44 protein-coding genes and 1 tRNA gene (2 of these 45 running past the window's edge) are annotated in these 57,671 nt (G+C 46.1%); 32 read left to right on the top strand and 13 right to left on the bottom strand.

Features of this window, described 5'->3' with window-relative positions; genetic code table 11:
* The 4 genes in view from ABIE27_RS12760 to ABIE27_RS12745 are tightly spaced (at most 30 nt apart) and all read right to left on the bottom strand, a layout consistent with a single transcriptional unit that may run on beyond the window.
* Positions 1-569 carry the 5' portion of a YheC/YheD family protein gene (locus ABIE27_RS12760; protein ID WP_123067380.1) on the bottom strand. 538 nt of this gene lie to the left of the window's left edge, so 569 of the gene's 1,107 nt are visible here — the first part of the coding sequence; it begins with the start codon at positions 567-569; the stop codon falls past the left edge of the window.
* Positions 569-1,942, bottom strand: coding sequence for a YheC/YheD family protein (locus ABIE27_RS12755; RefSeq protein WP_090920191.1), 1,374 nt, complete (start codon positions 1,940-1,942; stop codon positions 569-571). Before ABIE27_RS12755 ends, ABIE27_RS12760 begins: the two co-directional genes overlap by 1 nt.
* An 11-nt stretch (positions 1,943-1,953) precedes the next feature.
* The gene (locus ABIE27_RS12750) at positions 1,954-3,195 is read right to left on the bottom strand and encodes a YheC/YheD family protein (protein WP_429350638.1); all 1,242 of its coding nucleotides are present in this window, start codon (positions 3,193-3,195) and stop codon (positions 1,954-1,956) included.
* A 30-nt stretch (positions 3,196-3,225) separates the two neighbouring features.
* Entirely contained in the window at positions 3,226-4,593 is a 1,368-nt protein-coding gene (locus ABIE27_RS12745) for a YheC/YheD family protein (protein ID WP_429350637.1), read from the bottom strand.
* A gap of 233 nt (positions 4,594-4,826) precedes the next feature.
* Between ABIE27_RS12745 and ABIE27_RS12740 the strand changes: the two genes are divergently transcribed.
* The 3 genes from ABIE27_RS12740 to ABIE27_RS12730 all read left to right on the top strand — a co-directional run bounded on the left by ABIE27_RS12740 (position 4,827) and on the right by ABIE27_RS12730 (position 7,111).
* Positions 4,827-5,174: a YlbF family regulator gene (locus ABIE27_RS12740; protein WP_123067376.1), complete on the top strand. Its 348-nt coding sequence runs from the start codon at positions 4,827-4,829 to the stop codon at positions 5,172-5,174.
* A gap of 109 nt (positions 5,175-5,283) precedes the next feature.
* Positions 5,284-5,568, top strand: coding sequence for a hypothetical protein (locus tag ABIE27_RS12735; RefSeq protein ID WP_123067377.1), 285 nt, complete (start codon positions 5,284-5,286; stop codon positions 5,566-5,568).
* 208 nt (positions 5,569-5,776) lie between these two features.
* Entirely contained in the window at positions 5,777-7,111 is a 1,335-nt protein-coding gene (locus tag ABIE27_RS12730; protein ID WP_123067378.1) for a DRTGG domain-containing protein, read from the top strand.
* Positions 7,112-7,398: 287 nt separating this feature from the next.
* On the opposite strand, the gene ABIE27_RS12725 is transcribed toward ABIE27_RS12730, so the two are convergent.
* The 3 genes from ABIE27_RS12725 to ABIE27_RS12715 all read right to left on the bottom strand — a co-directional run bounded on the left by ABIE27_RS12725 (position 7,399) and on the right by ABIE27_RS12715 (position 8,650).
* The gene (locus tag ABIE27_RS12725) at positions 7,399-7,719 is read right to left on the bottom strand and encodes a YtpI family protein (RefSeq protein WP_192895176.1); all 321 of its coding nucleotides are present in this window, start codon (positions 7,717-7,719) and stop codon (positions 7,399-7,401) included.
* A gap of 92 nt (positions 7,720-7,811) precedes the next feature.
* Positions 7,812-8,300 (bottom strand): hypothetical protein, encoded by a 489-nt coding sequence (locus ABIE27_RS12720; protein WP_123067379.1) that lies wholly within the window; start codon positions 8,298-8,300, stop codon positions 7,812-7,814.
* Positions 8,301-8,320: 20 nt separating this feature from the next.
* Positions 8,321-8,650, bottom strand: a complete 330-nt coding sequence (locus ABIE27_RS12715; protein ID WP_090920214.1) for a YtrH family sporulation protein — start codon at positions 8,648-8,650, stop codon at positions 8,321-8,323.
* Positions 8,651-8,941: 291 nt separating this feature from the next.
* On the opposite strand from ABIE27_RS12715, the gene ABIE27_RS12710 reads away from it, so the two are divergent.
* The 8 genes from ABIE27_RS12710 to ABIE27_RS12675 all read left to right on the top strand — a co-directional run bounded on the left by ABIE27_RS12710 (position 8,942) and on the right by ABIE27_RS12675 (position 19,555).
* Positions 8,942-13,168 (top strand): DNA polymerase III subunit alpha, encoded by a 4,227-nt coding sequence (locus ABIE27_RS12710; RefSeq protein ID WP_429350636.1) that lies wholly within the window; start codon positions 8,942-8,944, stop codon positions 13,166-13,168.
* 506 nt (positions 13,169-13,674) lie between these two features.
* A complete protein-coding gene (locus ABIE27_RS12705) occupies positions 13,675-14,166 on the top strand; it encodes a phosphatidylglycerophosphatase A family protein (RefSeq protein WP_123064193.1) in 492 nt (163 codons plus the stop codon).
* Between the two features lie 282 nt (positions 14,167-14,448).
* Positions 14,449-14,637 (top strand): glutamate decarboxylase, encoded by a 189-nt coding sequence (locus ABIE27_RS12700; RefSeq protein ID WP_090920220.1) that lies wholly within the window; start codon positions 14,449-14,451, stop codon positions 14,635-14,637.
* Between the two features lie 340 nt (positions 14,638-14,977).
* Positions 14,978-15,871: an acetyl-CoA carboxylase, carboxyltransferase subunit beta gene (gene accD, locus ABIE27_RS12695; protein WP_123064194.1), complete on the top strand. Its 894-nt coding sequence runs from the start codon at positions 14,978-14,980 to the stop codon at positions 15,869-15,871.
* The gene (locus ABIE27_RS12690) at positions 15,872-16,975 is read left to right on the top strand and encodes an acetyl-CoA carboxylase carboxyltransferase subunit alpha (protein WP_123064195.1); all 1,104 of its coding nucleotides are present in this window, start codon (positions 15,872-15,874) and stop codon (positions 16,973-16,975) included. It abuts the gene before it with no gap.
* Positions 16,976-17,082: 107 nt separating this feature from the next.
* Complete coding sequence (pyk, locus tag ABIE27_RS12685; RefSeq protein ID WP_123064196.1) at positions 17,083-18,510, top strand: pyruvate kinase; 1,428 nt, start codon at positions 17,083-17,085, stop codon at positions 18,508-18,510.
* Between the two features lie 102 nt (positions 18,511-18,612).
* Positions 18,613-19,149: an acyl-CoA thioesterase gene (locus tag ABIE27_RS12680; protein ID WP_123064506.1), complete on the top strand. Its 537-nt coding sequence runs from the start codon at positions 18,613-18,615 to the stop codon at positions 19,147-19,149.
* Between the two features lie 7 nt (positions 19,150-19,156).
* Positions 19,157-19,555, top strand: a complete 399-nt coding sequence (locus ABIE27_RS12675) for an FxsA family protein (protein WP_123064197.1) — start codon at positions 19,157-19,159, stop codon at positions 19,553-19,555.
* 111 nt (positions 19,556-19,666) lie between these two features.
* On the opposite strand, the gene ytvI is transcribed toward ABIE27_RS12675, so the two are convergent.
* Entirely contained in the window at positions 19,667-20,785 is a 1,119-nt protein-coding gene (ytvI, locus tag ABIE27_RS12670) for a sporulation integral membrane protein YtvI (protein WP_123064198.1), read from the bottom strand.
* Positions 20,786-21,281: 496 nt separating this feature from the next.
* On the opposite strand from ytvI, the gene citZ reads away from it, so the two are divergent.
* The 4 genes from citZ to ABIE27_RS12650 all read left to right on the top strand — a co-directional run bounded on the left by citZ (position 21,282) and on the right by ABIE27_RS12650 (position 25,365).
* Positions 21,282-22,394, top strand: a complete 1,113-nt coding sequence (gene citZ / locus ABIE27_RS12665; RefSeq protein WP_123064199.1) for a citrate synthase — start codon at positions 21,282-21,284, stop codon at positions 22,392-22,394.
* A 147-nt stretch (positions 22,395-22,541) separates the two neighbouring features.
* Positions 22,542-23,834, top strand: coding sequence for an NADP-dependent isocitrate dehydrogenase (gene icd, locus ABIE27_RS12660; RefSeq protein ID WP_123064200.1), 1,293 nt, complete (start codon positions 22,542-22,544; stop codon positions 23,832-23,834).
* 28 nt (positions 23,835-23,862) lie between these two features.
* A complete protein-coding gene (gene mdh / locus ABIE27_RS12655; RefSeq protein WP_123064201.1) occupies positions 23,863-24,804 on the top strand; it encodes a malate dehydrogenase in 942 nt (313 codons plus the stop codon).
* Positions 24,805-24,939: 135 nt separating this feature from the next.
* Positions 24,940-25,365, top strand: a complete 426-nt coding sequence (locus ABIE27_RS12650) for a hypothetical protein (protein WP_123064202.1) — start codon at positions 24,940-24,942, stop codon at positions 25,363-25,365.
* A gap of 280 nt (positions 25,366-25,645) precedes the next feature.
* On the opposite strand, the gene ABIE27_RS12645 is transcribed toward ABIE27_RS12650, so the two are convergent.
* Positions 25,646-27,211, bottom strand: coding sequence for a histidine kinase N-terminal 7TM domain-containing protein (locus ABIE27_RS12645; RefSeq protein WP_429350635.1), 1,566 nt, complete (start codon positions 27,209-27,211; stop codon positions 25,646-25,648).
* A gap of 417 nt (positions 27,212-27,628) precedes the next feature.
* Between ABIE27_RS12645 and ABIE27_RS12640 the strand changes: the two genes are divergently transcribed.
* From ABIE27_RS12640 to ABIE27_RS12585, 12 genes are all read left to right on the top strand, one after another.
* A complete protein-coding gene (locus ABIE27_RS12640; protein ID WP_429350634.1) occupies positions 27,629-28,498 on the top strand; it encodes an SDR family oxidoreductase in 870 nt (289 codons plus the stop codon).
* 680 nt (positions 28,499-29,178) lie between these two features.
* Positions 29,179-29,523, top strand: a complete 345-nt coding sequence (locus ABIE27_RS12635) for a cupin domain-containing protein (protein ID WP_123064206.1) — start codon at positions 29,179-29,181, stop codon at positions 29,521-29,523.
* A 133-nt stretch (positions 29,524-29,656) separates the two neighbouring features.
* Positions 29,657-31,486, top strand: a complete 1,830-nt coding sequence (pnpS, locus tag ABIE27_RS12630; protein WP_429350633.1) for a two-component system histidine kinase PnpS — start codon at positions 29,657-29,659, stop codon at positions 31,484-31,486.
* Positions 31,487-31,624: 138 nt separating this feature from the next.
* Positions 31,625-32,353, top strand: a complete 729-nt coding sequence (locus tag ABIE27_RS12625) for a response regulator transcription factor (protein WP_123064208.1) — start codon at positions 31,625-31,627, stop codon at positions 32,351-32,353.
* A 150-nt stretch (positions 32,354-32,503) separates the two neighbouring features.
* Entirely contained in the window at positions 32,504-33,700 is a 1,197-nt protein-coding gene (locus tag ABIE27_RS12620; RefSeq protein WP_429350632.1) for a methyl-accepting chemotaxis protein, read from the top strand.
* A gap of 254 nt (positions 33,701-33,954) precedes the next feature.
* Positions 33,955-34,710 (top strand): phosphate ABC transporter ATP-binding protein PstB, encoded by a 756-nt coding sequence (gene pstB / locus ABIE27_RS12615; RefSeq protein ID WP_123064210.1) that lies wholly within the window; start codon positions 33,955-33,957, stop codon positions 34,708-34,710.
* A 63-nt stretch (positions 34,711-34,773) separates the two neighbouring features.
* Positions 34,774-35,433: a phosphate signaling complex protein PhoU gene (phoU, locus tag ABIE27_RS12610; protein WP_123064507.1), complete on the top strand. Its 660-nt coding sequence runs from the start codon at positions 34,774-34,776 to the stop codon at positions 35,431-35,433.
* A 246-nt stretch (positions 35,434-35,679) separates the two neighbouring features.
* Positions 35,680-38,334 (top strand): DNA polymerase I, encoded by a 2,655-nt coding sequence (gene polA, locus ABIE27_RS12605; protein ID WP_123064211.1) that lies wholly within the window; start codon positions 35,680-35,682, stop codon positions 38,332-38,334.
* A gap of 60 nt (positions 38,335-38,394) precedes the next feature.
* On the top strand, positions 38,395-39,222 hold the full coding sequence (gene mutM / locus ABIE27_RS12600) for a DNA-formamidopyrimidine glycosylase (RefSeq protein WP_123064212.1): 828 nt from the start codon (positions 38,395-38,397) through the stop codon (positions 39,220-39,222).
* Positions 39,223-39,371: 149 nt separating this feature from the next.
* Positions 39,372-40,136 (top strand): MntP/YtaF family protein, encoded by a 765-nt coding sequence (locus ABIE27_RS12595; RefSeq protein WP_429350631.1) that lies wholly within the window; start codon positions 39,372-39,374, stop codon positions 40,134-40,136.
* A gap of 9 nt (positions 40,137-40,145) precedes the next feature.
* Positions 40,146-40,742, top strand: a complete 597-nt coding sequence (coaE, locus tag ABIE27_RS12590) for a dephospho-CoA kinase (protein ID WP_123064214.1) — start codon at positions 40,146-40,148, stop codon at positions 40,740-40,742.
* Positions 40,739-41,302 carry a lytic transglycosylase domain-containing protein gene (locus tag ABIE27_RS12585; RefSeq protein WP_429350630.1) on the top strand — a complete coding sequence of 188 codons (564 nt, stop codon included), beginning with the start codon at positions 40,739-40,741 and terminating at the stop codon, positions 41,300-41,302. The genes coaE and ABIE27_RS12585 overlap by 4 nt, the downstream gene beginning before the upstream one ends.
* A gap of 99 nt (positions 41,303-41,401) precedes the next feature.
* Here ABIE27_RS12585 and ABIE27_RS12580 read toward each other — a convergent pair whose 3' ends face one another.
* Entirely contained in the window at positions 41,402-41,623 is a 222-nt protein-coding gene (locus tag ABIE27_RS12580; protein ID WP_017689472.1) for an alpha/beta-type small acid-soluble spore protein, read from the bottom strand.
* Between the two features lie 115 nt (positions 41,624-41,738).
* On the opposite strand from ABIE27_RS12580, the gene nrdR reads away from it, so the two are divergent.
* A complete protein-coding gene (gene nrdR / locus ABIE27_RS12575) occupies positions 41,739-42,206 on the top strand; it encodes a transcriptional regulator NrdR (RefSeq protein ID WP_090920285.1) in 468 nt (155 codons plus the stop codon).
* Positions 42,207-42,489: 283 nt separating this feature from the next.
* Here nrdR and ABIE27_RS12570 read toward each other — a convergent pair.
* Positions 42,490-42,561, bottom strand: a tRNA-Ala gene (locus ABIE27_RS12570).
* A gap of 437 nt (positions 42,562-42,998) precedes the next feature.
* Here ABIE27_RS12570 and ABIE27_RS12565 point away from each other — a divergent pair.
* A complete protein-coding gene (locus ABIE27_RS12565; RefSeq protein ID WP_151458067.1) occupies positions 42,999-43,940 on the top strand; it encodes a hypothetical protein in 942 nt (313 codons plus the stop codon).
* A gap of 310 nt (positions 43,941-44,250) precedes the next feature.
* Here the strand turns inward: ABIE27_RS12565 and ABIE27_RS12560 are convergent, their stop codons facing one another.
* Positions 44,251-44,487 (bottom strand): hypothetical protein, encoded by a 237-nt coding sequence (locus ABIE27_RS12560; protein WP_429350629.1) that lies wholly within the window; start codon positions 44,485-44,487, stop codon positions 44,251-44,253.
* Between the two features lie 226 nt (positions 44,488-44,713).
* Between ABIE27_RS12560 and ABIE27_RS12555 the strand changes: the two genes are divergently transcribed.
* Positions 44,714-45,676 carry a helix-turn-helix transcriptional regulator gene (locus ABIE27_RS12555; protein WP_429350628.1) on the top strand — a complete coding sequence of 321 codons (963 nt, stop codon included), beginning with the start codon at positions 44,714-44,716 and terminating at the stop codon, positions 45,674-45,676.
* Positions 45,677-45,782: 106 nt separating this feature from the next.
* Positions 45,783-46,409: a type 1 glutamine amidotransferase family protein gene (locus tag ABIE27_RS12550; protein ID WP_429350627.1), complete on the top strand. Its 627-nt coding sequence runs from the start codon at positions 45,783-45,785 to the stop codon at positions 46,407-46,409.
* Between the two features lie 184 nt (positions 46,410-46,593).
* Here the strand turns inward: ABIE27_RS12550 and ABIE27_RS12545 are convergent, their stop codons facing one another.
* Positions 46,594-50,217: an S-layer homology domain-containing protein gene (locus ABIE27_RS12545; RefSeq protein WP_429350626.1), complete on the bottom strand. Its 3,624-nt coding sequence runs from the start codon at positions 50,215-50,217 to the stop codon at positions 46,594-46,596.
* Positions 50,218-50,683: 466 nt separating this feature from the next.
* Between ABIE27_RS12545 and ABIE27_RS12540 the strand changes: the two genes are divergently transcribed.
* Positions 50,684-57,671 carry the 5' portion of an immunoglobulin-like domain-containing protein gene (locus tag ABIE27_RS12540; protein WP_429350625.1) on the top strand. Its footprint extends 1,274 nt past the window's final position, so 6,988 of the gene's 8,262 nt are visible here — the first part of the coding sequence; the start codon lies at positions 50,684-50,686; its stop codon lies beyond the right edge, outside the window.

The raw sequence follows: 57,671 nt of genomic DNA, 5'->3' as shown, positions 1-57,671 counted from the left end.
TTCTGTATTTTAAGTCGGTAAGGCAACTTTTCTTTTTCTTGAAATTTGAGCATCATGATGCCTTTGCCAGCTTTGCCGCTCTCCGGTTTCAGGTACAAATAAGGATAGGTTCTAAGCACCGTACCCAGTGAAGATGCGCTGCGCATCCGCCGGGTATGAGGAATCAGTTGCTGCGTGGACTTGGATTTTTTGAGCCATTCGAATAGATTCCATTTGTTGAAAAAAAACGGGTTATACAGTTCAATACCGGACTGCAGACATTCTTCAATTTTACGTTGAACCGAAGGCTTGCGTTCATCTTCCCGGTTAGGAATACGGTTATAGAGCACATGAGGGAGGGGGAACGGCTTTGAAATCCATTTGCCGCTCCCTTTGTTGTACGTATATCCATTAACGGTAGGTCCAGTCATATTAAGATCGCGAATTGTCACGATATAAACGACATATCCCATGCTTTCACCTGTTTGCAAAATATCCTGAAAATTTTGATGATTCCCTCTGAACATACGCTGTTGATCATGCATGGTGAGTACGGCGATCACAGGTTTGAAATCATCATGAAGGCTCATCAAATGCTGTCCTTCTTCCGGAATTTGCTCAAATACAGGCAATGCTCCAAAATGTGTTCCACCGACGATTTGCCCTCCACCCGGAGTGAAGGGTGACGGAAGATGGAGCGCCCGGGTTTGGCGTTCGCTTCGAACATCCATACATGTTCCTCCTGATCAATGCCCAGATCAAAGCCAATCTCACCAATCAGATGCTGGTGCTGGGATTCAATCGCCTGGGCCAGTGTAATAGCGACGGATTTCGCCTGCTGCAGAACCTCGCCCGCACGTTCCCCGAAATTGCGGCTGAGCGCCTGTTCAGGGGTCATTAGAGAGCCGCCATTTTTGATGTGAGTTGTGACACTTCCGCGTCCGGCTTTTTTGGCACCAATGCCAACAACAACCCACTGGTTGTTCCCGTTCTTATGCATGTGGAAACGGAAATCAATAGGGCATTCGTCGATCTCAATCAGCCGTATTCCCTGTTGAACGACATAGCCGCGTAACTGCTTGCCATGTCGGCCTTGAAGCATGCGCATCAGGCTATTAAATGAACCAAAGCGCAGCAGGGCGTTACCCCCTTTTTTGCGATAACGTGCAAAATATCCACGTTTAGGTGAGTAGGTTAAGCGGTAGATCCCGTTTCCAAGGCTGCCAGCGGTGGGTTTATAATAAACGAACTGATGCCGCTCAAGCATTTCCCTCATCTGGTCAATTGTAGGGTTGGTGATGGATTCCGGGATATAACGTCCTGCGGTGGGTTCGTTCTCCAGCAATTTGTAAATATCCGATTTATTGAAGAAGCTCCAGTTGAAAAAAGGAATTTTGCGGCGGATAAATCGTTCCCGAAGCTGATTGATCGCTGGTGAGAAGTCGGAGCGGCGGCTCGGCAAACGATTGTAAACAACATCGGGCAGTGGCACCGTCCTGCGGAAGAAGCTTCCGCTCTCATTGAGGAAGTACCCGGAAACGGTCTCGTTCTGCCAGTTGATATCTCGCGGAGTGAAGGCATAGATATACGATTTACGGCTTCCTTCACGAAGCAATTGCTTGATGAAACCAGTTCGAGAACCAAACGGATTCGAGCTTGAAGAAGAACCGTCGGACAGCACCCCGATGAGCGGTCCCAGTTGCACTTCATCATTCTGGAGGTTGCGAAGATAAATGCTGCCACGTTTGGGAACGTTCATTAAGTTGCGGATGCCTGATGCCAGATACAGATGTTTCCCCGCTTTGCGAATCGGTTTGATGGTGGCTGGCACGCGATCACGTCCGAAACGCAGATGTATCGTTTTTTTGCCGGATAGATTAAGGCTTTTCATTAAAGCATTAGATACATACACCACTTTTTCGGGTTTTTGGGTGAAATGCAGATTACAAAAGGTCAAACTCATGATTTATCCTCCTATCCTGAAAAAGATCCTTGTGCTCCATGGCATGCAGGCATTACAGGCCCCTTGCTGCCTGGAATCGGGATGCGTTTCAGGCCAGCTTTGCTGGATGAATTCGGCATTTTCATTGGACGTGAGACGTCCGCGAGAACATGTTGTTGCAGCAGATAACGGGCGTAAGCAAGCGGTTGTGTGTACGTCAGGGCATGCATGCGTTTATCATCTGATTCCGCAAATGAGGTGCGGCCTGGTTTTGAATTCACTTCAATCAACCACAGCTTGCCGTCCACATCGGCTCCAAAGTCAAGACCTAGTTCCGCAAGTCGGCCGAAACGGCTCTCCAGCGTCTGAGGAATGAGAGCGGCGGCATGTTTGATCTGTTGCAGCAGCGATGCAGCTTTGTCTTTGCCGTATCGTTCGGTAAGGTATGCATCAGCAGGATAAGCGTTACCCCCGCCGTGAAGATTGGAGGTCAGAGAGCCTTCTGCTCCTTCCCGAATCATACATCCCGTCAGCATCCAGCGCCCTTGCCCGTTTTTTTGTACCAGTGCCCTTATATCAAATGCTCTTCCATGATGGCTAAGCTCCAGATAAGGCTGCACAATCATGTTTTGTACAGCCTGATGTGATTCCAGCCAGGAAGATACATCCGTTGCTTGATGAAATGACTTAACATAGTGTTCGTTGCCTCTATTACGACCCTCCACAATCCAGAGAAATGGCAGTTTTCCTTTGGATAAGCGGAAGGTGCCTTTGCCATGAGTTCCTGAAGCGGGTTTGAAAAATAAACCTTTGGGCCAGCGTGCAAGCCATATTTCCCAGGGAATAGTTGCCCTTACCCTGGTGGTTGGAACAAGGAGTCCCCGAAGCGTGTTTGACTTGGATAGAGCACGATGAACTTCCCATTTGCCAGGAAGTGCAGTTGACCAAGAGCGCTGGCGAAGACTGGAGGTATAAGGTAAATATTGTTCCAACTGCTGTCTGGTATTTCTGGAAAGTGGGTTCAGGCAGCGGTTCATTACCAGATCGATCATAGGCATACGAATAGCTTTCCATCCCTTTTGATGATAAGTGTATGCTCTATGGAGAATGCCTTTGGTATATTGGGCCGGAATCGGAATGACGATAATGCGTAACCCATACCTGGAGCTTCCCACACACAGTCTGCGGCAGAAGCGTTCATCTGCAAAAGGAGGTGAGCCTTCAGCTTCACGGACGAGTATAGCCATGGTGTTGTTTTGCGACGATATAAGCATGTTGCTGCACCTCTTTCACGAGACTAAACTTCAGAATCCGGCCAGATATGTGGAGTATTCAAGCATGGCTTTGACCGAAGGGCGAATTTTGCTCTCGCTCAGCGGTGTATTATCGTTTTTAGATGGTTTTGAATTCACCTCAAGCAACCATACGCGTCCACTTGTGTCTAGCGCGAGGTCGATACCGAGCTCACCAAAATGGGCAGGGATCGCACTCTCAATTCCTTTGGCGATGTCGAGTGCTGCTGTATGCAGCCCTGCATAGGCCGAAGCTTTGGCAGAACTGGACAACTGCGTTTTGGCTACGGCTTCTTTGACGGTGCTGAGGCTTCCACCTCTCGCCAGATTGGAGACGTAATGACTGCCTCCTGCAATACGGGCCACGATGGAGGTTACGCTCCATTTTCCCTTCTTGTTTTTTTGCACGAGCGCGCGGAAGTCAACGGGCCTGCCGCTGTTGTCAATCAGGGTCAGCCCTTGCTGAATCTGATAACGCGTTGTTTTCATTTTTCCGGACATACTGGCATAGAGTTTATCCAGAGAAGCATAAGATTGTTTGCGGGTACCTCCGACACTTGTCGCCAGAGTTAGATATCCTCCTTCTGGCTGACGCGAAACCCGGATAATGCCTTTGCCCAGTGAACCACGAACCGGCTTGAGAAAAATGACCGGATAACGTTGGCACATCGCCTTGAGAGTCGCTGATGTTTTGAGTAAATGGGACTCGGGCAGCACCCGTTTGAGTGTCGGAATCGACTTAAGTGCATCAAACACCTCGTTTTTGTCCAGAAACTTTTCGTTAAAAGTGTGTGTACCGTATAGCGATTTTACTTCTTTCATAAAATGCTGTACGCTAGGTTTGTTCTCGAGTTTGCGGGACGTCAGCCGGTTATTGACCACATCTGCCACGGGCAGAATGGTCTTTTTCCAGCCGTCATCATATACCCAGCCTTTCATGTAGCCAGTTACTTCCCCGATGTCCTCCGGTGTGAAAAAGGATACATAGGCGCCCTGCTTTCGGCAGGCATGCACTAATTCCTGGCAGAACATCGTAATCGAGCCAAAGGGCCGATCGGGTTGATCGGGGTAATCCTGGCTGACCATAACGCTGATGTAGGGTCCCAGGCGAAGCGTATGGCTGGCAGCGCGGTATGATACCCTCAGGACTGACCGGGGCACAAGGCCGGTTTTGCTGGCTACCGTCTGATTGAGTCTTAATCCGTCATACCGTGGAACCGGAATAACTGTAACTTCACGGCGGTACGAACCGAATTGAAGTTGAAGAGGTCTTCCCGAAGGAATCTTGAGTGCTTTGAGAACCCCTTCGCCCAGCATGATGACGTCGTCCTGCAGGATGCCCGAGCCGGTAACCTGTATCGTTACTTTTTTAGTGGACATCACGGATCTCCTTCCGGGCGGCAGCTTGATGTCTGATCTTGAAGTTGAACGGCATCTGAACATGGCATGTGCTTCATCATATGAGGACATATACCCCTTGGTGATTGACCCAGCCGGAATTAAATGTGTTTGATTTAGGGCGTTTTTGGGCGGCTTGATCCAGAACCTTGATTTGAGAGCATAGAATGCGTGTTCTTACACGGATGAACAACCAATTTAGAGGAGGAATTATAATGAATATTTATGACAAAGCCAATGATCTGGCAAAAGCACTAAGAGAGAGTAACGAAGTAGAGGAGATCACCTCTGCGATGAAATTGATTGAAGCTGATCCAGAAGCCAAAGCGATGCTGGACAACTTCCGTAACCAACAGATGGAATTGCAACAACGCATGATGAGTGGGGATATGCCAGCGCCAGACGAGATGGAAAAGATGGAGAAGCTCTTTGAAGTATTGAGTCTGAACCTGAACATCCGTCGCCTGTTTGATGCAGAACGTCGCCTTAGTGTAATTATCGAGGATGTAAACAAAATTATTGCAGACAGCCTGGCTCATCTGTATGGCGGAGCAGAAGCTTAAGCTATAAGTTCAAAAAGCATGCACTTGTCTGTTTTTTTCTCTGATCCTCTCATATTCCCTCTGAACCGTTCATAGACTAGCTATATATGGAACGAAGGAGCTGTGAATAGTGAAGAGGTTGAAAAAAACAAAACATGTCATCTATCTGCTGATTGCATTGTCGATGCTGGTTATCGCGCTTCCGCGCATTTCCTTTGCTGGCGGAATGGACTGGGTTAATATTTTCGGTATCGTGTGGGTGCTGTTCTCCCTGTTAATTGTAGGCGCACACCTGCATTTCATTCTAGGCGTAGATGAGGAAAAGAAACGTGGGCTGGAGGCGATCCGCCGGGCGAAGTTACGGCAGTGGGAAATGAAACTGCTGGACAAGCAAGAGCGTAGCGAATCCGTATAAATAAGTTTTAGGTAGACCGGAATCCTGAAGTGAATGGGGTTTCGGTCTTATTTGTGCATTCAAGCAAAGCACTTAGGAGCAGATCATGCAGGATAAAAGTGAGAAGTTTTTTTAGAGATCAGGACTCCATGTCAGATGGGGTTATTTTCCTTAGGTCGTGTTATAATAGATACAGTATAGTACAGATGCAACTTCGGGGGTGGTACAGATGGACGGGCAAGAAGAAAACGTCACGAAGCATGAACAGCTTCTACAGCATATCGAACAATTGAAGGTGGGTAGCAAAATCTCGGTACGCGGGCTTGCACGTGAACTGGGGGTAAGTGAGGGAACAGCTTATCGTGCCGTTAAAGAGGCGGAGAACTTCGGACTGGTCGTGACGAAAGAGAGAATCGGAACGGTGCGGATCGAAAAAAGACCTCGGGGCATGTCGGAGCAACTGACCTTTGCCGATGTTGTCACGATTGTGGAGGGACATGTGCTGGGTGGTAATGAAGGCCTGGCCAAGCCTTTGCACAAGTATGTGATTGGTGCGATGAAGGAGCAGGCGATGGCACGTTACATTGATGCTGGGAGTCTGCTTATTGTTGGTAACAGGGAAGATGCTCATTCCTTGGCATTGGAACAAGGAGCTGGCGTATTGATTACGGGTGGTTTTGGTACAAGCAGGGATGTAAGGATTATGGCAGATGAACTGGGACTGCCGATTATCTCCTCCAGACATGATACCTTTACGGTGGCCTCTATGATTAACCGTGCGATCTTTGACCGGCTGATCAAGAAAAAAATCATGCTGGTGGAGGATATTATCGGTCAGAAACCCCGTCTGCAAGTGCTCAAAGTGACGAGTTCGGCCGCGGATTTTCATTCGCTGGTGTCGGAGACAGGGGAGCACCGTTTTCCGGTTGTGGATGAATGGAACCGGGTCATCGGCATTGTGAGTCTGAAGGATGTCAGTGAGCTACAGGCGGATCAAAGCATTGAAAAGTGTGTCGTTCGCCGTCCGATTACAGCCTCGTTACAGACATCCCTTGCTTCTGCTGCGCAGATTATGACCTGGGAAGGCATTGATTTCCTGCCCATCGTTGACCGAAACCGCAAGCTTATTGCTTCCGTTACACGCAAGGAAGTACTGCAGGCCATGCGTGATGCGCAGAAGCAGCCCCAGCTTGGCGAGACGTTTGATCATCTGATCTGGAACGGATTCGCGGAAGAACGTGGGGAACAGAACGAACTGTTGTTCCACGGTTTCATTATTCCCCAGATGGCCACGGATTTGGGGACGATCTCGGAAGGCGTGTTACTGAATGTCATGACGCAAGCTGCCCGAAGAGCCGCTTGGGATGTCACAGGTAACGACCATGTGGTCGATAACGTAACGACATATTTTGTCCGTCCGGTGCAGATTGAAGATCAGATTATGGTGCGTCCCATGATTCTGGAAACGAGCCGCAGGACATGCAAAATGGATATTGTCATTACCCGCGAGGGCAGTGTGGTGTGCAAGTCCGTCATGACGCTGCAGTCCATAGACCACGCTTAGAATAAATGCATAAAACCTTCTCAGAAGCGTTGGTCTGGAAACATATCCAGGCATATAAAAAAGAGAGCGATAGCCCGGTCAGGGGAAAAAGTGAGCCATTAATCTGCTATGCAGCATTTGCACTTTGACATGTACGGATCAACTTGCACAGATGACAGCAATGCAGCAAGTGCATATGGCTTACTTTATTCACCTCAAGTTTGTTCGGGAGTGCTCTCTTTTTTTTGCCAATATGTTGTCCAAACCTGACTTGTGCCAAAATGCTTCGGAATGTGCATCGTTTTAATCTAAGCCGGTGTATTGCTGGAATGCTGTTTAAGTCTGGCGTAGTAACTGCGATTACGGATACCAGCAAACACATTGTAAGCTCCCATGATCAGGAAAAGCGCTTCCACAATGACAGATAGCGTAGAACCGGTAAAAACAAACATCAGGATCAGTGCGAGAATGATAAGCATGCAGCCCATCCAGATATTCGTCCAGGAGCGATACAAACCGGCAACATGTGGGTCAGTTGTCCGGCGTGAACGAATGCTGTTCAGTGCAGAACAGATCATAGCGATGGCGAAGAGGGCGATCAGAAAATACTTGAATACTTCGATCAACACGCAGAAGCAACTCCTTTTTTAAAAAACATAGACTGCCCTTATTGTAGCATGTGACCATGCAGACTAGGGCAGTTTTTTGCATTTTTCGGAGATTATGCTGGAACATGCATGCGGATCTGTACCCAGACTTGTAAAACGCCTTCCATGACAAGCATCGTTTTGACCTGGACCGAATATTCTTTTTCCCTGACCTTATAAATTTTCTGATTAAGCATGATGCGTGTCATTTTGCTATATTCGTCGATGTTAAATACATCTCTTCCTCGCAAAACTTCAAGCTCATCTCCGAGCTTTTGTAACATCAGTTTTAGTGAGGCCTCATCCGGGCCTTTATCGGATTCTTCGGCGCGAACTTTGATCTCTTTGATAACCGTTTGGCGCTTACTGTACTTTTTCAGCGTTTTTATATCCTCCTCGTTCTGGTGTAGTTGAAGTTGCAACTCCTGATTATTTAGCCACAGTTTGTTGTAACTGAGATGAAACACACCGTTATACACAACACATCCGGCGATCATTCCGAGCACAAATACGGCAGTCATACGCATCAACGGGCGGTAGCGGGAGAAGGGGGGGAGTCTCATACAGAGTCATCGCGGCTCATCTAACCCCGGCCTCCGCCACACACCCATTTCACCAGTTCGGTTCCCATATGTGCACCCATAAAGGCTGAGATCAGGTATAGGATTTGTTTAACTGCCGGTGACAGGTTGCCATCCAGAAAATTACTCTCAATGACTCGCATCGGATCGATCGTACCACCCACAGCGGCAGCGAGTGCCCAGATTTTAATTTTTCCAGAAATATCGAGCATTGTTTGTGTGGGAGGCTGAAGGGAAATGACAGCACCTATACCTCCAATCATCGCGCCGCCCAGCACGATTCCAAATGCTATAAAGAAGTCAAGAATGGCTTTGGATAAAAAAGTGCTCACCCACAACACTCCTTTCAGACCAGCAGCCTACCGCCTGTTTTGGGTCTGTGCAACAGGGGAAGCAGCTTGTACTTCTATTGTATGGGCGAGCCCCCTGACGTTATGATAAAATAGAATAATAAACTCCTTTATTTAGATAGAGAATTCAATTTTAACGGGAACATTCATGTAGGTGCATATTTACGCGAATTTCGATGATTCGGATTTTGCGCATGATAAAGTACACTACGGCGGCACACAGCATCAATGATGAGAGCTGCCACTGTAAGCGGGGAAAGGAAGTAAAAAGACATGAGTTCTTTTGTGCATTTGCATGTTCACAGTGAATATAGTTTGCTGGACGGCGCTGCGCGTATTCCGGATCTCGTGGATAAAGCCGCAGATCTGGGGATGACGACACTTGCGCTGACCGATCATGGTGTAATGTATGGGGCTATCCCATTTTATAAAGCCTGCGTCGAGCGGGGAATTAAACCGATTATCGGCTGCGAAGCATACATGACGGCAGGTTCTCGCAAAGAACGGGGAAGCCGGAAGGATCAACCGATATATCATTTGATTTTGCTGGCGAAAAATATGACCGGTTATCGGAACTTGATGAAGTTGTGTTCTATCGGACATCTCGAAGGTTTCCATTATAAACCGCGTATCGACATGGAGAGTTTGGCGGCACATCATGAGGGAATTGTTTGCCTGAGCGCTTGTCTCGGCGGCGAAGTTCCTCAGCATCTGCTGCATGGGCGTGAAGAAGAGGCGCGCCGTGCCGCGATACGTTACAAAAACATCTTTGGCTCCGACTTTTATCTGGAACTACAGGATCACGGACTGGCTGAGCAAAAAAGAGTCAATCCGCAGCTGATCAAACTCGCTGCTGAATTGGAAATCCAGCTTGTGGCAACGAACGATGCTCATTATCTATCCGAAGAGGATGCAGAATTGCAGGATGTACTGATCTGTATCGGGACAGGTAAAACGGTAGAGGATGAGACTCGTTTGCGGATCGGAACGAACCAATTGTATTTGAAGAGCGGCGAGCAAATGGCTCGTCTGTTCCCCCATGTGCCGGAGGCCATCGCTAATACAGTCCGTATCGCCGATTCTTGCGAACTGGAGCTGGAATTTGGCAAATCCATTTTACCGGAATACCGTCCGTTGCCTGAAGGTTTGGGTCCGTCTGCATATCTGCGTCAGTTGTGTGAAGAGGGTATGAACGCCCGTTATGCTGACTCTGACCGGTGGAACGATACGGCGCTTCGTACAGAGCTGGAGCAACGGCTGGACTATGAGTTGCGCGTTATTGACAGCATGGGATTTTCGGATTATTTCCTGATCGTGTGGGATTTCATCGCCTATGCGCATAAGCAGGGGATTGTCACCGGACCAGGTCGGGGTTCATCGGCAGGAAGCCTGGTCGCCTATACACTGCGTATTACGGATGTCGATCCCATGAAATATAACCTGCTCTTCGAGCGTTTTCTCAATCCTGAGCGGATATCTATGCCCGATATCGATATCGATTTCAGTGATGAACGTCGTGACGAAGTCATTGATTATGTGGCACAGAAATACGGCAAAGCCCATGTTGCCCAGATTATTACGTTTGGAACCATGGCAGCCCGGGCTGCAGTCCGTGATGTAGGGCGGGCGCTGAATGTGCCGTATGGCGAAGTGGACAAGGCTGCGAAACTGATTCCGGCACAGCTAGGCATTAACATTGAACGAGCAATGGAAGCTACGCCGGAGCTGAAGGCGTTATATGAGACGAAACCCAAAACACGTGAACTGCTCGATATGGCAATGAAGGTGGAAGGCATGCCTCGTCATGCTTCTACGCATGCTGCGGGTGTCGTCATTTCACGAGATCCGCTGACGGATGCCGTTCCATTGCAGGAAGGAAGCGAAGGAACAGCTTTGACGCAGTATTCCATGGAAAATCTGGAATCGATAGGGCTGCTTAAGATGGACTTTCTCGGACTACGCACCCTCTCTATTATAGAACGCTGTCTGCGCTGGATTGGGGAGCGTGCGGAAGTTCCTGATTTTACACAAATTTCTGATGATGATTCCCTTACCTATGAGATGTTAGGCAGGGGGGATACGATGGGCGTATTCCAGCTGGAATCCGCAGGTATGCGCCGGGTCTTAAAAGAATTAAAGCCAAGTGTGTTTGAAGATATTATCTCCGTTCTGGCATTGTATCGTCCGGGTCCGATGGAGTTTATTTCGAAATATATTCAGGGTAAGCACGGGCAGATTGAAGTGGATTATCCACATGGCGATCTGGAGCCGATTTTGAAAGATACCTATGGCATTATTGTATATCAGGAACAGATCATGCAGATTGCTTCTCGCATGGCAGGTTTCTCCTTGGGAGAAGCGGATTTGTTACGCCGAGCCGTTTCCAAGAAAAAAAGGGAAGTGCTCGATCTGGAACGAGGGCACTTCGTCCAGGGCAGTCTGAAACAAGGATACAGTGAAGCGGAAGCGGATCTTGTTTATGATATGATTGTCAAATTTGCCAACTACGGCTTTCCACGTGCTCACGCAGCAGCGTATGGTGTGCTTGCATTCCAAACGGCTTACTTGAAGGCGCACTATCCTGTGCATTTCATGGCTTCTATGCTAACCGCGGTTATGGGAAGCCACCGTAAGGTTGCAGAGTACGTAGTGGAATGCCGTCACATGCAGATTAATGTGCTCCCGCCGGATGTAAATGAAAGTGGCATTTTGTTTACACCTGTTTTTGCTTCATCTGCTGTGAAGAAGATGGGTGAATCAGGGGAATCGGATGGTACTGAGCAGGATAACCACAGTGAGCTTGCAGGTACAGGTGGACATACCGAAAGACGTGAAGCTTCCGAAGCCCGCGAAGATGTTTCTTATGATAACTACGGAGAACATGGGGAGTACGGAGAGGCGCCTTTACCGGATGATCCTGGGCCTATGCCGGAGGATAACGAACACATAACAGAAATGGGAATAAGTGAATACCGCGATAATTGGCAGGCGGTTTCCGCTAAGTCGGATTCGAAAGCATCCGGTCGTCAGTTAGATCCGGGTCTGGTGAAAATATCTGTGTCAGACACTGTGCTTGGATCGGAACAGGTTCATGATCAGCAAGAATTGCGGGATCATGATAGGATGCAGGGTGCCGAGCATGCTCAGTCGGAGGATGAGACGCACAACCAGAATCGCGATCAGGCTTATGGACAGATTCAGGAAAAGGCATCCGAATTAAGCGATGAGGATAGCGGAGCAGTAACGATATGGTCCTCAGGAGCCATTCGTTTCGGGCTGGCTGCAGTGAAAAATGTCGGTACACAAGCGATGGAAAGCATTATGGCAGTCAGACAGGAAAAACCGTTCGACAGTCTGCTCGATTTTTGTCGCCGTGTGGATCTGAGAGTGTGCAACAAACGTGTCATTGAATCGCTGATTCAGGCTGGAGCATTTGACAGCTTGCCAGGACACCGCGCGCAACTGCTGGCAATGTTAGACGAGACCGTTGAAGCGGCTCTGAAATGGCGTAAAGAACGTGAGGACTTGCAGATTCAGCTGTTTGATTTTGTGGAGACACCAAACTGGGAGATTGAATATCCGGAAATTCCGCCGTTCTCGGCAAGTCAGCAACTGGAACTGGAACGTGAATTGCTTGGTCTGTATCTGTCCGGTCATCCTCTGGATGACTACGAAGATGTGCTCGCATCGAGCGGGGCTGACCGGATCATGGAATTGACGGAAGCGGCTGACGATACGATGGCCGTCGCCGCAGGTATGGTGGTGTCCGTGAAGTCGATTACGACGAAACAGGGCAAGGCGATGGCGTTCATGGAGCTGGAAGACCAGGTCGAACGCTGCGAAGTGGTTCTCTTTCCCGAGGTATGGCGGCGAAGCCAGCAGCATGTCGGGAAAGGCGAATTGCTCGTCGTGCGTGCCAAGGTGCAGCAGCAGGACGAGGGCTTTAAGCTGCTGGCCGAGGAAGTGTCGCCGCTGACATCGGCGGCACTGGAACAGCAGCTGCGCAGCCGCGACCGCCGCGGCAAGCCCGGCAGCGGCAGCGCTTCGCGCCCGGCGCAGGCGGCTTCGCCGCAGCGACCAGCGGGCGCGCGAGCCGCAGCGCAGCGCAACAGCGCAGGCGGTGACGCTTCCGCTGCGCGTGCAAGCGGAAGCCGCGGCCCTGCCTCGGCGCGCAGCGAGGCAGGCACAGGCGCCGCAGCCGGCGCACGCGCGGGCAGTGCAGCGCCTGCGGCGGCGGGCGCGGCGGAGCAGGGTCGTGCGCCGCGTGGGGCCGAGCAGCGGGTGTTCGTGAAGCTCACCCCGCAGGCCGAGAAGCCCGAGCTGCTGGCGCGCCTCAAAGAGCTGCTTCAGCAACACCCTGGCCCGGTGGCGACCGTGCTCTTCTACGAGCAGCAGCAGAAGCTGCTCGCCCTGAGCGACGCCTACCGGATCAAACCTTCACCGGCACTGTTCTCCGAAATGGAGAAAATGCTTGGTGAAGGGACGGTCAAAATCAAATAAAGCTGAAGCGGGTTTTACCACCTTCAGCAAGGGGATGTCCACCGTTTACAAGATAGAGAACGGTGGACATCCTTTTTTTATACAAGATCTGCGAACCAAGTATCCCTTCGGCTCAGTGTTAGTGTTCACCAGAAGTCTTTGCGCGAATGTACAATTTTCCAGTGGTAATGATCATGAGAAAGGTTTATTCCGGTGAAAAACAGCAAAATCCGCCGGGAAATTCTATTTTATGATGAATTGTGTCCACTCCGGTTACCGGGATCTCCTTCCTGATTTACAAGCATTTCTATATGAATGAAATATGAGATAATGATCTATTTAAAATTTTAGCCAATGAACGCCAGCTGTACTTGCACACGCTTGCCAACAGAAGAGCGGTGTGGCGTGACGTTCGCTTGAGCGTGTACATTCGCACATTTTATGAACATTTTGGAAGTTCGCTGCATACACTTGAGAACACCGAAGAACCTTGAAGTTCTCTGGGGATTGATGCGGGAGGTCGAGATATGTCATATGAGATCGCGGAAGCTATGCTGGCCCGGCGAGGTGTACACATTGATGCTATCGCAGAAATTGTATATCGTTTGCAGAAAGGGTACCACCCGGAATTGACCATGGACGACTGTGTAACCAGCGTAAAATCCGTTTTGCAAAAAAGAGAGGTACAGTACACACTGTACACCGGCATTGCGCTTGATGAACTGGCCGAAAAAAAGCTTCTGCCCCAACCGCTGCAAGCGATAATGGAAGCGGATGAGTCACTCTATGGAGTGGACGAGACTCTGGCTTTAGGGATAACGCATGTGTATGGCATGATTGGACTAACCAGTTTTGGTTATCTGGACAAGGAAAAAATAGGTGTGATTCATGACTTGAATGAACAAAAATCTGCCGTTCATGTGTTCCTGGATGACCTGGTTGCAGGTCTTGCGGCGGCAGCCTCCGCCCGGATTGCACACAAAAATATTAAAGCTAAGAAATACCCTTCCGACCTGTAAAATCCATTAATACCAACATAATACTGCTGCTACCAACTCCATCTGTCTAATGGGATTGAGGGCGGCTATGGCTGCCCTGGAAGGTTTTTGCCGAGTGGAAAAAGTCTGCGAATTGCATCACATGACTATGACCATTTGGCTTGCAAAGCAGGGGTCAATGTCCCGAATCATCTGATTTTCTCCCGAAAGGTCTTCAACCCTTCCTTGCAGAAAAAAACGGTGGTATGGTATCATTAGTCCAATATACGGGCTCTGAACATTAGCTTAGGGGGCGGACATGGCATGTGGACGGTGATTTACATTGCGCCGACAGCAAAGGTTGCGGACAAGATCAAGACCAAGCTTTCGGAAGAAGGTTTTCTGGTACAGACCCGTCCCATCAGTTTATCCAAGCAACAATATGAGATTCGCGTCCCTTCTGGGGAATTGGAAGAGGTTCAGGAAGTGTTGAATTCCATTCTGCATTCTTGATTCTCGATATTGAAGTGCCTTGGCAGATAACAAAAAGTACCACTGGTACATAAGGGACTGACCGCGGAAGCGGAAAGAGGAATCGACTTGCATGTGTGTAATGCTACTGTCCTTCCTTCTTTTTTTGTTAATCGGTTATTGCAGGTAACATCAATTGTGCGGAGAGCAGCCGTTGATGTTTGCCTTGTATCGGAGGAATTTTGTTCTGAATGCTAATTAAGGTATAAGTCTTAGCATGAGTTATAAGCGTAAGCGGTTCACCGCAGCATGCAGATCAAGCTGATTGTTACAGCGGACTGTAGCCTGCGGCCATCAAATTATTGGCTGGAGAGGTGTAGTTGTGTTCAAAGATATATTCCAAAAGAAACGGAAGTACGCTACCATACCTTCCGAGCGTGCTATTCCAGGCGAGCGTCAGGAAGCCGTCGAGCGCCCAAAACGTGAAATACCTGAAGGACTTATGAACAAGTGCAGCAAGTGCGGCACCATTCAATATAGCAAGGAGCTGGAGAAAAACCTGAAAGTATGTCCTGCATGCGGCTACCATATGCGTCTTAACGCTATGGAGCGAATCGCAATGGTGCTGGACGAAGAAGGTTTTGTTGAGCATGATGCCGATATGGTTTCGGTTGATCCTCTCGGTTTTCCAGGTTACAGCAGCAAACTCGAACAGCAACGTTTGAAGTCTGGTTTGAAGGAAGCTGTTATTACGGGAGAAGGCACGATTGAAGGGCTGCCCGTTGTTGTCGCCGTGATGAGCTTTGATTTCTTCACAGGCAGCATGGGCTCCGTTGTCGGAGAGAAGATCACCCGTGCGGTTGAACATGCCATTGAGAAGAAGCTCCCTTTGATTATATTCTCTACTTCAGGCGGTGCCCGGATGCAGGAGAGTATTCTAAGTCTAATGCAAATGGCTAAAACGAGTGCGGCTTTAGCACGATTGGACGAGCAAGGCGGACTCTATATTTCCGTGATTACCGATCCGACGACAGGTGGGGTTTCGGCAAGTTTCGCGAGTCTTGGCGATATTATTATTGCTGAACCTGGTGCGGTATTTGGTTTTGCGGGCAGAATTGTTATTGAACAAACGATCCGTCAGAAGCTGCCGGATGATTTTCAGACCGCAGAATTCAACCTCCAGCATGGTCAGCTGGACATGGTTGTTCACCGGAAAGAACTTCGGGCAACCCTTGGCAAGCTTCTCGATATGCATAGTGAAAAGGGAGGGGTCTAAATGGCGGGTGGTTTGCCATATGAAGCGCCTCTGATTGAGATGCGCAAAAAAATTGAAGAACTCGTTCAGTTTGGACAGGAGAAGGGAATTGATTTCACCGAAGAGATCGCCCGTCTGGAAGAACGTTATCATAGACTGGAAGAAGAGATTTATACGGGCATAACGGCAGCGCAGAAGATGCATCTGGCTCGTCATCAGCAACGCCCAACCGCGCTGGACTTAATCCAGCTTATTTTTACCGATTTTACCGAATTGCATGGTGATCGTATGTTCGGCGACGACCTTGCGGTGGTTGGTGGACTTGCCAAACTGAATGGACAGACCGTAACGGTTCTTGGACAACAACGCGGCAAGGACACAAAGGATAACATCGCCCGCTTTTTTGGAAGTGCTCATCCGGAAGGTTTCCGTAAAGGGTTACGTCTGATGAAACAGGCTGACAAATTTGGCCGCCCGATTATTACGTTTGTTGATACTAAAGGGGCGTATCCGGGTAATACTGCAGAAGAGAGAGGTCAATCGGAAGCGATTGCTCGTAACTTGCTGGAGATGGCGAAGCTCTCGGTTCCTGTTATTGTTGTTGTCATCGGCGAAGGCGGAAGCGGCGGTGCTCTAGCTATGGCTGTAGGTAACCGTGTGCTTATGCTTGAGCATGCCATCTATTCTGCAATTTCACCTAATGGTGCGGCTTCGATTCTATGGAAGGATGCTTCCAAAGCAGATCAGGCCGCTGAAGCGATGAAAATTACAGCGAAAGACCTGCTCGAGATGGAAGTGATCGAAGAGATTATCCCTGAACCGCGTGGCGGGGCTCACCGGGATTATGATACAGCTGCGGCAGCGATCTCCGAAGCTCTAGTTCGTCATCTGGATGAGATGAAAGGATGGAGTGCGGAGCAATTAAAGCAGGATCGCTATGAAAAATTCCGCAAAATTGGTTCAGTGACCTTTGAAGCACCAGCCTCTGCGGTAGAACCTGCTGAAGAAAGAGTGTCTGCGGGTGAAGTAGAATCAAAATCTGGGGCAGAATCTGTTCAGGTAGAAGCATCAGAACAGCCCTTACAGGCAGAGCCTGTGAAAAATTTGTCGGGAAATGCAGAATGATGTGACGAATTTCCTATACAAATGATTAAAAGTATAGTAAATTTAATAGTTGGAAAAAGAAAAATAGAGATATAAAGTTAGACCTTTAAAATCGGAGGAAACCCAAAATGCGCAAAACGAAAATTGTATGTACGATTGGCCCATCCAGTGAATCCCTGGAGAATACCAAGAAACTGATTATGGCTGGCATGAACGTAGCCCGTCTGAACTTCTCCCACGGTGATTTCGATGAGCACGGCGGACGGATCAAAGCGATTCGCCAAGCATGCGAAGAGCTGAACAAAACTGTAGCGATCCTGCTGGACACCAAAGGACCGGAAATTCGCACAGGTAAACTGGAAGTTGAGCCTATTGAACTGGTTCAGGACGAGTACATCACTTTGACAACAGAAGAAATTCTGGGAACCAAAGATCGTCTTTCCATTACGTATGCAGAGCTTCCTAAAGATGTTGAAGCAGGATCTACAATTCTGATCGACGACGGTCTGATCGGACTGACTGTGGTGGAAGTACAAGGCACTGAGATCAAATGCCGTATCGTTAACGGCGGTACAATCAAAAGCAAAAAAGGTGTTAACGTTCCAGGTGTTGCGATTTCCCTGCCGGGTATCACTGAAAAAGATGCTAATGATATCGTGTTTGGTATCGAGCAAGGTGTAGACTTCATCGCAGCTTCTTTCGTTCGTAAAGCAAGCGACGTGCTTGAAATTCGTGAATTGCTTGAGAAACATAATGCAGGTCACATTCAAATTATCTCCAAAATTGAAAACCAACAAGGTGTTGACAACTTGGATGAAATCCTTGAAGTGTCTGACGGCCTGATGGTTGCTCGTGGAGACCTGGGTGTAGAAATCCCCGCGGAAGAAGTACCACTGGTACAAAAACGCATGATCGAAAAATGTAATGTAGCGGGTAAACCGGTTATTACAGCGACACAAATGTTGGACTCCATGCAACGTAACCCGCGTCCAACTCGTGCGGAAGCAAGTGACGTAGCAAACGCAATCTTTGACGGCACAGATGCAATCATGTTGTCTGGTGAGACTGCTGCCGGTAAATACCCGGTAGAGTCTGTACTGACCATGTCCCGTATCGCAGAAAAAGCAGAATCTGCTCTGCCTTACCAAGAGTTGTATCTGAAACAACGTGTTGCACAACAAACAACGGTTACTGAAGCGATCAGTCAATCCGTTGCTCTGTCTGCTCAAGATTTGAACGCAAAGGCGATCATCACTTCGACGGAATCCGGACATACAGCACGTATGGTCTCTAAATATCGTCCAGAAGCTCCAATCATCGCTGTAACGACAGAAGACAGAACTTCCCGTCGTCTGGCACTGGCATGGGGTGTAACTCCTGTTAAAGGCAGATTGGTTGATTCTACGGATGCTTTGTTCGAAAACGCAATTGAAGGCGGCGTAAAATCCGGTCTGGTTAAAGAAGGAGACCTGGTTGTGATTACAGCTGGTGTACCTCTGGGCCGCTCCGGTTCTACGAACCTGATCAAAGTAAGTCAAATTCCGAACAACGCTTAATTCTAGCGTATGATTCGGTAAGTAACATGAAAGAAGCAATGGGGCTTGATGTCCCGTTGCTTTTTTTCCATCTTCATGACACGATTCTGTGATGTGAAGCGTATGAATGGTAGAGCCAAGGAGGCTGAGAACGTGCAAAAAGAAAGTAATGGCAACTGGTATACAGCTCGTCTTCGTGTACGTTATCAGGAAAGCGACCAGATGGGTGTTGTCTATCATGCGAACTATCTGAACTGGTTCGAGATCGGTCGTACCGAGATGATTCGCCAAATGGGGTATACATATCGTAAAATGGAGGAACAGGGACTGTTGCTTCCGGTAACCGGTCTGGATGTGAAGTACCACAAACCGGCACGTTACGATGACGAGATTATGATCTTTACACGCATTGCCACCTTTAGTGGTCTGCGCCTGGGCTATGAGTACGACATAAGACGCATCTCTGAAGTGCCTGATGTTTCACTTGCTGTAGGAGAGCGGGTCTGGTCACATGACGAATCACTTCCGGGTGAACGGCTGGTTACGGGCTCTACCCAGCACGTGTGGGTGAATGCAGACTGGAAGCCTGTTAGACTGGATAAAGTAGCCTCTGAGCTATATAGCGTGCTTGAAAAGGTGTGGCTTTCAGGAAAGGAGTAACCTATCAATGCGAAAATGGATGTGGGCGTTACTATTAATTATTCCGGTGATTGAACTGTTTGGTTTCATTCTGATGAGTGATTGGATCGGGGCCGGAAAAACATTGCTTCTCATGATTCTCACGTCCTTGATTGGTATAGCCATGTTACAGTTTGAAGGGCGAAAGGTATTGATGGACGCCAAACAGGAGATGGAACGCGGCAAGGTGCCTGGGCGGAAAATGGTTGATGGTCTTTTTGTTTTTGTCGGGGGATTTCTGCTATTGATTCCCGGCTTTGTAACTGACCTGATCGGCTTTACGTTGGTATTTCCGTTAACACGTCCGGTATATCGGCTGTTCTTCTTGGGCTGGCTGGAGAAAAAGATGAGGAATGGCAGCATTACATTTTATCGCCGTCCGAAGTAAGAAATGACCTGGTATCAACAACAAAGCAAAAGTCTCCGTTCTGCAGATGCCTTCTGCTTGGGACGGAGACTTTTTTGCTTTTGCCATGTTTAGCTAAAGTGTAAATCAGACTCATCGGACTCTGCCATTAATGATATAAGTCCTGAGGTCACGAAGTACATTGGCACGATTGAAGGCATCGAGAATGACGAGGCTCACCGGGCCGATAATGAGGCCAAGCACACCAAACAGCTTTAAACCAACAAACATGCCCACTAATGTAGCAAGGGGGTCTAACCCGACACTACTGGCAAGAACTTTCGGTTCAATGATCTGCCGGGCAATGAGCAGGATAAGATAAATAACACTAATACCGATGCCAAGATAGATATCCCCGTTCATGAACAAATATGCTGCCCAAGGCACCATCACCAGACCGACACCAAGATAGGGGAGCAGATCGACCAGACCAATCAGCAGAGCGATCGTGAACGCTGACTTGACTTGAAGGATGAGAAGACCAATCATGACGAACAGTGCTGTAATCGAGATCATGATCAGCTGTGCGCGTACATAACCAAAGAGTGCTTTTTTGAGATCATTCCAGATATCAGAGATCGGTTTACGAACAGTAGACGGAACCCAGCCAGAGACTGTAATGCTATGACGCGTCCAGCCTTTGCTAATGAAGAAGGTAGATAATAGCACCACGATGAGAACCGCACCCATATTAGGCAGCGAAGTAAGCAAGTTTAGAATCAGGTTGAAAAAACCAGTAACAAGGTCGCTTACCGCTGTTCCGACGGTCTCCGTTGTTTTGCTGATGTTGCTATTAATGGTTTCTTGATAGTTCGGGTTTTCTTTGTAAAAATCGTTAATCTGCGCTATCAAACTTTGAATCGTATCGTTCTGTGTCCAGCGTACAAACGTTTCTTTGATTTCGTCCACATGCAGATCAAAGCTGGTCGTTAATGAAATGACTTCTTTAACCATACGAGTAACAGCCGCAGATAAAATTACAGCGATTGCCCCAAAATACAATAGGAGTGACAAGGTTACTGCTAGCCAGCGCGGAAAACGGAGTCTGTTCTGAAGCAGCTTTACGAGCGGATTCATGGCATACGCAATAATCCAGGCAATAACAAAAGGATATAACAGCGGGAATAACAGATATATGGCTACAGCGATCAGAAAGGCAGCTACAATGACCCACAGACCGCGAAGCAGACGTTTGAGAATGATTCGATCCAAGGTTCAACTCTCCTTTATTCAGTCAAGAGCTTATCTTATTAATATAGAGCAATCGTAAGCTTTTGAAACGCCAAAAAGAACAGTCTGCAACCGTGTGCCGGAATGCTACTATGTACATTGTCTGCCTAAAGTATGCCTGAGGTTTACAAATTATAGCAATACATTTTGTAATTATATTTTTGGGTACATCCTCTAATGACATGAATTGTTTAATACACATTAAATGTCAACCTTGCTTGTGTAAAGGTTTTCAAAAATGCTTTATCACTCCGATAAATATGTTTGATGTGCGAATGAACTCTCATCATGTTCACATAAACGACAAAATCCAGTATGATGATATAAGTAAATACCGATTGACAGATAAGAAAACCGAATTTTGACAACTTAGGTCATTTTTAAAAATGAAACGGTTTACAAAAGAGGTTAGGTGCACTTCGGCACTGATATGACTTAGAATGATTTCTGATTTCGCTTATTAAAGGAGAGATGTAATATGACAGCTACCAAAGGTCTGGAAGGCATCGTTGCAACAACCTCTTCGATCAGCTCTATTGTAGACGGTGTGCTTACATACCGTGGATACGATATCGATGATTTGGCTGAACATGCAAGTTTTGAAGAAGTTGCTTATCTGCTCTGGTTTGGCAAGTTGCCAACAGCAGATGAACTGAAGTCACTTCGTAAAAGTCTGAGCGATTACGCACCGATTCCAAGCGAATTGATCGCCCAAATCAAGTTGTATCCAAAACACATCAGCACGATGGCAGCTCTACGCTCTGCAGTCTCCGCACTTGCGCTCTATGATGAGCAAGCCGACGAGATGACAGAAGCTGCGAACGAAAACAAAGCGGTGAAGTTGCAAGCCCAATTGCCAACAATTGTAGCGGCGATCTCACGTATTCGTAAGGGGCAAGAGCCTGTGGCTCCAAAAGAAGGCGCTTCCATCGCTGAGAACTTTTTATACATGATGACAGGAGAAGAGCCGTCCGAGACCGCGGTAAAAGCACTTGATCAAGCACTTGTTCTGCATGCGGATCACGAGCTGAATGCTTCAACATTTGCTGCCCGCGTTACGGTAGCGACCCTGTCTGATATTTATTCAGGCGTAACTTCTGCGATCGGTGCACTCAAAGGGCCTTTGCATGGTGGTGCAAACGAAGCTGTTATGAAAATGCTGGACGAGATCGGTACACCGGATCGTCTGGAAGCGGCTATTCAGGAAAAACTGAATAACCGTGAGAAAATCATGGGCTTCGGACACCGCGTATACAAAAATGGTGACCCACGTGCAAAGCATTTGCAGAAGATGTCCAAAGAACTGGGTGAGATGAACAACGATACCCGTTTATATGAGATGTCCGTAAAGATCGAAGAGATCGTGACCGGTCAAAAAGGTTTGAAGCCAAATGTCGACTTCTATTCCGCTTCCGTTTACACTCAACTGAAGATTGATCAGGAATTGTTCACACCGATCTTTGCGATCAGCCGTGTGTCCGGTTGGACAGCGCATATTCTGGAGCAACTTGCAGATAACCGCATTATCCGTCCGCGTGCCGAGTACACTGGCCCAACAGATCAGAAATACGTTTCCATCGATCTTCGCTAAACTTTAGCAAAAACAGTATAATCATATAGATGAGGTGAGGGGCTTGTGAATACAAGGCTATACTGCCGAGTAGAGACAGCCCTTCCTTCCTGCAAAAATGTGGTATGCTTCATACTGTGAAACCAAAACTTAGGAGGAATTGTAATTATGAAATTGGAAAAATTTGCACTCCCAACTGAAGGCGAAAAAATTCAAATTGACAACGGTACGCTTCAAGTACCTAATAATCCAATCATTCCATTCATCGAAGGTGACGGTACAGGCCGTGACATCTGGAAAGCTTCTGTACGCGTTCTGGATGCAGCGGTAGAAAAAGCATATAACGGTACTAAAAAAATTGCTTGGTATGAAGTGTTTGCTGGTGAGAAAGCATTCAATACATACGGAGAGTGGTTGCCGAATGATACGCTCGAAGCGATTCGTGAGTACATCGTAGCAATCAAAGGACCTCTGACTACGCCAATTGGCGGCGGTATCCGTTCCCTGAACGTGGCCCTGCGTCAAGAACTTGACCTCTACACTTGCCTGCGTCCTGTACGTTATTTCGATGGTGTACCTTCCCCGGTTAAACGTCCTGAGCTGGTTGACATGGTTATTTTCCGTGAAAACACAGAGGACATCTATGCAGGTATCGAGTACGCTGAAGGTTCTGCAGAAGTGAAAAAAATGATCCAGTTCTTGCAACAGGAGATGGGTGTTAACAAAATTCGTTTCCCTGAAACTTCCGGTATCGGTATCAAACCTGTATCTGAGGAAGGTTCGAAACGTTTGGTTCGTGCAGCGGTACAATATGCTGTTGACCATAACCGCAAAACCGTTACTTTGGTACACAAAGGTAATATCATGAAATTCACTGAAGGTGCCTTCAAAAACTGGGGTTACGAAGTGGCTGAAGCAGAATTTGGCGACAAAGTATTCACTTGGGCACAATACGATGTAATCAAAGAAAAAGACGGTACAGATGCAGCTAATGCAGCGCAAAAAGCAGCTGAAGATGCTGGCAAAATCATCGTAAAAGATGCAATTGCTGATATCGCTCTGCAACAAGTATTGACTCGTCCGGGTGAATTCGACGTGATCGCTACATTGAACCTGAACGGTGACTATCTGTCCGATGCTCTCGCAGCGCAAGTTGGCGGAATTGGTATTGCACCTGGTGCAAACATCAACTATGTAACTGGACATGCTATCTTCGAAGCAACACACGGTACTGCACCTAAATACGCAGATAAAGATGTCGTGAACCCTGGTTCCGTAATCCTCTCCGGCGTAATGTTGCTTGAGCACCTGGGCTGGCAAGAAGCGGCTAACCTGATCTACAAAGGCATGGAAACATCCATCAACAATAAAACGGTAACGTATGACTTTGCACGTCTGATGGACGGCGCAACAGAAGTGAAATGTTCCGAATTCGCTGATCAAATCATCAAAAACCTGTAACAAAAACCTGTAAGGGGAGATGTGAATCGTGACTATTCAGCGCAAAAAAATCACAGTCGTTGGTGCCGGTTTTACCGGTGCTACAACTGCACTGATGCTTGCCCAGAAGGAACTCGGGGATGTTGTTCTGGTTGATATTCCTCAACTGGAGAATCCGACCAAGGGTAAAGCACTCGATCTGCTGGAGGCTAGCCCTGTGCAAGGGTTCGACAGTCATATCGTGGGAACTTCCAACTACGAGGATACAGCTGGTTCAGACATTGTGATCATTACAGCCGGAATTGCCCGCAAACCGGGCATGAGCCGTGACGATCTGGTGAATACGAATGCAGGTATTGTGAAGTCCGTGTGTGAAAATGTGAAAACATATTGCCCTGATTCCATTGTCATTATTCTGAGCAACCCGGTAGATGCAATGACGTATGCAGCGTATCAGACACTCGGTTTTCCGAAAAACCGCGTGATCGGACAGTCGGGTGTTCTCGACACTGCCCGATACTGTACGTTCATTGCGCAGGAGTTAAATGTATCCGTAGAGGATGTACGTGGCTTTGTACTTGGAGGTCATGGTGACGATATGGTACCGCTCGTTCGATATTCGAGTGTAGGCGGTATTCCAATCGATACCCTGATTCCAGCAGATCGCATTGATGCGATTGTGCAACGTACTCGTGTAGGCGGCGGTGAGATTGTTAACCTGCTGGGTAATGGCAGTGCATACTATGCTCCAGCAGCTTCACTGGTTCAGATGACGGAGGCCATTTTGAAGGACAAAAAACGCATTATTCCGGTTATCGCTTATCTTGAAGGTGAGTACGGATATCAAGATCTGTTCCTCGGTGTGCCAACCATTCTGGGAGGCAACGGAATTGAGAAGATTTTCGAACTGGAGTTGACAGCCGAAGAAAAAGCAGCGCTTGATACATCGGCAGATTCGGTGCGCAACGTCATTTCAATCGTTAATATTTAAGTTTTGAAGACTTTTTGAACATAAAAAGTGAGAAAACCTCCGTAAACGCGGAGGTTTTCTTTTCTTTGGATAAGTTCCCCAGTATAATAAAATGTGATATACAGCACAGCGAATATGTTGAGGAGGATGAAAATTTTGACAATGATTATGTATTTGCTCCATATCGTCGGAGCACTGGCCATGGGATTTTATCTGATTCTGCCATTTGTGGTCGGTAAAATTCGCACATTGAGCTTGCCAGCACAGGAGGGAGCATTCGCGTCACTTCGTTCCTTAAACAAAGTTGCACAGTATGCACTGGTTATTCAGCTCCTTACAGGTGGTTATCTGATGACAAAAGGGGATTACTCCCACATCTGGATGGCTGTTGTAGTGGTACTTCTTCTCGCGATTGCAGCTATTGGTGGAATTATGGGTAAACCGTTACGTCTTGCCGCAGAAGGCGTGAAAAGTAATAAGGATGTAACACCATACCAAAGCAAAATTCGTACATTCAGCACGTTGCTTGCCGTGTTCTTGCTCATCATGGTGTACCTGATGGTCGACAGATCCATTTTCTAATAAGAGAAATAAGCGACTTCAGGCTCGAATGCTGTTCCTCAGAGTATAACTACGAGTACAAGGTGAAGCGTTTGCACATGCTCAGGACGAGTGACAGCGCTGAAAGCTGGACTGAGGAAACATGTAAGCTTCAAGCCATGTGGCGTAAGTAACGCCCGTTCCTCTTGAATCAAACCGTACAGACAAACAAAAACAGACAGCCTGCAAAGGCTGTCTGTTTGATTTGTGACTTCTTATTCAATGACTGCGCTAGGAACATAACGTTACGTAACCTTGCAACTCACAATGAACTAACACTTGCACTATAAACTCTAACTGCATTTCGGCCATTCCGTTTCGACTCATACAGCGCATGGTCTGCATCACGAAGTAATGATTCCAGGGTATCCGCCTCGCTACCCGTTTGGGACACACCAAAACTGGATGTGACTGAGATGGACTCTCCTTGTATATCAAGCGGTTGATCCAGCAATGCGATTCGCAGTTGTTCGGCTAAATGATACGCTTCCTGATTTGTCATGTTGGGCAAGGCAATAACGAATTCCTCTCCGCCGTAACGGGCGAATAACACCTCACTGTTTAAATAACCATTGCATACGGATACAACATGAATGATGGCTTGGTCACCCGCATCGTGACCGTATGTGTCGTTGATGCGCTTGAAATGGTCAATGTCAAACAAGATGAAGGAGACCGGTTGAAGATTAAGCCGGGCTTCTTGAAGCAATTCTCTTCCTTTGTTCAAAAATTGAGTCCGATTATATATCTTGGTTAAACCATCGAAATAAGCTAGTTGTTTCAACTGTTCTTGTAAAAAACGTTGTTCGGTAATATCGATTAGCATAATGAGAATACCGACAACTTGAGGATTTTTGTTAAATACATAAGACGTCCTAACCTGGTAACAGACGGTTTCTCCGTTTAATTGCCAGTACAGGTCGGTTTGCAGCCCTTCTCTTTCATATTCAACGGGAAAGGTCTCTCCTGCAAGACCAAGCCATATGTCATTCAAAGGTTGTCCAACCATCGATATTTCAATCTCAGGTAACATGAGTCTTAGGGATCTGTTGAAATCGACAAGACGATAGGAACTATCCAGCACGAGAACCCCTTCACGCATGCTTTCAAATATACTTTCTTTGGCAATGGGCACAATAGTCAGCAGCCTGGAAGAAAGAATAGCCCAAATGTACATGGCGGATGTGACACACATTAGAATAGGAACAGGATCTAAACCAGAGGGTGTCAGACCAAGTAAGTACACAAACGCGGCAACCATCGGTATAATCTGCGATACAATCAATGTAAGCAGTTGACGACGATACATCTTTTTGGTGTGACGCCATTGTGCAATTAAGATAAGGCCAGCACATAAAAGGCACGAGAACGTAAATGCACCATGGACAACATACCATTGACCGATTTCCATTGCCATGACAGGGACATTGCTATCCTCACGTAACCATACTTTCTTGTAATAGAGATGATGCCAATCATTCGTAGCAACCAGAAGGACTGTAATGGTAGGAATGATGAACAAGGCTGATGTCAACCACTTAGATAGCTTTTTTCCAGTGTAATGAATCATGAGAAGCAGGCCAAGCGGTGCAGAGATCGGCATACCAATATATTGGACGATATTCCAGAACTTCATCTGTTCCAGTGTATTACTGGCGAGGCCGATGGCATATCCGAAGGTATATACGGACAGGGAAGCCGTGTACAGTATAAAGATGTTGGCGTTTGGAAAATGGGCTCTTCTGAAGTACGTATACATACACAGAAACAGATTCAGCACGGCTGACGTGGTCACAAGTGTAATGTATGAAGTAATATGCGATTCCATGTTCAGATCTCCATGTCAAATTAGATTGTTGTCGTATTTAAGCAAATGAGATGATGCTGCTAATCACGATAGGTGACTAAAAAAGATGAATATAATCTCCACACTGTACATTGTACATCAGCCCTATCTGCTTAGGAACACCATTTGCATGATGAAACAGGTCAATTTCGAAAAAAAATCGAATATTTCACAAATGCAGATGGTGACGAAATACAAGTTTTAATTTCCATATATGTGGTAAATAAGGAATGACAGTAATTATGATGGTTCGCATAGCTGTCCAGTAGAAGAATAATCTGGTCGCTTCATGCCATCCTACAGAATGAGACTTATGACGAATGAAAGACAAGGAAGCAAGGTGATTGTGTCCGAGTCTTCTTTAAATCAAACATGTTCATTTTGAAAGGAGAAGGTACCATGTCAAACACTACCCAGCAACAACAAACGATGCCTGCCCAACATCAGGATCAGCGTCCAGGAATTGAATCCAAGATGAACCCCAAACCTGAATTTGAGAAGCCACAGTATAAGGCGGCTGGCAAACTAATGGATAAGGTGGCTTTGATTACAGGAGGGGACAGCGGGATTGGACGGGCTGTTGCGGTTACGTATGCCAAGGAAGGCTCAGATGTAGCGATTGTATACTTAAGTGAGCATGAAGATGCCAAGGAAACAAAACGTCAAGTGGAGCAGGAAGGGCGCAAGTGTGTGCTTATCGCAGGTGACATCGGCGATGTGAATTTTGCGAAGAAAAGTGTTCAGCAGACAGTCGATGAACTTGGCAAACTCGACATTGTGGTGAACAACGCAGCCGAGCAGCACCCGCAACAAAACCTGGAAGATATTACGCCAGAGCAACTGGAAAAAACGTTCCGTACCAACATCTTTGGTATGTTTTATGTTACACAGGCGGCTATGCCCCATCTGAAACAAGGCAGTACAATCATTAATACGACATCCATTACAGCTTATCGGGGAAGTCCGACGTTGCTGGATTATTCATCGACCAAAGGGGCAATTACATCATTCACCCGTTCATTGTCGATGAATCTGATTGAAAAAGGGATTCGTGTGAACGCGGTAGCCCCTGGTCCAATCTGGACACCCTTGATTCCTTCGACATTTGATGAGAAAAAAGTAAGTGAATTCGGAGCCACGCAGCCGATGAAACGTCCAGGCCAGCCGGATGAATTGGCTCCAGCTTATGTGTACCTTGCTTCCGATGACTCTTCTTATGTCAGCGGTCAGGTGATGCATGTGAACGGCGGCGAAGTCGTTAACGGCTAGGTTGATGCACCCGCGCAAATAACGTTGCGGAACGGGCGAGTGTATGCGCTGTATCGAGAAAGACGGGACGCCAAAGGATTGCGGCGTCCCGTCTTTTTTGTTTTAATTTTTTTTGACTATGTTCATCCTCAATGTTGATTTTCAGCCAAAGATAAACCGCCTCGGAAAGACGGTTTAATATGCTATCGTATCGCGATAGTTGAACGATATAAGCATTTTTGTTGCACACCTTATAGTGAAAAATCACTTGTTTATTTTCCCATAGACTACATGCCTCTTCACCTATAAAAGAGTCCTTTTTTTTCGAAAATAAAACTTGTTGAATTCCCCTTCAAAAAACATGCCATATTTCCTTCACTAGAAGACGAGTTTTAATGTATCTTAATCATCCATATTCTTCTTTAGCTATTCTCCCGTTAGCTCAGCAGTAAGCCATCCGTCGAAGTCTGGCGTTCGTATCCGTCACAGAAAACAGGCATGAGGATACCAACATTGTAAGATGCGATTTACAAAAGTCTGTATCTGCGTTGATATATCTATGATACCTTATAAAGGTCTGACTTTAAAGCAATGGAGTGAGTCAGAGGGAAAGAAGGCAGACGTAAAGCTCCTTTTACATGGAAAGATATCTCATTATCTGTGATATGATAGACCGGATAACATATTCGGGAGGCACTCATATGAAGATTAGCAAACAAGAGGCAACGCATTATATATGGGGAGCTCAGTGTGATGGTTGGCATCTGGTTCAGGGAGAGACACTTAGTGTGATTCATGAGCGAATGCCTGCAGGCACGACAGAAACAAGGCATGTACATGTGAAGAGTCGTCAATTCTTTTTTGTTCTCAGCGGTGAGGCTTGTATGGAACTGAATGGAGAGACCTATGTGCTGGAAACACATGAAGGTATCGAAATCCCGCCGGGAGCACCTCATCAGATGCAAAATCAAAGTGCGCAAGATGTGGAATTTCTGGTCATCTCACATCCAACGACACGCGGTGACCGCATCGAATTAAACGGATAAACAATGGTTTGTTTTCATCATTTGAATTTACTAATTTACTTATTTACATATGAACGGAGAGGACAGAAAAAACCTGAAAAACGAAGTGTTCACCTTGTTCAACGGATCAAAATATAACAGAAGGAAGAGATTAATGAGACCGTTTCGCATTCGATTGGCTCTAATTATGATGGTTCTGATTGGCGTATCCGTCATTGTCGCAGGATATACGATGGGCAGAGTTTTCAAGACCACTCACATCTCCGCACTGGAGCAAACGATGGTGCGCGAGATTAATTTGTTAAAAGCAACCTTCCCGTTTCATGATGCTTCGAATCCGACTTCAGCGGAGACACGGAAGTATTACTCGGATCGGGCGCTGGAATTGGATCGTCTGACAGACTCGAGGGTAACCTTCATTAATAAAGACGGTATCGTCATTGGCGATTCCGAGAGCGACCCTGCAACAATGGATAATCACTTGAATCGGGAAGAGATTAGGACGGCTAACGCAAATGCTTTTGGACAGTCCATCCGATATAGTGCAACGTTAGGGCAGGACATGCTGTATGTTGCGTTGCCTGTTAATTCGGATCAAAGTGACATGATTGAGATACCCAGTGGCAAATTTGACGGTTATATTCGGTTGTCTATGAGTTTGCATGCGGTGGATCAGGGGCTTCAACGTGGATGGATGATTATGTTTGCAGCACTCGGACTGCTTTTCTTGATTGTGGCATTAGTCAGTTACCGGGTAGCCCGGGGATTAACATCACCCATTGAGCATATTACCAAAGTTGCCCACCGGATTACGAAACTGGAGTACGATGCCAGAGTAAAAGTTACACGCAGGGACGAGATTGGCCAGCTGGGTCTGGCGATTAACGGAATGGCGGACAGTCTGCAGTCGCAGCTCAAGACGATTCGAGACAATGAAGCGCTGCTTCAAAGTGTTCTGGCGAATATGACCGGCGGCATCGTCATGATTGATGCAACACAGTCGATTGCGCTGGTTAATCGGGAAGCGGAACGTATACTCGGTATTCAGGCCATGAAGGTGACAGGCAAACCGTATACCGAATTCAAGCGTCATTACGAGTTAACACGCACGATTGAAGAGAGTGTGGCCAATCAGGAACGGATGCACGAAGAAGTAAGTGTATTTAACCCGGAGGAACGGTTGATAAGGCTGGATGGTGTACCGATGTCGGAAGACGATGGCGGATATCGGGGAATGTTATTCTTGCTGCAGGATGTAACCGCGATTCGCAGATTGGAATCCATGCGCAGCGAATTTGTTGCCAATGTCTCACATGAACTCAAAACACCTGTGGCAGCAGTGAAGGGATTTGCAGAAACCTTACTAAGCGGCGGTGTACAGGATAAGGAAACGGAACGTTCTTTCCTGCAAATTATTTATGATGAAGGTGATCGACTTAACCGTTTGATTGGAGATATTCTAGAGTTGTCCAAGATTGAATCCAAACGAGCACCGCTGGAATGTTCACCGGTACATGTGCATTCCTTCTTCGAAATGGTGCTGGGAACCTTGTCCAAGGTAGCGGAGAAAAAGCAGATCCGTCTGGAAATGAACGTACCGGAGGAGCTGTATATCGAAGCGGATGAGGATAAAATGAAGCAGATTTTCATTAATCTGTTATCCAACGGCATTAACTATACACCTGAGGGCGGAAGAGTGAAACTGCAGGTGAAGATGGATCAGACGAGTGAGGAAGAACAGGTGGTTTTTTCGGTGTCCGACACTGGAATCGGTATTCCCAAGAAGGATTTGCCGCGAATCTTTGAACGTTTCTATCGCGTAGATAAAGGTAGATCACGGAATTCCGGAGGCACGGGACTTGGACTCTCTATCGTTAAACACTTGGTGGAGCTGCATCACGGAAAGGTGTCGGTGGATAGTGAACTGGGCATGGGAAGCACCTTCCGTGTCACCCTACCATTAATTCAGGAGGAAGAAATCTAGTTTACATCAAGAAGAAATGTAGGCGTATAGAAGCAAAATGTAAAATGAGTCATTTGCTTTACACAGCGTTAACAAATTAGTGCTATGATAGAAAAAGTGTTGTGGCAACAGACAACCTATGAAGAGAGAAGGGGTATCATGGCACAGCGTTTGCTGGTTATTGAAGATGAACCGACATTATCGAGATTACTTACGTATAACCTGACACAGGAAGGCTATGACGTAACGGCAGAGGATCATGGATCAGCAGGATATGACCGGGCCTTGTCCCAGGATTTCGATTTGATTTTACTGGATCTGATGCTGCCAGGCATGAATGGTCTGGATATTCTGAACAAACTGCGTATTCAGGGAGTAAGTACTCCTGTCATTATCCTTACCGCCAAGAACGGTGAAGCCGAGGTTGTGCAAGGGCTGAAATCGGGTGCAGATGATTACATTACAAAGCCTTTTGGTGTATCCGAGCTTTTGGCACGTGTAGATGCGGTACTCAGACGGTATTCGAATGGCGAAGATTTACCGCAGCCTGAAGATAAAGACGGCTCACGAATTATTCTTGGAGAACTTGAGATTTATCCGTTGAAGTATGAAGTGACTTTGGGAGGACAATCGATCAGCTTGCGTCCGAAAGAGTTCGAAGTCCTATTATATCTCGCTAAAAAACCTGGCGTGGTGCTGACCCGGGATGATCTGATGAATGCGGTCTGGGGTTTTGATTATATCGGAGGCCAGCGAACCGTAGATGTGCACGTCAGTTCATTACGTAAAAAGCTGGAACTTGATCCTGAATCCGTTCATATCGATTCCATCCGCGGTGTAGGTTATAAATTGGTTGTCAAAAGAAAAACTCCCCATCATTCTAGTTAAATGATCGGGGAGTTTTATTTTTACATCCATTTTACACAAAGGAAGATTTTTCTTCATTTATGGGGAGTAGGATGAGGTTATCCAAGTGATACTTTGTACCTAAAAAACCACCTTAGGGCGGAGCTAACACGTAAAGGAGAATGTGTAATTATGCCCATGTTGTTAGAGGCTAGACCTGAGAATCTGGATGTTAGTTTACCAAAAGAGGAAGAAATACGGTTCGTACCTGAGTTGGAATCGGATGAATCGACAAGCGAAGTTCAGGAAGAAAATGCCGTTTCTTTAACCGAATATTTCCGTCAGGTGCCTGTAGCAAGAGGAGATACGACTTGCGGAGAAGCCGCAGCGATGCTCAGTGACGGACTGGAGCATCCGTGTATTGTGCTCTGTGATGAACACTTGAAAGCGACAGGATTACTGATGCGTGAGAACTTATATCGGTTACTGAACGGAAGATTCGCAGCGGACTTATTTTATCGTAAACCGATTATGAATGTAGCTAACGCATCACCGGTTATTGTAGATATACATATGGAACCTGCAGCTATTATTGATGCCGCGCTTCGGCGGGACGAGGATCATTTCTATGACTGTCTGCTCGTAACGGAGCAGGATCGATTTCTTGGTGTGCTCACGATCCGTGATGTAATGTCGCTTTCCCGTAAGCTCCAGCAGGAGGCATCCGCAGACCGCATATGCACCGTGACAGAGAGTGGACAGGAAATTTCACGCATTCATGAGGCCGTAACCAAATTGGTTCAAGCCGCTAATCAAACCGTGCAAGAAGCAGGGCAGGTTATCAGGTTATCCAATGATGGAGAAAGCCGTTTGCGTCAAGTTGAGTCTTCCTACCTTCAGGTTCATGAGCATATGGGAGATCAGGGCAAACATGCAAGTCAGATGCTCGAATCCATTAAAACAGGTGCAGGAATGGCACGTTCCATTCGAACGTTGGCGGATCAGAGTGGGCTTCTGGCACTGAATGCATCCATTGAGGCTGCTCATGCGGGAGAATATGGAAGAGGGTTCCAGATTGTTGCCGGAGAGATCCGGGCACTGGCCAAGCAGACACGCGAAGTGGCTGGAAACATGACTGTTTTGCTTCAGGACATTGAACGTTTAACCCAGCAGACCGTATCTCTCGTTCAGGCGAGTGGTGCTGAAATCGATGATAGTGCGCAGTATGTGCAGGAAGGTGCGGCAGCGTTTGGAAAGTTAAATCGTGCGGTGAATGCTTTGTCCTGCATCGTTGAGACGATTGCTACTGAAGGCGGGGAAGCTGGCAGGGTCGCAGCGAATATCCAGTTGAAGCTGAAGGCCATGATTACGGATCATTCCGAGCTATGAACTAAAGCACAAACCGGGGCACAGAGTACAACGGAAATCGCGAAAGGCAAAAAAGAGAGACCTGGGACGTTAATATAACGGCTTGGGTCTTCTTTAAGGTGTTTTTACATTCCGTTAACATGAAGGTGGTACTGTTTTTACAATGTTACGTTAGGATATTAAAGATGACTGTGCTGATTGATAGAGAATATGAACGCCGGTCTCAACGTAAAGGGAATCCAATGATCCCTGCAGCGAAGGAGAAGTGAGCATCCATGAAAGACCTCATTCACATTGATGGACTTAATTTATACTATGATACGCATCACGCGCTTAAAAATATATCGATGGATTTGCCGGAGAAAACCGTCACGGCGTTTATCGGGCCGTCAGGTTGCGGTAAATCGACATTGCTCCGCACGTTGAACCGGATGAATGACATGATTCCGGGCGTTCGTGTGGAAGGACAAGTTATGCTGAACGGTTCGGATATTTATAGTAATGAAATTGAAGTGGAGACGCTTCGCAAACGGGTAGGAATGGTATTCCAACAGCCGAATCCTTTTCCAAAATCGATCTATGACAACGTGGCGTACGGACCACGTCTGCACGGCGTAACCCAAAAAGCAGAACTGGATAGACTCGTCGAACAGAGTCTGGTTCATGCGGCATTGTGGGATGAAGTCAAGGATGTGCTGAAAAAATCGGCATTAAGTCTGTCTGGTGGACAGCAACAACGTCTGTGCATCGCACGTGCACTGGCTGTACAGCCAGATGTGTTGTTGATGGACGAAGCCACTTCGGCGCTGGACCCGATCTCCACGCTGAAAATCGAGGAATTGGTCAAAGAGTTGCATCATAAATATACCATCGTCATGGTTACGCACAATATGCACCAGGCAGCACGAGTGTCTGGGCGTACGGTATTTTTCCTGAATGGTGAGGTGGTGGAGGCAGCTGATACGGAGACGTTATTCTCCACACCGCAAGATTCCCGGACCGAGGACTATATATCCGGTCGGTTTGGTTAAGGCGAGCTGAACAGGATGATCCCGGCTTACCCGGAGATGATGGAGAAGGAGGACATGGAATCTATGATTCGCAGAAAAGAATTTGATCAAGAGCTGGAAGAACTGCGCACCCTGCTGAAACAAATGGGGGAACATGTAGGAAATGCCTTGGACGGTGCGATTGAGAGTTTGCAGACATTGAATGTAGAGAAAGCTCAGGTCATCATTAAGAATGATGCGAATCTCAATGCCCTTGAGGACAAAATCATGGAGCTGGGCTCCAAGCTTATTATTACGCAGCAGCCCGTTGCCAAGGATTTAAGACGCATTATCGTGGCCTTCAAAATCTCCAGTGACCTGGAGCGTATGGGGGATCTGGCCCTCGACGTGGCAAAGGTAACGATTCGTATGGAAGGTCAAGAACTGATCAAGCCGCTGGTGGATATTCCGCGTATGGCGGAAGTGGTGAAATCCATGATTGATGAGTCCATTGAGTCCTATTTGAAGGAAAATACGGATCTGGCCTATAAAATGGCACAAACCGATGATCAGGTCGATCAGTTGTACAGCAACATGATTCGTGATCTCTATACGTTGATGACTGAACATCCAACAAATGCATCTCAGGCTATGCTGCTCTTGATGGTTGGACGTTACATTGAACGTATTGGTGATCATGCAACGAACATTGGTGAAAGCACCGTGTACCTGGTGACGGGTCAGCGTCCAGACCTGAACCAGTAAGTTGTTCTGGGCAGTCTCTGCTGCACAAGCGGGGAATAATAGACATACAAGATAAAAGAATATGATCGAAATGGGGAACTTTCTTCCGGCTGGCCTGTGCACAGGCTGACTGGGAAGGAGGTTCTTTTTTTGCGGAAGAAAGTGGGGAAAAGGGTTGCGAAGTTTTTTTGATGTAGGTGGCAGGTATGGTATCATGAGAGTATGTAGGTAAGTACAGTCTGACCATATGATACGCGAGGTGCTGGAATGGACAAGTTTATTCTTATAGATGGAAATAGCATTATTTATCGGGCATTTTTTGCAATGCCTCCCCTGACGAATTCGAAAGGTCTGCACACGAATGCGGTATACGGCTTTACGACGATGCTGCTTCGCTTGTTGGAAGAACACAAGCCTACGCATGTTATGGTGGCGTTTGATGCGGGCAAAGTGACGTTCCGCCATGAAGGGTACCAGGAATACAAAGGTGGACGGGAAAAAACACCGCCGGAGTTGTCAGAGCAGTTCCCTTTGCTCAAAGAATTATTGAAAGGACTTGGGATTGCCCAGTTTGAACTGGCTGGTTTCGAGGCAGATGATATTATCGGAACTCTAACCAAACGCGCGGATGATGCAGGCAGACAGGTTCTCGTTGTTTCAGGTGACAAAGATATGCTGCAGCTTGCTTCTGACCATGTACATATCGGGCTGACGCGTAAAGGGGTTACGGAGATTGAGCTGTATGACCCTGCTCAGATTAAGGAACGTTACGGTCTGACACCTCTGCAGATTATTGATCTGAAAGGTCTGATGGGCGATGCTTCGGATAATATTCCGGGTATTCCGGGTGTCGGGGAAAAGACGGCACTGAAGCTGCTCCATCAGTTTGGATCGGTAGAAGAAGTCCTGAACGGTACAGGTGAACTGAAAGGCAAGATGAAGGAAAAGATTGAAGCCCACGCCGAAGATGCACGCATGAGCAAACAGCTGGCGACCATTCACCGCGAGGTTCCGCTGGAACAGACGTGGGAGGACATGCAGTTTGATGGATTGAAGGAAGCAAGTGCGGGACCGGCACTTGCTAAGCTGGAGTTTAAGTCGTTGCTCGAGCGTTTGGCCTTTAGCAGCAGCGTAGCTTCTGAGCAAGAAGCTGTTCCGGCTGCTGAGGTTGAATCCACAATCGCAACAGAGGAAAACCTGGCTGAACTGATTGATGTACTGGGTTCAATCGATGTGCTTCACGTGGAAACCCATGGAGATAATCCGCATCAGGCGAAGCTTGTTGGACTTGCTGTAGGCGCCGGGGAGAAATATACGTTCATATCTCCGGAGCTGCTGCAGTCGGGTGCGGCAGCTCCTGTACGGGAATGGCTTGCAAGCGCCGACCAGCCGAAGCGTGGATATGATCTGCATCGTGTGGATTTGGCTTTGCATGCACATGGCATTGAATTCGCCGGTGCAGCTTTTGACGTGCAGCTTGCTGCCTATTTGCTTGACCCAACTGAGTCCAATCAGACCATTAGCGGGCTGACGTCTAAGTATGGACTGCCCTCGCTGGTTGAAGACGATATAGTACTAGGTAAAGGGGCTAAATACAAACTGCCAGAGGCGGAAGTTCTGGGCGATTTCCTGTGTCGGAAAGCTGCTGCGCTGGCGGCAATTATCCCGCTTCAGGAGCAGGCACTGGAGAGCGATGAGATGAATTCGCTGTTCCATGAGCTGGAAATGCCGTTATCTCGTATTCTTGCCGACATGGAGAAGCAGGGAATCAAAGCGAATACAGAAGACTTACAAGCCCTTGGTCGTGAATTTGAAGAACAGATCGGCAAACTGATGGCCGAAATCTACAAGTTGTCCGGTACGGAGTTTAATCTGAACTCACCAAGACAACTCGGCGAGATTTTGTTTGATAAGCTGGGTCTTCCTGTCGTGAAGAAAACAAAAACAGGCTACTCTACTGACGCTGAAGTGCTCGAAAAGCTGGCTCCTTATAACGACGTGGTGCAGCACATTTTGCAATATCGCCAGCTTGCCAAGCTGCAATCCACTTATGTGGAAGGTTTGCTGAAAGAAATATCGGACCGGGATGGTAAGGTGCATACGTTCTATCGTCAAACCATTGCAGCAACAGGACGACTGAGCAGCCAGTTCCCGAACTTGCAGAACATTCCGATACGTATGGAAGAAGGGCGTAAAATTCGGAAAGTTTTTGTACCGTCCGAGCCGGGCTGGTCTATTCTGGCAGCCGACTACTCCCAGATTGAATTGCGTGTACTGGCACACATCTCGGATGATGAGCGTCTAAAGGAAGCTTTTGTACATGATATGGATATCCATACGAAGACCGCTTCTGATGTATTTGGCGTGAAGCCGGAGGATGTAGACAGCGACATGCGTCGTTCCGCGAAGGCGGTTAACTTCGGAATCGTATACGGCATAAGTGATTACGGCCTTTCCCAGAACCTGAACATTACGCGGAAAGAAGCAGCACAGTTCATTGATCAATACTTCGAAGTATTTCAGGGTGTACGCCGCTATATGGACGATATCGTGAAGGAAGCAAGGCAGGACGGGTATGTGAAAACATTGCTGGAACGCCGTCGCTATTTGCCCGAAATCAACGCGAGTAATTTCAATCTGCGCTCCTTCGCGGAACGTACGGCGATGAATACACCGATTCAGGGTACTGCGGCTGATATCATTAAGCTGGCGATGGTGCAGATGGACGAGGCGTTGCGGGAACGTAAGCTTCAGAGTCGTATGTTACTTCAAGTACACGATGAGCTCGTGTTTGAAGTGCCAGCAGATGAACTGGAGCTGATGAAGGAGCTTGTGCCTTCGGTGATGGAAAAGGCGCTTACGCTGTCGGTGCCGCTAAAAGCTGAAGTTAGCTTTGGTGAGAACTGGTATGAAGCAAAATAGATAAGAAAGGGTCCCGCTGAGCGTCATCTTCCGTTATAATGTAAGGGAGGTGAGAACATCATGCCGGAACTACCGGAAGTCGAAACAGTCAGAAGAACGTTGAATCAACTTATTGTAGGTAAAACGATTGATCATGTTACCGTTAATTTGCCGCGGATTATTCAGCGGCCTGACGATATAGAAGCATTTGCATTGGAACTGGCAGGACATACCGTGATTGGTGTAGAGCGCCGGGGCAAGTTTTTACGTATTTTGCTGGACGGGCTTGTGCTGGTCTCCCATCTGCGAATGGAGGGACGTTACGGTGTGTACCATCAGCGCGAAGAGGTGGAGAAACACACTCATGTCATCTTCCACTTTAATGATGGTACAGAGTTGCGATACAAGGATGTTCGTCAGTTTGGAACGATGCATCTGTTCAGTGCAGGTGAAGAGCTGGTATCTAAACCACTCATGAAGCTCGGACTGGAGCCACTGGATGAGGCATTTACCGTGGATGCGTTCCGCGATGCAGTAGGCAAAAGAACCACCAAAATCAAAGCTGTATTGTTGAATCAGGCATATGTTGTTGGCATCGGGAATATTTATGTGGACGAGGCACTCTTTCGCGCAGGTATACATCCCGAGACGATTGCCAAGACGTTGACCGAAGCACAGCTAAAGGTGTTGCATGAAGCCATTGTGGCTACGTTGCAGGATGCGGTGAATGCCGGGGGCTCCTCGATCAAATCGTATGTCAACGGGCAAGGCGAGATGGGCATGTTCCAGCATCAGCTGAAAATTTATGGTCGCAAAGCGGAGCCTTGCCATACCTGCGGCACATTGATTGAAAAAAGTGTCGTTGGCGGCCGAGGCACGCATTTTTGCCCCAATTGTCAACGGCTTTGATCTCCCGAACCAGAACTGAATCAAGGAAATGATGAAATCATAGCACCCTTGGATTCCTCCCTCCATATACTGATATGGCAGAAATAAGCGGGCATATACCCATACTGACATCATCAGTTGGCACGTACCGCACAGGGGAGGAATCCGGGGTGCTGCATCATTTTATTTCATTACTGGCGCTTGCTTTTGCAGTGAGTTTAGATGGTTTTGGAGTTGGAATTACATATGGACTTCGGAGGACCAAGATTCCGCTCTTATCCATTGGTATTATTTCGCTTTGTTCGGGATTGGTTATCGCGTTATCTATGCAGGTTGGCGTACTTTTATCTCATGTTGTGTCGCCAGGTGTAGCTTCCATTGTGGGGGCTGTCATTCTGATTGTGATCGGTGCGTGGTCGCTCGTGCAGCTGATTCTTCGGCGGGGCAAAAAACGTGAGGAAGCAGAAAGTGCAGTGTCGCAGGAGAGATTGCTTCAGGAAAATGGAACAATGGATTCGGGGCTTTCATCCAGAGGCAAGAATCAATTAATGGTCCTGGAAGTGCAGCCTTCACCAACGGATGGCTCGGTGGAGCGCATGGTATTCACACTGGAATTACGCAAGCTTGGTGTGGTCATTCAAATTCTGCGCAGCCCGTCCAAGGCGGACATGGATAACTCAGGGAGTATCTCCGCACAGGAAGCGATGTGGCTTGGAATTGCGCTGTCACTGGACGCCTTTGGTGCAGGTCTGGGTGCGGCGTTACTTGGATTTCCTACGCTGTGGACAGCACTGGTGATTGCGTTGTTTAGTGGGGCGTTTCTGTCACTTGGCATGAAAGTAGGATTACGGTTTGCAGCACAGCGCTGGATGCAGAAGCTTTCCATTCTGCCGGCTCTGCTGTTAATGATTATGGGAGTAATAAAGCTGTTATGAGGTGAGACGATGAATATAGGCTTAACGGGCGGAATCGCAACAGGCAAAAGCAGTGTTTCCGCCTATCTGGCCAGTAAGGGAGCGCTGCTCATCGATGCAGATGTTATTGCCCGGGAAGTCATGTTGCCTGGGCATCCCGTTTTGGCCGCCGCTGTTCAGCGGTTTGGACAAGCCATACTGAATGAGGATGGAACGCTGGATCGGAAGAAGTTGGGGAGTATTGTTTTTCAGCACCCGGAGGAACGTAAAGCGCTTGAGGCCATCACTCATCCCGCCATACGGAAGGAGATGCGTGAGAGAGCGGCTGCATATGAATTGAACCATCCGGACAAGCTGGTGGTATCGGATATCCCCTTGCTTTACGAGTCGGGTCTGGAGGAAGGTTTTACGGAAGTTATGGTCGTATATGTACCTAGAGCAGTACAACTGGAACGGCTGATGAGTCGGGATCTGATGACCCGGGCTGACGCCGAAGCGCGCATTGCGGCACAGATGGATATTGAACGCAAAAAAAAGCGGGCAGATATCGTGATTGATAACAGCGGTTCATGGGCTCAGACGGAGAGGCAGCTTGAATCATTTTTAACGCATAAGGGTTTGTTATGAAAATACTGCGTAAAAAACGTGTACTGCTGATCATGTTTGTTTCCTTTGTACTGGTGTTATTTCTAAATACGAACTGGATGGCCTGGTTTTATCCGATTGAATACAAGGAAGAGATTCGGGCGCAATCCCAGAGTTATGAGGTTGATCCGTTTCTGATCGCTTCAATCATCAAGGTGGAGACCAATTTCAAAACGAGCAAAGAATCCAAGCGGGGTGCGATAGGGCTGATGCAGCTCATGCCGGATACGGCGAACTGGATTTTGGAACAAGCCAAAATTCCGGATACTTCGCTTGATGAATTAAAGCATGAACCTGAGCGAAACATACAGCTGGGCACATGGTACTTACGTAATCTCTCCGATCGGTTTAATGGCAACGAAATTGTGATGATTGCAGCCTATAATGCAGGACCGGGGAAGGTCAGCAGCTGGTTGAAAAATGGTGTGTGGGATGGCAAACTTGAAACGGTGAAAAATATTCCTTTTGGTGAGACACGCCACTATGTACAACGGGTTATTTACTATTATAATCAGTATGTGAAGATCTACGATACGTTCTAGAGCGATTGCTTGGAAAAAGATAAGGGAGAAGCACGGAGCAGACCGGTAGTGTACCGGCCGCCCCATGCTCCTCTGTGTAACGTATTACGATGCAGATAATTATTGGTATTGACCTGCCAATTGCTGTTCTGCAATTGTTACCAGACGCTTCGTGATGTATCCACCGATCGAACCGTTCTCGTAAGAAGTCATGTTACCTTGGTACCCATCTTGCGGGATGCTGATTCCGAGTTCTTGAGCTACTTCGTATTTCATTTGCTCCAGGGCTGCGGAAGCTTTAGTTACGACCAAGTTGTTGGAGTTACCGTTGCTTTGTGCCATTGCTGTTCACCTCCTCGCGGGTTGGTAAAAGTATTATGTGTCGCCGATGCGATTTTCATAACAAAATATGCTCAGGGAATATGTGGTAAAAAGTAAAAGTGGGAAGTGATCTAAGTTGAAATGTCCTTATTGTGGTTATCTGGGTACCAAAGTGCTGGATTCCAGACCAGCGAATGAATCCAAATCCATCCGTCGCCGACGCGAATGCGAGCAGTGCGCGAGAAGATTCACAACCTTTGAAATGATTGAAGAAACACCTTTGATTGTCATTAAGAAGGATGGCAGCCGGGAAGAATTCAGCCGTGACAAAATTCTGCGTGGATTGATCCGTGCGTGTGAGAAGCGTCCTGTCTCTGTAGAAACGCTGGAGATGATGGTATCTGAAGTGGAGAAGTCACTGCGTAACACAGCCGAAGCTGAAGTGGAAAGCCGCCAGATCGGCGAGCTTTTAATGGAACAGTTGTTTCCGGTGGATGAAGTGGCGTACGTGCGATTTGCTTCTGTGTACCGCCAGTTCAAAGACATCAACATGTTCATGAAAGAACTGAAATCGCTGCTGTCCAAAGAAGATCTGGAGGACTAAATGTAGTGGGAAAAGGAGAAGAGCAATCCGGAGCCGCATCTGGTATGTGCCGTATGTGCCCGTAACATGAATGTTCTTCTCCATAAGATTTTCGGTGCACGAAAACCCCTAACGAAAAACCAAATCTAAGTATTTGAAAAAACTACGCCTAAAGCAAGTTTTTTTCTAAATGGAACTCTACGTAGAGGGAGTAGGCAGTAGAACAGTCTCAATATTGGGGAATAAAAAACATTACATATTTAAATAAACAAAAGACCCTACATAAAATAGGGTCTTAAAACTATGGAGCGTAGGGGGGTCGAACCCCTGACCTCTTCGCTGCCAGCGAAGCGTTCTCCCACTGAACTAACGCCCCAAGACGAATACAAAAATTAATATATCACTTAAATATTAAGCAGTCAATGTTTGTTTTATCTTTCGTAGCACTGTTATATTTGCGAATGAAGCTGTTCGCCTACCGAAAGAGGATCTCCTATCTTGCTGTGTTCAATTATGCTAATATATGTGTAACTCATGGTAAGTTTTCCCTGTGTCAATGTAGTGTAGGGATCTTCATAAAATACAATCTCTCATTTACATAGAATTCTTAAAGCTACCTTTTTATCAACATAGATGTATTACAACAACAACTAATATATTAAACATGTAAATAAGCTAATGAGAATCTCCTTCTGAAAGGTTGATGTTATTTTGATTAGTCCTTATAACGAGTTATGGATGGATTGTGTAACTAATAATCTTATAGCTATGCTAGCTAGCCAAAATGAAGCATTCCTTAAATTCCCCTGCTATATGGACACGATTTACCTAAGAAAAGTTTTTAATCAATCTTATAGTTCAGAGGGAATTCAAGAGGACTTGATGTCCAATGGTGCATACTTCCCTAAAATACAGTATTCTCTAGAGTTGCTTAATAATTATATTGATCATGAATTCGAAGAGATTAATCAGGATTGCCAAAGCATCCATAATATTATCAAAAGTAAAATCGATGATGGTTATTGTCTTTTTATTCTTGTGGATCGTTTTTTTTATCCTTCAGGTCTGGATGCGAATACTTCTCACATGATACATCCAACGTTTATTTATGGCTATAATAATGATAACCAAAGTTATATGGCGTTAGAGGATTGCGTAATGATGGGGAAAATGGATTATTACAGCATTCCTTATAGTTCTATTGAGAAATCGAGTCAATACATTACAAGTTTAGGTAGAGCAATAAGTTTAAATTTTTGCAAAACTAATGAGTCTTCAAAAGAATTTAATGGTGAAATTCCGATATTACAGGTGATTAACTCGCTGGAGAAAATGCTACAAGGAGGACAAATATATAATAAAGAATATGATTTGTACTATCATTGCGGACTAGATTCATTATCTACTTTTTCCAATGAAATTAGTACTTTCTTTTATAAATTGACAGATAAAAATACATTCAGAACAAGGGCATTGTCTTTCTGTCAATATCATAAGCGAAATCAAGACGTAGTTACTCTTATTTCGAAATATTATGATATTAATATGGGAGAGATTAAGCTATATTATGAACAACTTTACAAAAAATGGTTTGTTTTTAAAAATAAAAGTAATTATATTTTGGAAAAGCGGATGTTTAGCGGAATTCATATAAGTAAGGACGATCTTGCATGGTTGAATTTTAACTTAAATGAAATAATAGATTTAGAAAGAAGAACAATGGAAAGAATGTGGTTTCTGTGCAGAGAATATTAAATTGGAAATATTCTGAATATTTGAAACTGGAAGAATGAAGGAACTATCCCTGTAAACAGGTCTCTATAATTGTAAGTCAATTGGGAAATATGAATGGAAACAGAGGCATTTAACAAGCATTACATGATAGCTTGTGAAGATGATCACGCGTAAAGCGTAGAGTGAAATCCACTGCTGGAATATATTCATAGTTCGTATATCTGTAATGCTTGTGAATAGAACCCACTCACTTTTATCAAGAGCCCATTTGGTATTATAAAAAGACCCTAGGCTACAAACTGGCGTCGGTATTCCACCGGCGTCAGTTTGTTTAGTTTTCGCTGTGGGCGTTTTCGGATTTTCTACACTGTACCAAAGAAATAATTTTACGTTTGGCATGGGCATAAAGCCCGCTTCGAGACACATGAAACACATGACAGAGCTTCTGGATGTCACCGTTCCCCACTATCTTTTCCATGATTTCAAATTGCTCTTGATCGATGTATTCTGTTCGGCGACCTCGTTGATCGATCAGTCCAAACTCACCTAGTTCCCGATATTTTCGCATCCATCGCTTCATTCGTCCAAATCTGCATTTTTTGTTGAAACAATTGTCTCTGTTCAAATTAAGATGGGCCTGAGAAGTAGTGGTCCTCTGATAGCGTTTCTCTTGTGGGGTCAAGTGGGCTAGAGTAGCTAGGTCACAGATGAAAAATTTGTTTCTCTGTGTAACGAATATAGGCAATTGACGTATGTGAAATTCCTAATATGATGATATGGGGGAGGGTTATGTTATGCCGAAAAATGATAATATGTTAGCCATTCTATGGATGTTGAATTCGGGAGAGAAATGGACTGCAAAACAAATATCCGAAAAGTTAGAAGTAAATATAAGAACAGTTTATCGGTACATTGATGCACTATGTTCTAGTGGAGTTCCTATCATAGCCGACCCAGGTCATCATGGTGGCTATAGCCTGTTGCATCATTTTATCAGAGCGCCTCTGCTATTTGACATGGAAGAAAAAAAGACACTCCTTCATGCTGCTGTTTTTGCAAAAGAAGCTGGATACCCATTGAGTGAGACATTAGAGAATGCGACGTCCAAGTTGAAAATGTATTCGAATGAGCAACAGGAGAGCACACTAAATCATCAATTAACTGGATTTGAAGTGATAAACCGGATGATAAGCCCTTCGAATCAGCTTATATTAGCGGAATTGGAGCATGCTGTAGAACAGGAAATCTCTGTAGAGATGGACTACCGTACAAACCATGAAGAAAAGCCAAAGAACAGGATAATAGACCCTTATGGAATAGTATACTGGAACAATAAATGGTATACGGTTGCATTTTGCCACCTAAGGAATGAAATACGAAGTTTTCGAGTAGATCGGATTTTACTAATCAAGCGTACTCAACTCATTTTTAAGCGTCCTGAAGCTTTTTCTAGCCGTGAATTTTTTATGAAAAACCTGTTACCTGATCTTATGGGGAAGAAAGGATTAATTTCTTTAATAATCGAAGGTAGGCCAGAGGCGTTAGACGAATTAAGCATGCATTGGTTTTTCGGCCATCATCTGAAAGAGCGAACATCTAATCAAGCCATCTTTTTATTTGAGGAAAAATCCATTCATAGCTCTGTCCCTTATTTTCTCCTATCCTATGGTAAATCCATTCGAATAATCGAACCCCAGAGTGTGAAAGACAGACTTGTTGCTATTGCAACAGAGTTAATGGAATATTATCAACATTAGTAGCTTCACTGACAGCGGATGTCAGTGAAGCTATTTTATAATGAGATAGTCAGTGATTATCGATGGATTGTAGTCCTTGATAGATAAAAAAAGGGAGAAATTCTAAATGAAAAACAAAGTATATCTTTATGTTTTTGACAGCATGTCCGATTGGGAAATAGGTTATTTAACAGCCGAGCTGAATTCAGGAAGATACTTTAGAAAGGGGCTGGCTCCAGCACAAATAGTCACCGTCGGGATCGAAAAGTCTCCAGTAACTACAATGGGCGGATTGAAAATAACACCTGATATTAAAGTGGATGAGTGCAATATTAAAAGCATAGATGCACTCATTTTACCTGGTGGGAATACCTGGACTGAGGCTATTCACAAGCCCATATTAAAAATTGCCAAGATGTGTCTACGGGAAGGGATCATGGTTGGAGCCATTTGCGGTGCTTCCATCGGACTTGCTCAAGCAGGGTTGTTAGATTCACGTTTTCATACAAGCAATGATCTGGCTTACCTTAAAATGATTTGTCCGTCTTATACGGGCGAAGAATATTACAAATTGGATGCTGCTGTTACGGATGGAAAACTGATCACTGCTTCCGGAGTAGCTCCACTTGAATTTTCTGTTCATTTTTTAAGAGAGCTAGATGTATTTTCTCCAGAAACATTAGACGCATGGTATCATCTTAATAAAACTCATGAACCTCAATATTTCTACGAATTGATGAGTTCAATTCAGTGACAGCTCTATTCAAAGAGAAACACCATCACTTAAATGTGATGGCGTTTTTTGATGGATTGCTTCGTAGGCCAGTCTACTTACGGGGAGTGAACGTAAGGATGTTTTCTAAACTGGTCTTTACCAAGGGTAGAGCTTTAGGTTGTATTGTTTAGCCGGAAGGTAGCGCACCATTCTGTACACGCTTTCAATTATGCGAGTGTTCGATGAACCGTACAAAGATAGTAGCTGCTTCGGAGCGGGTAGCAGTGGCTGTAGGAGCAAATAGATTATCCGGCTTGCCTGATACAATACCGGTGCTCCGCATCGCCTTAACGGCCTCCAATGCCCATGAGCTGATCTCACTCTCGTCGGCGAAGGACTTAGACTGGCTTTCAGGTATTTGATAGCTTTTGTACTTCATGTAGTTATAAAGGATCACTGACATCTGTTCACGAGTCATCGGAGAATTGGGGTCAAACAGATTCGCGTTTAAACCGTTGACTATGCCTTTTTCTGCCGCCCACTCGACTGCCGCCGTGTACCACTGTTCGTCCGTCACGTCCCTATAGCGAGAACTCGTATAGTCGGTATGTTTTACATTCTCCAGATTGGCCAGTACCTGCACGAACATTGCGCGCGTCATTGCGCTGTCCGGTGCGAATGTCGCAGACGTCGTGCCGTTGAAAAGATTGTACGTGTAAACGGAATTAACGTAACCGTAGAACCAGTTCTCCATGGTGGTATCCCTAAAAGGATTGCCTGATCGCAAGAGGAAGCCCAGTGAGGAGGTATCATTAAATGTAAGCTCTGTGGCCTCACGAATGTTCAGCGATATGCCGTTGTTTAAGTCCACTCTTGCTCCGTGCAGTCCTGCCACAACCGTACCGTCGGCTCGTATCTTCGATCCTTCATGGATATGCATTTGATTGCCGTTTGGCAGGTTGCTGTGCGCTCCTTTGCTTCCTACAGTGACCGTTCCGTCGCTTTCAATCGTGGAGCCGCTTGGAATGGTCACTGTGCTTTTGCTGCTGGGGAGTGTCACTTGGGCGCTCTTGTCCCCCGGAACGGTCACCTTACCGTTTGAATCTATCGATGTGCCTTCAGGTACCGTGATTTCCGTGCCACCTTTGGTCGAAATCTTGCCGCCACCGGGCAGGGTAGTGTTACCATTTTTGTCTGTGACTGCGGGTTTATCCTTCGGTGTACTCACGGTGTAGCTCGACTTCGACATACCAGCTTCTGTCCCGGTGCCCGTAATGTCGATGTTGCTTGTGTTATCTGTGTTGCTTGTATTACCGGTGTTGCCCGTAGTGCCACCAGAACCAGGCACGGTAGGGGTTGCCGCCGCCGTCGGCATAGCCGTTACACTGATCTCTGCGCCGCCGCCCTTTGCGTTCAACGCGATGATTTTGAAGCTGTAGCTTTGACCGTTTGTCAGGTTATTAAAGGTATATTTAGTTTCGGTCGCTTCCATTGTAACTGGCGGTACGTTGCCATACCATACCTTGTAGCCCGATATTGTGCTGCCACCGTCGTCAGCTGGAGCAGACCAACTCAAGGTGACCCGTCCGTCACCCGCTGTCGCCTTGAATCCGCTCGGCGCACCGGGCACGACCGGTTTTCGCTGCGCGAACATCCAATCGAAGACATCGGTGTAGTCATTGTTCCAAGCAGGCAAGTTAGAGGATTGCGCCGTAGGAGCTATACTCCAATTTCCCATAGTTATCTGGTTGTAGAGAACAGCTGCTTCAACTTCATGCGCTATATAATCAGCCAGAACAGGTGTGTTGGCAGGATTCGGCCTCAGATTCGGCTGATCAAATTGATTGTAAGGCCATGTAAGCACCTCATTACTCTCAAAGCGTGAAGCCCTTGCATTAATCATTTTTGGCATATTGGTATTGATGAAATTATTGAGGTTAGTCTGGTAGCCACCAACATTATGAGCATTTAAAAACATCCAATAGGCCAAGGTGTGGTGAGAGTCATTGTCCTTAGCGTTCGGTGAACCGCTTACCGGGGCCATCGGTGCGGCGGCAGCGAAGAAGCCGGGATAGCTGTTAACTAAGTTGTTCGTATACTGGCCGCCCCAGGAGAAGCCTGCTGCGTAAACACGGTTAGGATCTACTTCGCCGCTGGCGATCAGGGCGTCAATGACCTTCTTAACATTCTGTGTGGAGGGAACAGAAACGCCATTATAGGAAATATTCAGGATGTGGCTGGCGTACTTTTCGGGATTCTGTGCCATTTTTTTCATTAGGGCGACCGATCCATTGGCGGATTTCATGGCCGCTTTTTGGTCTGCCGCAGCGTTTGTGCCGCCGCGTGACATGCCGTGGGTGTACACATACAGCGGCAATCCTTTCACCACGTTACCGTCTTCATCCTTATGAAGGTAGAGCGAGCGATTGACCGAATTATCCGTGAATGTTGTGAATTTATCAAGGATTGGATTCACAACTTTTTCTTGCTCAAAAACCACATTGTGAAGTGGATTCCCCTCTGTCAGTACGATCTGACCCTTTTGGCTGAGGGTGTAAACCTGCTTTGTCGAGTTACTGCTGCCATCTAGTGTTGTATTGCCGCCGCTTTCTGAATAAAACTCAGATTCAACGACGATGTAACGCCCGCTTGCCAGTCCGTCCTGATAATCCGGTGAATTGCTAACCGGCCCCACATAGCCGCGTACCTTCGGTTCATCATTAGCGTATACCCTTGTGATCTTGCGTGGTCCTTCAAAAGTAACCGCTTCACCGTTCAGGGTGGTGTTCCTAGCCGATAAGGCAAACAAATCTGGACGAAGCTCGGAGCCTAACGCCGAATTCCCTTCACCTAAGTCGATGATGACAGCCGTTGTGTACTCGCCACTGGCGAAGTTGTCATTCCATACGATAAAAGGAAGTATGCTCGCGCCCGGATCATTTTTGAATGTCACATGAATGGTATGGCTAGCTTCAATATTCGTAAAGGTATAAGAGCTAGAAGATTGAGTCACGATCACGCCGTCTACCGTTACAGTATCCACAACTTTACCGGAATCGGGGCTAAACGTAATGTCTTTATTAGAGCCTCGTTCTACTCTTAGGACATCGCCAGGCGGATTCGACATGATTGAGCCACCCGGTCCGGCAGTGGCGGTAATTGTTAATCTAGTGTCCACTTCATTGGCTGGGATGAGCTGCAGGCTGTCTGTAAATGAATCAGAGCTGGTATAAGCTGCGTCCGGAACTCCAAAAGAGGAAACGACTTCATAGCGGTCACCGCCGTTTTCTGTCGAGTTATTGATATAGACCTCGAAGGTAAGATTTCCCTCCTGTAAGATCAAATCTCTTTTGGGTATTCTCATCTCCACGATGTATCCTGTTTCCGTGGTCTGGGTCCATGCAGCTCTGCCTGGAGCGGCCTGCCCTGAAAACACACCCGTCGCGCTGACACGCCACTGGTTCGAGCCACCTGTTCCAGTACCAACATAAAACTCCAGGCTGTCGTACCGGTGATCTCCGCCAGCTCCCTGATATAGATTACTGTCATTCACAACTACGCGGGCATACACGTAGTCATGATCCCAAAGGATTCTGGCAGTGCCCGTGGCATGAGGTCTGGGATCGGTGGGCACAGTGCTTTTGTTGATGTGATGCTCCATGGTTTGGCTCCAGAGGGGGTCATTTGACCCGAGTTCGGGAGTTCCAAAAATGGCGGCCTTTGTTTCATTTGTTACTACTGCGTTTTCAATGTTGTCATTGTCGGCAGCATAGCTCGTAGGCATTAACGAGGCTACCATGACCAAGCAACAAAGGAACGCGAGCATTTTTCTAAATCGTTTTGGCATAGATGCAATCCTCCTTATTTTTTGATCCGGTGCGCTCATGGTTTACTCGCATCCGTATTTGGAAGCGTTATCAAAAGATGGCAGGCGCCCAACTATATATATTATGTTTATCCGGGGTTAAATCCTTTAATTTCAATGTAGAGTATATTTTGGAATAAAAACGATTACTTCGAAGTATAGGGACAACGCTTTAGTCCACATCAAATTTCAAATTGCAATAAAAAAATCCACATTATTAACATGATAGTACATTGAATTGAAATATCGGAACACGTAATATGAGAAGAAATGTAAGCGCATTCATTTTAGAATGTTTTTCTAGCTCCTGAAGTGAGGTGGTCTTGTTTTGAAGCTGATCTGTTGTTTTGTATGCATCTGAAAATTAAAAGAGGGGAAGAATGCTATGCGAAAGCGAATTACAAACATAACTTTAGTTTTACTTTTGACCTTCAGCAGCTGTTTTAGTTTGGGTATACCGTTTAACAATCAAGCTTCAGCGGACACAGTAACACCAATGATGTTGGCGCATTATCCATTGCTTGAAGATGTATTGGATACATCTGGTAATGGCAATCATGGAACGGCTGTAGGCAACATTACGTACGACGATGGTCTTACTCTACCGGGAGGGACCGATAGTAATACGAACTATGTACAACTTCCTACGGGTTTGTTTGATCATCAAGAAAACACAACAATCTCTGTATGGATGAAGAGTAACACTGGACGCGGGAACTACGCAGCATTATTCTACGGTACGCCAGCAACTGAAAATAATTTGCCAACGAATTACTGGCTGTTTAATCCATCCAATCCAAGTGGTGATTTTAAGTCCGTATTTACAGATCGCAATAATGTTGATCAGCCTTGGACGACTGAGGTAGGCGTATCAGGCACTTCTACGTCACAGTATGAAGGTCAATGGGTTCACTATACAACGGTTATCACAGAACGCTCTATTACAGGCTACATTAACGGAGTAAGTATAGGCACCGTCGCCAAAGAGAAAACAACAGCAAGCTTTGGTACGGATTTGCAAGCTTATATCGGTCGCTCCAATTATTTAGCGGATGCTACTTTTGCCGGTAGCTTTCAAGATTTAAGAATTTACGGAGCGGCATTAAGTAGTGAAGATATCGCTGGAGTATATCAACAATCGCTCGATGAAAAGCAAATACAACAAAGTAAAAAAGAGCTAACGTTAGGTGATGTATCTGCCGTTACCGAATCTCTTGAACTCCCTTCTGCCAATAAGTATGGGGCATCGATATCGTGGACTTCCAGTGATGAGAGTGCGATTAGTCCAACGGGAGAAGTGTTTTTACGAGAAATAGAGCAACAAGTGACGTTAACGGCAACCATTTCTTTAGGTGGTAGCCAAGTAACGAAAGAGTTTATCGTTAACTTGCGGCCAAAAGATGACTCTATTGAGCAGATTGCTGTTAAAGGTGTTTCGCTTAATAAATCTACACTTCGTTTATCCGTGGGGGACAGCGAGGCATTAGTGGCTACAATTTCACCATTAAATGCAACCAATAAAAGGGTTACATGGACATCTAGTGATTCCAGTGTAGCAAATGTCAATTTGGCCGGTAACGTTACAGCGGTTAGTGAAGGTACAGCCACCATTACGGTACAAACGGAGGATGGAGATTATATAGCTGTCTCAACTATTAGCGTACAAGAAAAGTCACAAAATGATGATCTGATTCTTCATTACAACATGAAAACCACTGCAGAGGTAGATGGTCAACTCGTACTAAAGGATGTCGCCAATAAGAAAGTTAAATTTGATGGGATATTTAGAAATCGAAACAATGGACAATTCATTTCTAACAGTGAGGTTGGTTTTATATCCTTCAATGGAGGAAGCTCTGCATCGAATAGTGGATATGTTGAGATTCCTAAGGGCACAAACGGACTAGATCTATTACAGGGTCTGAATGAGATTACCGTATCTTCCATCGTGAACTGGACGAATGATGGTACGAATCGCTGGATTTTCGGTCTGGGTACAGTGTTAACACCGGAAACGAATAAATATTTTTTTGTAACCCCACGTCACGGTAGCGGATCAGGCAATATGATTGCTACGGGTATATCTAAAAATGGCTGGCCGAACGAAGCATTAGTTACAGGCAGCGCAAATTCCAACCTGATCGGTGGACAGTGGAAGCATGTAACGGTGTCCTTCTCTGAAGCCAGCAACAGGATCACATTATTTGTGGATGGAGTTAAAGTTGCTTCAGGTAATGCGAAGGGACTAAAGCTGGCAGAAATCATTAATCCGGCTTCTACGTTCTCTGGTTTTATCGGAAAGTCCATCTTCGCGAACGATCCATATCTTCAAGGAAGCCTGGCTGATTTCCGAGTATATAATCGCGCATTGACGGAGCAAGAAGTGGGGGAGTTATATCAACAAGAAGCAGTAACTCACATCTCCCAAATACGTCAGCTTACTGTTGATGATGCGTCGAATCAACTTAGCATAGATCGTTACTTAGACGAAGCAGATCAGAGTGCGGATAAAATAACGAAAAACGTCGCCTTGCCAACGAGTGGTAAAAACGGTGTCAACATCACTTGGAGTTCCAGTTATCCTTCCGTCATTTCTAACAGTGGAGTTGTAGAACGTCCAAATGCTCAAGCAAGTGATGCTCAAGCAGAACTTACAGCAACTTTAACGTATCAAGGAGTATCTAAAGCGGCTGTATTTCCTGTTACGATTTTGAAGCAATTTGATGATCAACAGAAGAGTGACCTGGATGCTGAACAATTAGAGATTTACAATGCAGACAACGTTAAAGGCAACTTACGTCTTGTGACTACAGGTGAACAAGGATCTACCATTAGATGGACGTCTAGCAAACCTACTGTTGTTAAAGGAACAGCCGAAGCGGCTGGAAACGCTACACAGCTGGGCTGGGTAAGCCGTCAAGCTACGGATGTACCCGTTTCGTTAACAGCCACAATTACAAATGGTACAGCTTCTAAAGAGCGTACGTTTGACCTTACCGTTAAAAAAACAGCTGCGCCAGTACAGCATGATGCGTACTTCTTTGCGTACTTTACAGGTGAATATGAGGGTGGTGAAGAAATCTCCTTCGCTACAGCTGAAGACCCATTGTTCTGGAAAGCCCTGAATAATGGTAAGTCGATCCTTCAATCGAATATGGGTGAAAAGGGACTTCGTGATCCATTCGTTATTCGTTCAGCAGAAGGTGATAAATTCTATATGCTGGCAACCGATTTGAAAATGGGTGAGAGCACCAATTTCGACCAGGCTCAAATTACGGGTAGCCATTACATGATGATTTGGGAATCGGAGGATCTCGTCAACTGGAGCGAGCAGCGGATGGTCAAGGTTGCTCCCAAGACAGGAGGAAATACGTGGGCACCAGAAGCGATCTATGATCCGCTCACTGGAGAGTATATCGTATTTTGGGCTTCATCGATGAAAAATACAGAGACATACGGTGATTATAACGGAAGACCGGCAGGTCAGTACAATGTGATGTACTATGCAACAACACGAGATTTCTATAACTTTTCAGAGCCAAAAGTCATGATTGATGAGTCACTTCCAACCATTGATACGACGTTTATTGAGCATAATGATATGTTGTATCGATTTACCAAATCAGAAGTCAATACCAAAGTGTATGTGGAGAAAGCGCCAAATTTCTACTATGACAAGGACGGTATTGCTGCCAATGGCCTTCAATACGACGCTGTTCCGGGTACACGTGATAATAAACTTGGCTTGATTGGAAAAAATGGAAACAATGAAGGCCAAACAATATTTAAGGATATTCATCAAGACAAGTGGTATCTGTTCCTGGATTCATGGCCTTATCATGTACGATATACAACAGATCTGGATAGTAGCTCGCAATATATGAACAATGTATTAAGCAGTGATCAATATGCACTTCCGCCAGGACCGAGGCACGGAACAGTGATTCCAATCTCACGTGCGGAGTATAATGCTTTGCAAGCGAAGTATGCTTTCGAGGGACCAGCACCATCAACAGACCCGGTTGTACATTATTCATTTGATGCAAATACAGTGAATGGTACAACGTTGAACGACATTTCGGGGAATGGCTATCACGCAACACTGGTAGGTGGAGCAACGCTTAATGAAGAGGATCACATCGGTAAAAAGGGCTCTTCGCTAGAGCTTAATGGGTCAACAGGATATGTGAAACTGCCCGATAATCTGATTCAATCTTTGAATCTGGAGAAGGCTACGTTCTCTACATGGGTTCAAATGGACAAAAATCAGGAAAATCAAAGAATATTTGATTTTGCTTCCGAAACAGGCAGACAGGTTAACCGCAATACCATGTACCTGAGTACACAAGGCGATACAGGTAGTCTGGAGTTCGCTGTTGTAACCCCTTTTACAGAGAAATTTAGCAATGACAGTACGAGACTCGGAGCAGATTATAAATATGCATTGCGAAATGCTGGATTATTACCAACGAAGACTTGGCAGCATGTTGCCATTACTATGGATGAATTTGAGGCAGTACTGTATGTGAATGGGCATGAGGTTAAACGCAGCTCCACATTTAATGTTGAGCCCAGAATGTTACTGGAAACAACGATGAATTACATTGGTAAATCAAGAAATAGTTCTGATCGTCTGTTTGATGGTAAATTGGATGATTTCCGCATTTATAATCGTGCATTATCTGGTCAAGAGATTGCAGCATTAGCGGAAGAAGACGTTACTCCTCCAGTAGAGCAGCCATCTGGGGCTGAGCTCATTCTGCACTACGATATGAATGATATCGATCGTGCGACTGCGACGGTTATTGATCAAACAGGAAACTTCAACGGGAAATGGATGAATCCGTCTAAGGCAGAATGGATTCGTACAGATGATGCTGGTGTGCTGAGCTTTAATGGGGGCAGAACGGACTCCTATTTAGAGTTGCCACAAGGAATTCTCGATGGATTAACGGATATCACCGTTTCATCTATTGTGAACTGGAACGGAAAAAACGCTGCGGAGTGGTTGTATGCGTTAGGAAGACCAAATAATAACACGCACTATACGTATTTCACACCACGTTATAATGCTAACGGGCTAGCCCGTTTAGGAATCGCGACGAATGCCTGGAACAATGAGTCTTCAACTTCTACCACGGGGTTAAAGAATAATGAATGGAAAGTAGTTACGACCGTTGTTTCAGGCAAGGATGGTACACTAATAATTTATATTGATGGTGTTGCTGTTGCATCAGGCTCAACCAATGGAATGACGCTAGAACAAATAAAAAATACTTCAGGCAGCAGTGGATACATCGGTAAGTCATTTTATACAGCTGATCCATACTTCGGCGGGTTGATTGCAGACTTCCAAATCTATGATGGTGCTATGACTGCGGCAGATGTTACGACACTTAAGGCTCGTGCTGATCAGAAGATTGCTTCAATGGAGGGCATGCTTGTATCGGCTGCGGCAGAGAAGTTAACGATCATTGATCTGCTTGCCACGAATACATCCAAAGATGCGATTACAAGCAATGTAACCTTGCCAACATCAGGTACTTATGGCACCACGATAAGCTGGACAACGGATAAAAGCAATGTGATCTCAACTACAGGTGTCGTAAGTAGACCAAATAACGCAACTGGCGATCAAGTTGTAACGTTAACAGCGGTATTTACAGATGGTATAGAGACAGTTAACAAAACCTTTACGTTGAGGGTTAAAGCATTGCCGAGCGATGCCAATGCTGTAGAGGAAGCAAAAGCGGCACTAGTTGTTCATAACATTCAGGATGTAAGAGGTCATCTCTCCTTAACGACATCTGGATTATATGGATCAACGATTACTTGGGCTTCGGCTCAACCAAACGTCCTTTCAGGAACTGGTGAAGTGCAACGTCCGGCCCATGGTAGTGGAGATGTAGACGTGAAGCTTACAGCTACGATTGCATTAAACTCAGCATCCACAACGAAGGAGTTTATTGCAAAGGTCAAGGAACGACCTGCTGATGAAAAATATGCGGGATACTTCTTCACATATTTCACTGGGGAAGGGACTTCAACTGGTGAGCAAGTTTATTTTGCACTAAGTAACGGTAATGATCCGTTAAACTGGCGAGAACTGAATGAGGGTAAACCTGTACTGACCTCTACCTTAGGGGAGAAGGGAGTACGTGATCCATTCATTATTCGTTCGCCTGAAGGCGACAAGTTCTACATGATCGCTACCGATCTCAAAATCAACGGTAATGGTGACTGGGGCAGAGCACAGACGTGGGGTAGCCGTTCCATAATGGTTTGGGAATCGAATGATCTCGTCAACTGGACAGATCAACGCATGGTAGAGGTTGCACCGGAAGAAGCGGGTAATACTTGGGCACCAGAAATCATGTACGACAAGACAACAGGCGAATATATCGTATTTTGGGCATCAAGAATGTTTGATGATGCATCCCATACAGGTAACGCTTATCAAAAAATGATGTATAGCAAGACAAGAGATTTCTATACGTTTACTGAGCCGAAAGAATATTTGGATTATGGATATTCCATCATTGACACCACAATGATTGAGCATGATGGTAAAGTATATCGTTTTACGAAGGATGAGCAGGACAACGGAGCTGCTGCTCCATTTGGCAAGATGATTTTCCAAGAGGTGGGTGACTCGATCTTAGATCCAGCCTTCAAGATGGTTAATCAAGGTGTGGGTAACATGAAATGGGTTGAGGGTCCAACGATCTTCAAATCGAATACAGAAGAAAAATGGTATTTATTCGTGGATGAGTTTGGTGGAAGAGGTTATATTCCATTCGAGACAACCTACCTTGCATCAGGTCAGTGGACATTATCTTCTAACTACAACTTACCCGCCAGTCCGCGTCACGGAACGGTCATTCCCATTACACAAAGTGAGTATGATTCACTCAGTGGGAAGAAGGTACCCGTTAACGGAGTTAGCTTGGACAAAACGACGTTGTCCGTCGTAGAAGGTCAATCAGGACAATTAACAGCTACGATCACACCGGCAAATGCAACGAAAAAAGCAGTAACCTGGAGCTCAAGTAACCCAGCTGTAGCTACTGTAAGTGCGACAGGTCGAGTAACAGCGGTTGCACCAGGAACAGCAATAATAACCGTAACTACAGTAGATGGTAATTTATCATCCAGCGCTACAGTAACGGTGACACCACTATTTGAACCGACTGCACCAGGAGAAGTAACCGGAACAAGCGTAATAGCGGGTAATCAGAAGCTGACTTTGAAATGGAGTAATCCTGCAGAAAGCGATCTGGTCGCTATTAAGATTACAGGTCATGGAAATACAGAGTTTAAGACGGTAACGCTGAATCATGCGGCTAGCAGTTATGAAGTCACAGAACTTGCGAATGGTAGGCGTTATGAATTCCGTATTACTACGGTAAATGCAGCAGGGAATGAATCCGCAGGGG

The sequence above is a fragment of the Paenibacillus sp. 4624 genome, assembly GCF_050435065.1.
In the GTDB taxonomy this organism is placed as follows: Bacteria; Bacillota; Bacilli; order Paenibacillales; family Paenibacillaceae; genus Paenibacillus; species Paenibacillus amylolyticus_D.
The sequence above is the reverse complement of the archived record's forward strand: the minus strand, read 5'-3'. Positions and strand labels throughout refer to the sequence as shown.

Excerpts from the sequence above, each read along its gene's own strand:
- ABIE27_RS12755 (WP_090920191.1), bottom strand. The coding sequence starts at position 1,942 with ATGAGTTTGACCTTTTGTAATCTGCATTTCACCCAAAAACCCGAAAAA.
- ABIE27_RS12750 (WP_429350638.1), bottom strand. The coding sequence starts at position 3,195 with ATGCTTATATCGTCGCAAAACAACACCATGGCTATACTCGTCCGTGAA.
- ABIE27_RS12745 (WP_429350637.1), bottom strand. The coding sequence starts at position 4,593 with ATGTCCACTAAAAAAGTAACGATACAGGTTACCGGCTCGGGCATCCTG.
- ABIE27_RS12740 (WP_123067376.1), top strand. The coding sequence starts at position 4,827 with ATGAATATTTATGACAAAGCCAATGATCTGGCAAAAGCACTAAGAGAG.
- ABIE27_RS12730 (WP_123067378.1), top strand. The coding sequence starts at position 5,777 with ATGGACGGGCAAGAAGAAAACGTCACGAAGCATGAACAGCTTCTACAG.
- ABIE27_RS12720 (WP_123067379.1), bottom strand. The coding sequence starts at position 8,300 with ATGAGACTCCCCCCCTTCTCCCGCTACCGCCCGTTGATGCGTATGACT.
- ABIE27_RS12710 (WP_429350636.1), top strand. The coding sequence starts at position 8,942 with ATGAGTTCTTTTGTGCATTTGCATGTTCACAGTGAATATAGTTTGCTG.
- ABIE27_RS12705 (WP_123064193.1), top strand. The coding sequence starts at position 13,675 with ATGTCATATGAGATCGCGGAAGCTATGCTGGCCCGGCGAGGTGTACAC.
- ABIE27_RS12700 (WP_090920220.1), top strand. The coding sequence starts at position 14,449 with ATGTGGACGGTGATTTACATTGCGCCGACAGCAAAGGTTGCGGACAAG.
- ABIE27_RS12690 (WP_123064195.1), top strand. The coding sequence starts at position 15,872 with ATGGCGGGTGGTTTGCCATATGAAGCGCCTCTGATTGAGATGCGCAAA.
- pyk (WP_123064196.1), top strand. The coding sequence starts at position 17,083 with ATGCGCAAAACGAAAATTGTATGTACGATTGGCCCATCCAGTGAATCC.
- ABIE27_RS12680 (WP_123064506.1), top strand. The coding sequence starts at position 18,613 with ATGAATGGTAGAGCCAAGGAGGCTGAGAACGTGCAAAAAGAAAGTAAT.
- ABIE27_RS12675 (WP_123064197.1), top strand. The coding sequence starts at position 19,157 with ATGCGAAAATGGATGTGGGCGTTACTATTAATTATTCCGGTGATTGAA.
- citZ (WP_123064199.1), top strand. The coding sequence starts at position 21,282 with ATGACAGCTACCAAAGGTCTGGAAGGCATCGTTGCAACAACCTCTTCG.
- icd (WP_123064200.1), top strand. The coding sequence starts at position 22,542 with ATGAAATTGGAAAAATTTGCACTCCCAACTGAAGGCGAAAAAATTCAA.
- ABIE27_RS12645 (WP_429350635.1), bottom strand. The coding sequence starts at position 27,211 with ATGGAATCGCATATTACTTCATACATTACACTTGTGACCACGTCAGCC.
- ABIE27_RS12640 (WP_429350634.1), top strand. The coding sequence starts at position 27,629 with ATGTCAAACACTACCCAGCAACAACAAACGATGCCTGCCCAACATCAG.
- ABIE27_RS12635 (WP_123064206.1), top strand. The coding sequence starts at position 29,179 with ATGAAGATTAGCAAACAAGAGGCAACGCATTATATATGGGGAGCTCAG.
- pnpS (WP_429350633.1), top strand. The coding sequence starts at position 29,657 with ATGAGACCGTTTCGCATTCGATTGGCTCTAATTATGATGGTTCTGATT.
- ABIE27_RS12625 (WP_123064208.1), top strand. The coding sequence starts at position 31,625 with ATGGCACAGCGTTTGCTGGTTATTGAAGATGAACCGACATTATCGAGA.
- ABIE27_RS12620 (WP_429350632.1), top strand. The coding sequence starts at position 32,504 with ATGCCCATGTTGTTAGAGGCTAGACCTGAGAATCTGGATGTTAGTTTA.
- pstB (WP_123064210.1), top strand. The coding sequence starts at position 33,955 with ATGAAAGACCTCATTCACATTGATGGACTTAATTTATACTATGATACG.
- phoU (WP_123064507.1), top strand. The coding sequence starts at position 34,774 with ATGATTCGCAGAAAAGAATTTGATCAAGAGCTGGAAGAACTGCGCACC.
- polA (WP_123064211.1), top strand. The coding sequence starts at position 35,680 with ATGGACAAGTTTATTCTTATAGATGGAAATAGCATTATTTATCGGGCA.
- mutM (WP_123064212.1), top strand. The coding sequence starts at position 38,395 with ATGCCGGAACTACCGGAAGTCGAAACAGTCAGAAGAACGTTGAATCAA.
- coaE (WP_123064214.1), top strand. The coding sequence starts at position 40,146 with ATGAATATAGGCTTAACGGGCGGAATCGCAACAGGCAAAAGCAGTGTT.
- ABIE27_RS12585 (WP_429350630.1), top strand. The coding sequence starts at position 40,739 with ATGAAAATACTGCGTAAAAAACGTGTACTGCTGATCATGTTTGTTTCC.
- ABIE27_RS12580 (WP_017689472.1), bottom strand. The coding sequence starts at position 41,623 with ATGGCACAAAGCAACGGTAACTCCAACAACTTGGTCGTAACTAAAGCT.
- ABIE27_RS12565 (WP_151458067.1), top strand. The coding sequence starts at position 42,999 with ATGGACACGATTTACCTAAGAAAAGTTTTTAATCAATCTTATAGTTCA.
- ABIE27_RS12560 (WP_429350629.1), bottom strand. The coding sequence starts at position 44,487 with ATGCGAAAATATCGGGAACTAGGTGAGTTTGGACTGATCGATCAACGA.
- ABIE27_RS12555 (WP_429350628.1), top strand. The coding sequence starts at position 44,714 with ATGCCGAAAAATGATAATATGTTAGCCATTCTATGGATGTTGAATTCG.
- ABIE27_RS12550 (WP_429350627.1), top strand. The coding sequence starts at position 45,783 with ATGAAAAACAAAGTATATCTTTATGTTTTTGACAGCATGTCCGATTGG.
- ABIE27_RS12545 (WP_429350626.1), bottom strand. The coding sequence starts at position 50,217 with ATGCCAAAACGATTTAGAAAAATGCTCGCGTTCCTTTGTTGCTTGGTC.